This is a genomic window from Prosthecomicrobium pneumaticum (assembly GCF_014199915.1).
In the GTDB taxonomy this organism is placed as follows: domain Bacteria; phylum Pseudomonadota; class Alphaproteobacteria; order Rhizobiales; family Kaistiaceae; genus Prosthecomicrobium; species Prosthecomicrobium pneumaticum.
Window position 1 is genome coordinate 338,841 of the sequence record NZ_JACHOO010000001.1, and the last position, 56,301, is coordinate 395,141.

Annotated in this window: 51 protein-coding genes and 1 pseudogene (1 of these 52 cut by a window edge); 26 read left to right on the forward strand and 26 right to left on the reverse strand. The window is 69.9% G+C overall.

The genetic code is table 11. The features are described 5' to 3' along the window. The 9 genes from GGQ63_RS01520 to GGQ63_RS01560 all read left to right on the forward strand — a co-directional run. A protein-coding gene (locus tag GGQ63_RS01520; protein WP_183851824.1) for a D-alanyl-D-alanine carboxypeptidase family protein crosses the window boundary here: on the forward strand, positions 1–212 show its final stretch. The gene continues 949 nt to the left of window position 1, outside the view; 212 of the gene's 1,161 nt are visible here — the last part of the coding sequence; its start codon lies off the left edge, out of view; its stop codon occupies positions 210–212. Then, positions 212–844 carry a dTMP kinase gene (gene tmk, locus GGQ63_RS01525; protein ID WP_183851825.1) on the forward strand — a complete coding sequence of 211 codons (633 nt, stop codon included), beginning with the start codon at positions 212–214 and terminating at the stop codon, positions 842–844. The genes GGQ63_RS01520 and tmk overlap by 1 nt, the downstream gene beginning before the upstream one ends. A gap of 3 nt (positions 845–847) precedes the next feature. Further along, positions 848–1,924, forward strand: a complete 1,077-nt coding sequence (locus tag GGQ63_RS01530) for a DNA polymerase III subunit delta' (protein WP_183851826.1) — start codon at positions 848–850, stop codon at positions 1,922–1,924. A gap of 63 nt (positions 1,925–1,987) precedes the next feature. Further along, the gene (metG, locus tag GGQ63_RS01535; protein ID WP_183851827.1) at positions 1,988–3,538 is read left to right on the forward strand and encodes a methionine--tRNA ligase; all 1,551 of its coding nucleotides are present in this window, start codon (positions 1,988–1,990) and stop codon (positions 3,536–3,538) included. A 534-nt stretch (positions 3,539–4,072) separates the two neighbouring features. Further along, a complete protein-coding gene (locus tag GGQ63_RS01540; RefSeq protein WP_183851828.1) occupies positions 4,073–4,879 on the forward strand; it encodes a TatD family hydrolase in 807 nt (268 codons plus the stop codon). Next, positions 4,872–5,702, forward strand: coding sequence for an MBL fold metallo-hydrolase (locus GGQ63_RS01545; protein WP_183851829.1), 831 nt, complete (start codon positions 4,872–4,874; stop codon positions 5,700–5,702). Before GGQ63_RS01540 ends, GGQ63_RS01545 begins: the two co-directional genes overlap by 8 nt. 214 nt (positions 5,703–5,916) lie before the next feature. Next, on the forward strand, positions 5,917–6,846 hold the full coding sequence (locus tag GGQ63_RS01550) for a lysylphosphatidylglycerol synthase transmembrane domain-containing protein (protein ID WP_183851830.1): 930 nt from the start codon (positions 5,917–5,919) through the stop codon (positions 6,844–6,846). A gap of 477 nt (positions 6,847–7,323) precedes the next feature. Beyond that, positions 7,324–8,637: a 30S ribosomal protein S12 methylthiotransferase RimO gene (rimO, locus tag GGQ63_RS01555; RefSeq protein WP_183851831.1), complete on the forward strand. Its 1,314-nt coding sequence runs from the start codon at positions 7,324–7,326 to the stop codon at positions 8,635–8,637. Positions 8,638–8,736: 99 nt separating this feature from the next. Beyond that, complete coding sequence (locus GGQ63_RS01560) at positions 8,737–9,630, forward strand: glycosyltransferase family 2 protein (protein WP_183851832.1); 894 nt, start codon at positions 8,737–8,739, stop codon at positions 9,628–9,630. Positions 9,631–9,649: 19 nt separating this feature from the next. Here GGQ63_RS01560 and GGQ63_RS01565 read toward each other — a convergent pair whose 3' ends face one another. From GGQ63_RS01565 to uraH, 12 genes are all read right to left on the reverse strand, one after another. Continuing rightward, positions 9,650–10,882: a glycosyltransferase gene (locus GGQ63_RS01565; RefSeq protein WP_183851833.1), complete on the reverse strand. Its 1,233-nt coding sequence runs from the start codon at positions 10,880–10,882 to the stop codon at positions 9,650–9,652. Between the two features lie 210 nt (positions 10,883–11,092). Then, positions 11,093–12,316, reverse strand: a complete 1,224-nt coding sequence (locus GGQ63_RS01570; RefSeq protein WP_246429555.1) for a M20 family metallo-hydrolase — start codon at positions 12,314–12,316, stop codon at positions 11,093–11,095. A 47-nt stretch (positions 12,317–12,363) separates the two neighbouring features. After that, positions 12,364–12,885, reverse strand: a complete 522-nt coding sequence (gene uraD, locus GGQ63_RS01575) for a 2-oxo-4-hydroxy-4-carboxy-5-ureidoimidazoline decarboxylase (protein ID WP_183851835.1) — start codon at positions 12,883–12,885, stop codon at positions 12,364–12,366. Positions 12,886–12,917: 32 nt separating this feature from the next. Next, positions 12,918–14,102, reverse strand: a complete 1,185-nt coding sequence (locus GGQ63_RS01580) for a urate hydroxylase PuuD (protein ID WP_183851836.1) — start codon at positions 14,100–14,102, stop codon at positions 12,918–12,920. A gap of 166 nt (positions 14,103–14,268) precedes the next feature. Continuing rightward, positions 14,269–15,339, reverse strand: coding sequence for a BMP family ABC transporter substrate-binding protein (locus tag GGQ63_RS01585; protein WP_183851837.1), 1,071 nt, complete (start codon positions 15,337–15,339; stop codon positions 14,269–14,271). 76 nt (positions 15,340–15,415) lie between these two features. Beyond that, complete coding sequence (locus GGQ63_RS01590) at positions 15,416–16,336, reverse strand: ABC transporter permease (protein WP_183851838.1); 921 nt, start codon at positions 16,334–16,336, stop codon at positions 15,416–15,418. After that, on the reverse strand, positions 16,323–17,423 hold the full coding sequence (locus GGQ63_RS01595; RefSeq protein ID WP_183851839.1) for an ABC transporter permease: 1,101 nt from the start codon (positions 17,421–17,423) through the stop codon (positions 16,323–16,325). The genes GGQ63_RS01590 and GGQ63_RS01595 overlap by 14 nt, the downstream gene beginning before the upstream one ends. Next, complete coding sequence (locus GGQ63_RS01600) at positions 17,413–18,996, reverse strand: ABC transporter ATP-binding protein (protein ID WP_183851840.1); 1,584 nt, start codon at positions 18,994–18,996, stop codon at positions 17,413–17,415. Before GGQ63_RS01600 ends, GGQ63_RS01595 begins: the two co-directional genes overlap by 11 nt. Then, positions 18,996–19,982: a xanthine dehydrogenase accessory protein XdhC gene (gene xdhC, locus GGQ63_RS01605; protein ID WP_183851841.1), complete on the reverse strand. Its 987-nt coding sequence runs from the start codon at positions 19,980–19,982 to the stop codon at positions 18,996–18,998. The genes GGQ63_RS01600 and xdhC overlap by 1 nt, the downstream gene beginning before the upstream one ends. Further along, on the reverse strand, positions 19,982–22,303 hold the full coding sequence (xdhB, locus tag GGQ63_RS01610; RefSeq protein WP_183851842.1) for a xanthine dehydrogenase molybdopterin binding subunit: 2,322 nt from the start codon (positions 22,301–22,303) through the stop codon (positions 19,982–19,984). Before xdhB ends, xdhC begins: the two co-directional genes overlap by 1 nt. Further along, positions 22,290–23,783 carry a xanthine dehydrogenase small subunit gene (gene xdhA, locus GGQ63_RS01615; protein WP_183851843.1) on the reverse strand — a complete coding sequence of 498 codons (1,494 nt, stop codon included), beginning with the start codon at positions 23,781–23,783 and terminating at the stop codon, positions 22,290–22,292. Before xdhA ends, xdhB begins: the two co-directional genes overlap by 14 nt. Continuing rightward, entirely contained in the window at positions 23,784–24,134 is a 351-nt protein-coding gene (uraH, locus tag GGQ63_RS01620; protein ID WP_183851844.1) for a hydroxyisourate hydrolase, read from the reverse strand. It abuts the gene before it with no gap. 236 nt (positions 24,135–24,370) lie between these two features. Here uraH and GGQ63_RS01625 point away from each other — a divergent pair, with 236 nt between their 5' ends. After that, complete coding sequence (locus tag GGQ63_RS01625) at positions 24,371–25,330, forward strand: LysR family transcriptional regulator (RefSeq protein WP_183851845.1); 960 nt, start codon at positions 24,371–24,373, stop codon at positions 25,328–25,330. Here GGQ63_RS01625 and GGQ63_RS01630 read toward each other — a convergent pair. Next, positions 25,327–25,635, reverse strand: a complete 309-nt coding sequence (locus GGQ63_RS01630) for a hypothetical protein (protein WP_183851846.1) — start codon at positions 25,633–25,635, stop codon at positions 25,327–25,329. The genes GGQ63_RS01625 and GGQ63_RS01630 overlap by 4 nt on opposite strands. A 251-nt stretch (positions 25,636–25,886) precedes the next feature. Here GGQ63_RS01630 and GGQ63_RS01635 point away from each other — a divergent pair, with 251 nt between their 5' ends. After that, positions 25,887–26,144 carry a YjhX family toxin gene (locus GGQ63_RS01635; protein ID WP_183851847.1) on the forward strand — a complete coding sequence of 86 codons (258 nt, stop codon included), beginning with the start codon at positions 25,887–25,889 and terminating at the stop codon, positions 26,142–26,144. 442 nt (positions 26,145–26,586) lie between these two features. Here the strand turns inward: GGQ63_RS01635 and GGQ63_RS01640 are convergent, their stop codons facing one another. From GGQ63_RS01640 to gatC, 3 genes are read right to left on the reverse strand one after another with little or no spacing between them, the layout of a single operon-like run. Continuing rightward, positions 26,587–26,895, reverse strand: a complete 309-nt coding sequence (locus tag GGQ63_RS01640; RefSeq protein WP_183851848.1) for a chorismate mutase — start codon at positions 26,893–26,895, stop codon at positions 26,587–26,589. Between the two features lie 6 nt (positions 26,896–26,901). Further along, complete coding sequence (gene gatA / locus GGQ63_RS01645; protein WP_183851849.1) at positions 26,902–28,380, reverse strand: Asp-tRNA(Asn)/Glu-tRNA(Gln) amidotransferase subunit GatA; 1,479 nt, start codon at positions 28,378–28,380, stop codon at positions 26,902–26,904. A gap of 11 nt (positions 28,381–28,391) precedes the next feature. Continuing rightward, the gene (gene gatC / locus GGQ63_RS01650; RefSeq protein WP_183851850.1) at positions 28,392–28,679 is read right to left on the reverse strand and encodes an Asp-tRNA(Asn)/Glu-tRNA(Gln) amidotransferase subunit GatC; all 288 of its coding nucleotides are present in this window, start codon (positions 28,677–28,679) and stop codon (positions 28,392–28,394) included. A 296-nt stretch (positions 28,680–28,975) separates the two neighbouring features. Here gatC and GGQ63_RS01655 point away from each other — a divergent pair, with 296 nt between their 5' ends. Next, complete coding sequence (locus GGQ63_RS01655; protein WP_183852604.1) at positions 28,976–30,310, forward strand: DNA polymerase IV; 1,335 nt, start codon at positions 28,976–28,978, stop codon at positions 30,308–30,310. A 331-nt stretch (positions 30,311–30,641) separates the two neighbouring features. Here the strand turns inward: GGQ63_RS01655 and ybaK are convergent, their stop codons facing one another. The 4 genes from ybaK to cydD are packed head-to-tail and all read right to left on the reverse strand — an operon-like array spanning position 30,642 to position 35,026. Continuing rightward, positions 30,642–31,115, reverse strand: coding sequence for a Cys-tRNA(Pro) deacylase (gene ybaK / locus GGQ63_RS01660; RefSeq protein WP_183851851.1), 474 nt, complete (start codon positions 31,113–31,115; stop codon positions 30,642–30,644). 2 nt (positions 31,116–31,117) lie between these two features. Further along, positions 31,118–31,465 carry an ArsC family reductase gene (locus GGQ63_RS01665; protein ID WP_183851852.1) on the reverse strand — a complete coding sequence of 116 codons (348 nt, stop codon included), beginning with the start codon at positions 31,463–31,465 and terminating at the stop codon, positions 31,118–31,120. Positions 31,466–31,523: 58 nt separating this feature from the next. Continuing rightward, positions 31,524–33,206, reverse strand: a complete 1,683-nt coding sequence (cydC, locus tag GGQ63_RS01670; protein ID WP_183851853.1) for a thiol reductant ABC exporter subunit CydC — start codon at positions 33,204–33,206, stop codon at positions 31,524–31,526. Then, complete coding sequence (gene cydD, locus GGQ63_RS01675) at positions 33,206–35,026, reverse strand: thiol reductant ABC exporter subunit CydD (protein WP_183851854.1); 1,821 nt, start codon at positions 35,024–35,026, stop codon at positions 33,206–33,208. Before cydD ends, cydC begins: the two co-directional genes overlap by 1 nt. A 130-nt stretch (positions 35,027–35,156) precedes the next feature. Here cydD and GGQ63_RS01680 point away from each other — a divergent pair, with 130 nt between their 5' ends. The 6 genes from GGQ63_RS01680 to GGQ63_RS01705 all read left to right on the forward strand — a co-directional run bounded on the left by GGQ63_RS01680 (position 35,157) and on the right by GGQ63_RS01705 (position 40,913). Beyond that, positions 35,157–36,749, forward strand: coding sequence for a cytochrome ubiquinol oxidase subunit I (locus GGQ63_RS01680; RefSeq protein WP_183851855.1), 1,593 nt, complete (start codon positions 35,157–35,159; stop codon positions 36,747–36,749). Between the two features lie 19 nt (positions 36,750–36,768). Beyond that, positions 36,769–37,917 (forward strand): cytochrome d ubiquinol oxidase subunit II, encoded by a 1,149-nt coding sequence (gene cydB, locus GGQ63_RS01685; protein ID WP_183851856.1) that lies wholly within the window; start codon positions 36,769–36,771, stop codon positions 37,915–37,917. Between the two features lie 15 nt (positions 37,918–37,932). Further along, the gene (gene cydX / locus GGQ63_RS01690) at positions 37,933–38,055 is read left to right on the forward strand and encodes a cytochrome bd-I oxidase subunit CydX (RefSeq protein WP_183851857.1); all 123 of its coding nucleotides are present in this window, start codon (positions 37,933–37,935) and stop codon (positions 38,053–38,055) included. Between the two features lie 557 nt (positions 38,056–38,612). Continuing rightward, positions 38,613–39,992 (forward strand): sensor histidine kinase, encoded by a 1,380-nt coding sequence (locus GGQ63_RS01695; protein WP_183851858.1) that lies wholly within the window; start codon positions 38,613–38,615, stop codon positions 39,990–39,992. Beyond that, a complete protein-coding gene (gene fixJ, locus GGQ63_RS01700) occupies positions 39,979–40,602 on the forward strand; it encodes a response regulator FixJ (RefSeq protein ID WP_183851859.1) in 624 nt (207 codons plus the stop codon). The genes GGQ63_RS01695 and fixJ overlap by 14 nt, the downstream gene beginning before the upstream one ends. An 89-nt stretch (positions 40,603–40,691) precedes the next feature. Continuing rightward, a complete protein-coding gene (locus GGQ63_RS01705) occupies positions 40,692–40,913 on the forward strand; it encodes a hypothetical protein (RefSeq protein WP_183851860.1) in 222 nt (73 codons plus the stop codon). Here GGQ63_RS01705 and GGQ63_RS01710 read toward each other — a convergent pair. Next, a complete protein-coding gene (locus GGQ63_RS01710; protein WP_183851861.1) occupies positions 40,898–41,392 on the reverse strand; it encodes a response regulator in 495 nt (164 codons plus the stop codon). The two genes, GGQ63_RS01705 and GGQ63_RS01710, sit on opposite strands and share 16 nt — an antisense overlap. Positions 41,393–41,432: 40 nt before the next feature. Further along, positions 41,433–42,734, reverse strand: coding sequence for an NAD(P)/FAD-dependent oxidoreductase (locus GGQ63_RS01715; RefSeq protein WP_183851862.1), 1,302 nt, complete (start codon positions 42,732–42,734; stop codon positions 41,433–41,435). A 110-nt stretch (positions 42,735–42,844) separates the two neighbouring features. On the opposite strand from GGQ63_RS01715, the pseudogene GGQ63_RS01720 reads away from it, so the two are divergent. After that, positions 42,845–43,129: pseudogene (locus GGQ63_RS01720) on the forward strand (site-2 protease family protein); the annotation flags it as partial. Positions 43,130–43,289: 160 nt separating this feature from the next. On the opposite strand, the gene GGQ63_RS01725 reads toward GGQ63_RS01720, so the two are convergent. Together GGQ63_RS01725 and GGQ63_RS01730 are read right to left on the reverse strand one after the other, a co-directional pair. Beyond that, positions 43,290–45,419 carry an EAL domain-containing protein gene (locus GGQ63_RS01725; RefSeq protein ID WP_183851863.1) on the reverse strand — a complete coding sequence of 710 codons (2,130 nt, stop codon included), beginning with the start codon at positions 45,417–45,419 and terminating at the stop codon, positions 43,290–43,292. A gap of 46 nt (positions 45,420–45,465) precedes the next feature. After that, positions 45,466–45,948, reverse strand: a complete 483-nt coding sequence (locus GGQ63_RS01730; RefSeq protein WP_183851864.1) for an NUDIX hydrolase — start codon at positions 45,946–45,948, stop codon at positions 45,466–45,468. A gap of 194 nt (positions 45,949–46,142) precedes the next feature. Between GGQ63_RS01730 and GGQ63_RS01735 the strand changes: the two genes are divergently transcribed. The 4 genes from GGQ63_RS01735 to GGQ63_RS01750 all read left to right on the forward strand — a co-directional run bounded on the left by GGQ63_RS01735 (position 46,143) and on the right by GGQ63_RS01750 (position 50,456). Next, on the forward strand, positions 46,143–46,862 hold the full coding sequence (locus GGQ63_RS01735) for a CBS domain-containing protein (RefSeq protein ID WP_183851865.1): 720 nt from the start codon (positions 46,143–46,145) through the stop codon (positions 46,860–46,862). 138 nt (positions 46,863–47,000) lie between these two features. After that, the gene (locus GGQ63_RS01740) at positions 47,001–47,594 is read left to right on the forward strand and encodes a Dps family protein (RefSeq protein WP_183851866.1); all 594 of its coding nucleotides are present in this window, start codon (positions 47,001–47,003) and stop codon (positions 47,592–47,594) included. A gap of 1 nt (position 47,595) precedes the next feature. Beyond that, positions 47,596–48,339, forward strand: coding sequence for a lipoyl protein ligase domain-containing protein (locus tag GGQ63_RS01745; protein WP_183851867.1), 744 nt, complete (start codon positions 47,596–47,598; stop codon positions 48,337–48,339). A gap of 53 nt (positions 48,340–48,392) precedes the next feature. Next, positions 48,393–50,456 (forward strand): NAD(+) synthase, encoded by a 2,064-nt coding sequence (locus tag GGQ63_RS01750; RefSeq protein WP_183851868.1) that lies wholly within the window; start codon positions 48,393–48,395, stop codon positions 50,454–50,456. Between the two features lie 70 nt (positions 50,457–50,526). On the opposite strand, the gene GGQ63_RS01755 is transcribed toward GGQ63_RS01750, so the two are convergent. Further along, entirely contained in the window at positions 50,527–50,973 is a 447-nt protein-coding gene (locus GGQ63_RS01755; protein ID WP_183851869.1) for a host attachment protein, read from the reverse strand. A 193-nt stretch (positions 50,974–51,166) separates the two neighbouring features. Between GGQ63_RS01755 and GGQ63_RS01760 the strand changes: the two genes are divergently transcribed. Beyond that, entirely contained in the window at positions 51,167–51,553 is a 387-nt protein-coding gene (locus GGQ63_RS01760) for a DUF488 domain-containing protein (protein ID WP_183851870.1), read from the forward strand. Positions 51,554–51,706: 153 nt separating this feature from the next. Then, a complete protein-coding gene (lexA, locus tag GGQ63_RS01765; protein WP_183851871.1) occupies positions 51,707–52,411 on the forward strand; it encodes a transcriptional repressor LexA in 705 nt (234 codons plus the stop codon). Between the two features lie 69 nt (positions 52,412–52,480). On the opposite strand, the gene GGQ63_RS01770 is transcribed toward lexA, so the two are convergent. Beyond that, positions 52,481–54,535: a ComEC/Rec2 family competence protein gene (locus tag GGQ63_RS01770; protein WP_183851872.1), complete on the reverse strand. Its 2,055-nt coding sequence runs from the start codon at positions 54,533–54,535 to the stop codon at positions 52,481–52,483. A 250-nt stretch (positions 54,536–54,785) separates the two neighbouring features. Here GGQ63_RS01770 and gltX point away from each other — a divergent pair, with 250 nt between their 5' ends. Then, complete coding sequence (gltX, locus tag GGQ63_RS01775; RefSeq protein WP_183851873.1) at positions 54,786–56,210, forward strand: glutamate--tRNA ligase; 1,425 nt, start codon at positions 54,786–54,788, stop codon at positions 56,208–56,210. Positions 56,211–56,301: the final 91 nt, after the last annotated feature.

Sequence of the window (56,301 nt, forward strand, 5' to 3'; positions counted from 1 at the left end):
GCCTGCGCGATCAGGTGCGGGCGCGGATCGTCTATCGCGGTCCGGTCGAGGCGCCGGTCGCGAAGGGGCAGGAGATCGGCGTGGTACGGGTGACGGTCGGCGACGCGCCGAACCAGGAGCAGGCGGTCTATGCCCTCGCCGACCGGCCGCTCGGGACGATGACGCAGCGGGCGCTCGACGGCGTCGGCGAACTGCTCCTGGGCTGGTGGTGATGGCGGGACGCTTCGTGACCTTCGAGGGCGGCGAGGGGGCCGGCAAGACCACCCAGATCCGCCGCCTCGCCGCCCGGCTCGAGGTGGAAGGGATCGCCGTCGTCACGACGCGCGAGCCCGGCGGCACGCCGCGTGCCGAAACGATCCGCGATTTCATCCTCTCGGGGCAGGCGCGTGCGCTCGGCGTCGAGGCCGAGGCGGCGCTCTTCGCCGCCGCCCGCGCCGACCATGTCGCGACGGTGATCCGTCCGGCGCTCGCCGCCGGGCGATGGGTGCTCTGCGACCGCTTCGCCGATTCGACCCGCGCCTATCAGGGCGCCGACGGGGCGGACCCGGATTTTCTCGGCGCGCTCGAAGCGGTCGCCGTCGGCGCGACGCGGCCGGACCTGACCGTCGTCCTCGACCTGCCGGTGGAGGACGGGCTCGCCCGGATCGCGGGCCGCGGCGGCGGGCCGGACCGGTTCGAGGCGGAGACGATCGAACGGCATCGGCGGCGGCGGGCGATCTTCCTCGAGATCGCCGCCCGCGAGCCGCAGCGCTGCGTCGTGCTCGACGGGCGGGGCAGCCCGGAGGCTGTCGCCGACGCGGTGTGGCGGACGGTGCGCGAACGGCTGATCGAGGGGGCGCGCTGAAGAATGGCCGATCCCGCCGACATCCCGCATCTCGACGAGATCGAGGGCTGGCCGTTGCCCGAGGCGCAAACCGAATGGCGCGGCGACGCCGGTGCCGAGACCGCGCTGATCGAAGCCTATGCGAGCGGCCGGATGCACCATGCCTGGCTGATCGGCGGCACGCGCGGCAGCGGCAAGGCGACGCTCGCCTATCGCTTCGCCCGCTTCGCGCTCGCCCATCCGACGCCCGAGGCGGCCGCGGCATCCGACCGCCGGCCGATCGACGCCGGCCACCCGGTGGCGCGCAAGATCGCCGCGCGCTCCCATCCGAACGTCTTGACCCTCGCCCGCCCCTGGGACGACCGGGCGAAGCGCTTCAAGACCGATCTGTCGGTCGACGAGGTGCGCCGCACCGTCGGCTTCTTCGGCTCGACGGCCGGCGAGGCAGGCTGGCGGATCGCCATCGTCGATGCCGCCGACGACATGAACGCCAATTCGGCGAACGCCCTCCTGAAGGTGCTCGAGGAGCCGCCGCCGCGCTCGCTCTTCCTCGTGCTCAGCCACCAGCCGGGCCGGCTCCTGCCGACCATCCGCTCGCGCTGCCGCCGGCTCGAGCTGCCGCCGCTCGCCCCCGATGTGATCGCCGCCGCGCTCGCCGCGCACGAGCCCGAGGTCGACGCGGCCGACCGGGCCCTCGCCGCCCATGCGGCGGAGGGCAGCCTCCGGCGGGCGATCTCCATGCTGCGCGGGGAGGGGGTCGCCGTGCGGCGCGATTTCGGTGCGATCGCCGCGCGGCTGCCCGATCTCGACATTCCGGCGGCGCACCGGCTCGGCGATCTCGTCGCCCAGCGCGGCGCGACGGACGCGCTCGAGGCCTTCGTCGACACCGTGCGCGACTGGCTGGCGCGCCGGGTGCGCGGCGATGGAGAGCCCGACGGCATGCCGGTCAGCGCCGCGGTGGCGGCGACGCCGCTTGCCAGCTTCGCGGAGGTATGGGAGAAGTTCGGCGACGCCGCGGCCCGCACCGAGGCGCTCAATCTCGACAAGAAGCAGTTCGTTCTCTCGACGCTGATGGACCTCGCCCGCGCGACCCGAATGTGACGCTGCCTGACGGCCGATCCGGCCGGGTCGAATAGTCGTGTACAGAGACGCGAGGCCGCAGCGATGACTGCCCCGAAATTCTACATCACCACCGCCATCTCCTACCCCAACGGCGCACCGCATATCGGCCATGCCTATGAAGTGCTGGCGACCGACGCGCTCGCCCGGTTCAAGCGGCTCGACGGGCACGACGTCTTCTTCCTGACCGGCACCGACGAGCACGGCATCAAGATGGTTCAGACCGCGGCGCGCGAGGGCATCTCGGCGCGCGAGCTCGCGGAGCGCAACGTGCCGCGCTTCCAGGCGATGGCGAAGGCGCTCAACTGCTCGAACGACCGCTTCATCCGCACCACGGAACCGGAGCACTACCGCGCCTCGCAGGAGATCTGGCGGCGCATGGAGGCGGTCGGCGACATCTATCGCGACGTCTATGCCGGCTGGTATTCGGTGCGCGACGAGGCCTATTACGCCGAGAGCGAGACCGAGCTGCGCGAGGACGGCCGCCGCTACGGGCCGCAGGGCACGCCGGTCGACTGGGTCGAGGAGGAGAGCTATTTCTTCCGCCTCTCCGCCTATCAGGACCGGCTGCTCGCCCATTACGAGGCGAACCCCGACTTCATCGGTCCCGAGGAGCGCAAGAACGAGATCCTGAGCTTCGTCCGCGGCGGCCTGAAGGACCTCTCGATCTCGCGCACCACCTTCGACTGGGGCGTGCCGGTGCCCGGCAATCCGCGCCATGTGATGTATGTGTGGGTCGACGCGCTCACCAATTACATCACCGGCGTCGGCTTCCCCGATGTCGAGAGCGCGACCTTCAAGCGCTACTGGCCGGCCGACGTGCACATCGTCGGCAAGGACATCATCCGCTTCCACACGGTCTACTGGCCGGCCTTTCTGCTTTCGGCCGGGCTCGACCTGCCGAAGCGCGTCTTCGCGCACGGCTTCCTGTTCAACCGCGGCGAGAAGATGTCGAAGTCGGTCGGCAACGTCATCGACCCGTTCGGTCTCGTCGAGACCTATGGCGTCGACACGGTGCGCTTCTTCTTCCTGCGCGAGGTGCCGTTCGGCCAGGACGGCAATTACAGCCACGATGCGATCGTCAACCGGATGAACGCCGATCTCGCCAATGATCTCGGCAATCTGGCGCAGCGCTCGCTGTCGATGATCGCCAAGAATCTCGGCGGCGTGGTGCCGGAGCCCGGCGCCTTCTCCGAGGCCGACGCGGCCATTCTCGCAGCGGCGGACGCGCTGCTGCCGGTCTGCCGCAAGGCGATCGACGCGCAGCAGATCCACGCCGCGCTCAACGCGGTGTGGGCGGTGGTCGGCGACGCCAACCGTTATTTCGCCGGCCAGGAGCCCTGGGCGCTCCGGAAGACCGATCCCGCCCGGATGGGCACGGTGCTCTATGTGACGGCCGAGGTGGTGCGCCAGATCGCCATCCTCGCCCAGCCGGTGATGCCGGAGTCCGCCGCGAAGCTGCTCGATCTCCTCGCCGTTCCGGCGGAGGCGCGCAGCTTCGAAGCCCTCGGCCCCGCCGGCCGCCTCGCCGCGGGCACGACGCTGCCGGCGCCGGCGGGCGTCTTCCCGCGCTATGTCGAGCCGGCGACGGAATAGAGGCGCCCTCTGCGCCGTCCCTTCGAACAGCCCCGTCATCCAGCCTCCCGCCTCGGCTTCGGCGTCTTCACCCCCCACCCCGACCCTCCCCCACAAGGGGGGAGGGAGGCTGCCGCTCCCGGGCCGCGAACTTGCGTTCCCGGATGGTGGGGCGATTACCTCGAACCGCCCCCTCCACCCGTCATGCCGGCCTCCGTGCCGGCATCCGTAATCGTGACGGTGGCGCTCCGGGCACCGTCCCCGCCGCCCCGTCCAGAATCGTGCCCTCGAGCCCTTACAGCCTCGTCCTCCGTCATTCCCGCGACGGCGGGAATCCACGAAACAAAGGCCGGCCCGGCGCGATGGATCCTCGCCTTCGCGAAGATGATGGGGTGGGGTGAAGCCGGTGTGCCGCCCGGGCGCGCTTTCCCTCCCCCTTGTGGCAATCCCGCCACCCGCGGCGATGCGGGCGGTGGACGGGGCGGGGCCGAGGCGCTACTTGAAACGGTGCGGCGCAACAGGGCGCCGCGTCCTGTTTCTGCGCCCGCCGGTCCGATGCTCGTCGACAGCCACTGCCATCTCGATTTTCCCGATTTCGCCGAGGACCGCGAGGGCCTGATCGCACGGGCGAAGGCGGCCGGCGTCGGGCTCATGATCACCATCTCGACCCGGGTGCGCCGGTTCGACGCGATCCGGGCACTCGCCGAGGCGCACAATATGGTGTTCTGCTCGGTCGGCACCCATCCGCACCAGGCGGCCGAAGAGCCGGATGTGACGACGGACGACCTCGTCGCGCTCGCCGCCCACCCGAAAGTGGTGGCGATCGGGGAGGCGGGGCTCGATTATTTCTACGACACCGCGCCGCGCGACGTGCAGGCCGCTTCCTTCCGGCGCCACATCGCGGCGGCGCGGATCACCGGCCTGCCGCTCGTCATCCACGCGCGCGACGCCGACGCCGACCTGATCGCGATCCTGCGCGAGGAGACGGGGAAGGGGCCCTTCCCGGCCATTCTGCACTGCTTCTCCTCCGGCGCCGAACTCGCCCGCGTGGGGCTCGAACTCGGCCTCTACATCTCGTTTTCCGGCATCCTCACCTTCAAGAACTCGCAGGCGCTGCGCGATATCGCGGCGAGCGTGCCGCTCGACCGGCTGCTCGTCGAGACCGACGCGCCCTATCTCGCGCCGGTGCCCTATCGCGGCAAGCGGAACGAGCCGGCCTATGCCACGGAGACGGCGAAGGTGCTCGCCGGCGTCAAGGGCGTATCCTTCGAGACGCTCGCCGCGGCGACCACGGCGAACGTCTTTCGCTGCTTCGGAAAACTGCCGCGGACGCTGATGGCGGAGATGGGCGTTGATGGCTGAGGCGGCGACGGGGCGGCTCCGGATCACCATTCTGGGCTCCGGCGCCTCGCCGGGCGTACCGCGGATCGGCAATGACTGGGGCGCCTGCGATCCGGCCGAGCCGAAGAACCGCCGCCGCCGCTGCTCGATCCTGATCGACCGCTTCGGACCGGAAAGCGACGCGCCGACGCGCATCCTCGTCGACACCGGACCGGACCTGCGCGAGCAGATGCTGTCGGCCGCCGTCACCCGGCTCGACGGCGTGCTCTACACCCACGCCCATGCCGACCACACGCACGGCATCGACGATCTCAGGAGCTTCTGGATCAACAACCGGATGCTGGTGCCGGTCTATACGGACGACGAGACGCAGGCGCGGCTCGAGGAGGCGTTCGGCTACTGCTTCCGCACCCCGCCGGGAGGTTCCTATCCGCCGATCCTCGCGCGGCACCGGATCGCCATCGGCACGACGCTGACGATCGACGGGCCGGGCGGTCCGCTCTCGATCCTGCCGTTCCGCCAGGTGCACGGTGCGATCGACAGCCTCGGCTTCCGCATCGGCGGCTTCGCCTATTCGAGCGACATCAGCGACCTGCCGGACGAGAGCCGCGGCGCCGTCTCGGGCCTCGATCTGTGGATCGTCGATGCGCTGCGCTACACCCGCCATCCGAGCCATTGGAGCGTCGAGGAGACGCTCGCGGCGATCGAGGCCTTTCGGCCGGGCCGGGCTGTGCTCACCCATATGCACGGTGACCTCGACTATGCGACTCTCGCCGCCCGTCTGCCGAACGGCGTCGAGCCCGGCTATGACGGGATGATCGTCGACCTGCCATATTCTTTCTAGATCAAACGTTTGCTCTTTGATCCGGAAGTGACGCGCCCGTATCGAGGCTCGCTGCACCGGTGTTCGAGCTCGACATCCGATACCATTGAAATCAAAGCGGTTTCGTGATCTCCGCAGGTTGCGGTGGGAGATCGGGATGGCGGATGGTAGAAGCGTGATCGGCAAGCGACTCTCACGAGCCGGGCAGGGCGGTCGAGAGGGGATTGGGTCGGATATGAAACATCGGGAACTCGTCTGGTCGGTGGTCGGCGTCGGAGCCGTGGCCGTCTCCTCCTTCCTCCTCTACCGCGAGGTCCGCAGCCTTTCCTTCGACGACATCAGCGACAGCTTCTATGCCATCACCTGGCACGACTGGTTGCTCGCTGTAGGCGGCACGCTGATGGCCTATGGCGCGCTCGCCTGGTACGACCGCATCGCCGTGATGCATCTCGGCAAGAAGATCTCCTGGCCGTTCATCGCGCTGACCTCGTTCACGACCTATGCGCTGTCGCACAATATCGGCGCCTCGGTGCTTTCGGGCGCCGTCGTGCGCTACCGCGCCTACAGCACCAAGGGGCTCTCCGGGCAGGAGATCGGCGTGCTCGTCGTGTTCTGCTCCTTCACCTTCGCGCTCGGCACCGTGCTCGCCGCCGGGGCGGTGCTGCTGCTCAGGCCGTCGCTGATCGACCGGATCACCGACGTGCCGTCCTGGGTGGGCTTTTCCATCGGCCTCGCGCTCGTCGGGCTCGGCGCGCTCTATATGCTCGGCTCATGGCTGCATTTCCCGCCGTGGCGGATCGGCAGCTTCCAGATCCAGTATCCGCGCCTCGGCGTCGCCGTGCGCCAGCTGTTCGCCGGGCCGCTCGAGCTCGCAGGTGCCGCGGCGATCATCTATTTCACGCTGCCGGAGGTAGGAAATCCCGGCTATGTCGCCATCCTCGGCATCTTCATCGCTTCGTTCTCGATCGCGCTGCTGTCGCATGCGCCGGGCGGGCTCGGCGTGCTCGAGGTGACGTTCCTCGCGGCGCTGCCGGAGATGGATCCGGCCGATGTGCTCGCCGCGCTGATCGTCTTCCGCATGCTCTATCTGCTGATCCCGTTCGCCTTGTCGATCTTCGTCGTGCTGGGCTTCGAGGCCTCGGGTCGCCGCCGGCGCGCCGGCTGACACCGCTTCGGGGGATGGCCGCACGACACCGGGCGATCCCGCACCGAAGCGAAGCGCCGGCCCCGCCTTTCCCGTCCATGCAGAAAAGTTCCATAATCTATCTTATGCGAATCGGCTCCGTCGGCGGCGATGGAGGATCATCGGTCCGCCCTCGCCGGCCAACGGACTGCGATCGGCCGCGCCCCGCGGCCGATCGCGCCGCATCGCGCCGGGTTGCGGCCGCCTTCATCGGGCGCCGGGCCGGCAGCGCCTTCGCGTCCCGCGGCTTCGCCGTCCATCCGCCGCATGGCGCGATGCCGCGAGCCCGGCGGACATGCGGCGGCGGACATCCCCCTGGCGGTCGTCACGGGCATCGGCCGCCGATTGACATTCCGCCCTCGGTCGCCCAGATAGCGCCGATCTTGAAATCACGGGCCCCGGCTCGCCGCCGGGCCTCTCAGCCGCCGGCCGGCCGCCGCGGCCAGACCGGTTGAGCGCATGTCCGGCTCCGCACCCCGCATTTCCTTCGTCAGCCTCGGCTGCCCCAAGGCGCTCGTCGATTCCGAGCGAATCCTGACCCATTTGCGCGCCGAGGGTTACGAAGTGGCGCGCCGGCACGACGGCGCCGACGTCGTCATCGTCAACACCTGCGGTTTCCTCGACAGCGCCAAGGCGGAATCGCTCGAGGCGATCGGCTCGGCCATGGCCGAGAACGGCAAGGTGATCGTCACGGGCTGCATGGGCGCCGAGCCCGAGCAGATCCGCAACGCCTTCCCGAACGTGCTCGCGATCACCGGGCCGCAGCAATATGAGAGCGTGCTCGACGCGGTCCACACCGCCGTGCCGCCGGCGCACGATCCGTTCGTCGATCTGGTGCCGCCGCAGGGCATCAAGCTGACGCCACGGCACTATGCGTATCTCAAGATTTCAGAGGGCTGCAACAACCGCTGCACCTTCTGCATCATCCCCAAGCTGCGCGGCGACCTGGTGAGCCGGCCGGCCGGCGACGTGCTGCGCGAGGCGGAGAAGCTCGTCAAGGCCGGCGTCAAGGAACTGCTCGTCATCTCGCAGGACACGAGCGCCTATGGCGTCGACCTTCGCTATGCGGAGAGCCCGTGGAAGGACCGCAGCGTCCGGGCGAAGTTCTTCGACCTGTCGCGCGAGCTCGGCAGCCTCGGCGCCTGGGTGCGGCTGCACTATGTCTACCCCTATCCGCATGTCGACGAGGTGATCGGCCTGATGGCCGACCGGCTCGTGCTGCCCTATCTCGACATCCCGTTCCAGCACGCCTCCCCTTCCGTGCTGCGCGCCATGCGCCGCCCGGCGGCGCAGGAGAAGCAGCTCGATCGCATCCGCACCTGGCGGGGCATCTGCCCCGATCTCGCGATCCGCTCGACCTTCATCGTCGGCTTTCCCGGCGAGACCGAGGAGGATTTCGAGTTCCTGCTCGACTGGCTCGACGAGGCGCAGCTCGATCGCGTCGGCTGCTTCAAGTTCGAGCCCGTCGCAGGCGCGCCCGCCAACGACATCGCCCTGCCGGTGCCCGAGGAGGTCAAGGAGCGGCGCTGGCACCGTTTCATGCAGCGCCAGCAGGCGGTGAGCGCCAGGCGCCTCGCAAAGCGCGTCGGCCGGCGCGTGCCCGTCATCATCGACGAGGCGAACGGCCGCGTCGCCAAGGGCCGCACGCAATGGGATGCGCCCGAGATCGACGGCACGGTCCACCTCACATCGCGCCTGCCGATGCGCGCGGGCGAGATCGTCACGGCGCGGATCGAGCGGGCCGACGCCTATGACCTCCACGGCACGGTCTAGGCGGCGGCCCTCGCTCTCGCATCGGGAGACCCCGGGGCCTTGCGGCCGGCGCGGCGGGCACGGCCCAACGCCTCCTCGACATCTCGCCCGGGAGCCGCGATGAGCGTTGCAGTGGTGGTGCCCGTCTACAATCGTCCGGCCCTCGTCCGGCGCGCCTTGGCGAGCATCGCACAGCAGACCCATGCGGCCGCCCAGGTGATCGTGGTCGATGACGGCTCGACCGACGATACCGCGGCGTCCGCCCGGGCATGGCTCGCCGAGCACGCGCCTTTCGCCTGGGAGGTCGTGACGACGCCGAATGGCGGCCCGGCCTCGGCGCGCAATGCCGGAGCACGGCTCGTCGATCCGGCGCACGAATTCATTGCTTTTCTCGATTCCGACGACGAATGGCCGGAGGATTTCCTCGCCGGCTGCAGGGCGGCGCTCGCGGCGCATCCCGAGGCCGTCGGCGCCGTCGCCAACCGCCAGACGATCCGCGATGGCGCACCCTATGCCTATGACCACATGGCGTCCTTCGCCGCCGATCCGGTGCTCTTCGTGCTCGAGTTCGGCGGTGGGCTCGTGCAGTGCTGCGTGTTCCGCACGCGCTTCTACCGGCTGACCGGCGGCTTCGATTCCTCATGGCGGACGGGCGAGGACGGCAAGATGCTGATCGGCCTCGCGATGTGGGGACCCTTCGTGCATTCGCAAGGCAGTCCGGTGCTCGTCCACCAGCGCAGCAGCCATGGCGAGGGCGGCGACGCGCAGAGCATCTCGCTCGCGAGCGCGAGGGATTTCTGGATCTGGGCCGATCAGATGGACCGGATGATCGCCGCCCTGCCCCGCGAGTTCCGCCGCCAGCGCTATGCGACGATCTGCTTCATCATGGCGGGCCGCTGGACCTATACGCGACGCCTGCTCCGCGAGGGCGGGCTGAAGACGCTCGGCTACCGCGCCAAATGGCGAAAGACCCTGTGGACATGGCGCAGCCGGCGGCACGCGCGCGCCAGCTGACCGCCCCGGTCGGCGGAGCTCAGCGGAGCAGAGCGCCGATGATCTCCGCAAACCGGCTCTGATAGGCCGCGTTCGAGAAATGGCGGTCGAAAACCTCCGCGTCCGAGCCGCAGCGGGCGCCCTGCCGCTCGACGATGGCGAGCGCGGCGCCGGCGAAAGCCCCCGGCGCGTCGTGCACTCCGATCGGCATGGCCGCGACGAGCGTCGGCGCGATGCCGCGCACCACGCCCGACGTGCCGATGAGCGGCCGGCCGGTGCAGAGCCCTTCGAGCAACTTGATCGACGAGCCCGTTCCGGCGAGCACTGGAACCAGAATGCCGATCGCGTCCGTATAGGCATCGGCGACATGGTCGACCGGGCCGGCAAAGACGTCGTCATGCGCGGCGAGCAGCTCCGGCCGGGTCCGTCGCAAACCCTCCCGGACATCGCCATAGATGCGCAGGCGGTCGCGCAGCTGCGGTGCCCGCGGCAGAACCTCCTCGACGAGCCACGAGGCGGTCGCGATGTTCCAGTAATTGTTGGTCGCCAGATAGACGAGCTTGCCGTCGGCCGGCGCGGGCCGGCCGCGCAGGCGGGCGAGTGCCGCCTCCGTCGAAGGCGCGATGGTCGGCGGCAGATGGGCGTGCAGGAGGTCCGGCAGACGCTCGCGAAAGACGAGTTCGTCCTCCCGGTTGATGTGGAGAAGCAGATCGGCGGCGCCGCACATCCGGTTCTCGGCAGCGACGAGAGCCCCGACATCGAACGATCTATTGATCCACCGGCTGCCCTCGATCACGTCCATATTGCTGCTCTGGACGTCGTGGGTTTCGCAGACGACGAGCGGCCAGCGGCCGGCCCTCCGTCGGACCCCTCGCGCCAGGCGGAGCGCCAGCTTCATATTCCAGCAATGATGGACGTGGATCGCCGCGACCCCTCTCGTCAGCATCATCGCCTCCAGGACGGGCGGCAATGGCCGGGCGGCGACAGTGCCCGCCCAATAGTCGATCGCCGTACCACGGCGCCCGCGCAGCCTGTGCCGCCAGCGTTCCAGCCGGGCGCTGTGTGCCGGCGGCGGGTGCAGCACCTCGGTTCCGAGTGCGCCGGGAAAGGTCATCAGACCGGCGACATAAGCCCGGTCCTCGGCCCGCGCGACATTGGCGGGCTGGTCGGGCGCAAGCAAGACGTAGACATCACGCCCGAGCGCGACATGGGCCGCGACGGAAGCCTCGAAGACATTCGCGCTTCCCCCCTTCGGCCAGGGCGGCATGATCATTACTACGAGAGGTTTTTCTCTATTCATCCGGCGATTGCAGCCCAGCGCGCTTTGTAATATTCAGTAATATTCAAGATGATCGGACCGTTCTGATCGATCATTTGATTAGGTGCTGGGAGGCGCGACTTCAATCATCTTCTGCCGGCACAAGGCCTGGCAGTCCGATGCGGCAATCGAGGGATGGAACGCAAGGATGTCGGAAGCGCGGAGTCAGCGGCTCTCTTGCGCCGCCATGTCCTCGATGGTGGCGACGAGCGCCTCGACCGCGGCGCCCATGTCGTCGATGGTCACGAACTCGCGCGGATTATGGCTGATGCCGGCGCGGCAGCGGACGAAGATCATGCCGAAATCGGTCAGCTGACTCATCGCCTGACCGTCATGCCCGGCGCCCGACATCAGGTTCGGCGCCGCCTTCCCCGTCACCCGGCCGATGGCGGAGCCGATCGTCTTCTGAAGCGTCGGGGCGCAGAGGGCGACCGGCTTCTCCATCACCGTTTCGACGCCGACCACGACATGACGGGTGGTGTCGGCGCGGCGGGCGGCGAGCCGGAACTCCTGGAACGCCGCGCGCCGGGCCTCGTCGTTCGCCGCCCGGATGTCGAGCGAGAAGCGCGCCTCGGCGGCGATGACGTTGGGCGCGCCGGGGCGCACCTCGATCTGGCCGACGGTCGCGACGAGTGCGTTCCTGCGGTCGCGCCGGGCGATCGCTTCGGCCGCCAGCACCAGCTCGGCGGCGGCGGCGAGCGCATCGTGACGGAGCGCCATCGGCACCGTGCCGGCATGGCCCGCCTCGCCCCGGATACGCACGACATGGCGGCTCTGGCCGGCAATCGCCGAGACGGAGGCGAGCGGCAGCTTCTCGCGCTCGAGCACCGGACCCTGCTCGATGTGCACCTCGAGATAGCCGAGCACGCCCGGCCTGACATAGGCGTCGTCCTTGAGCCGGGCGGGATCGCAGCCGAAGGCGATGAGCGCGTCGCGCAGCGTGACGCCGTCGGCGTCCGTCGCGTCGAGCGTCTTCGGGTCGAAGATGCCGGCGGCGACCGAGGAGGATGTGAGCGTGACGGGGAAGCGGACGCCCTCTTCGTCACCGAAGGCGAGCAGGTCGACGCCGAAGGGCAGCGCGACGCCGCGCGCGGCGAGTTCCTCGAGCGCCAGCAGGCCGGCGACGACGCCCAAATTGCCGTCATAGCGGCCCGCATCGACCACGGTGTCGATGTGCGAGCCGATCAGCAGGGCCTTGTTGGCGCTGCGGCCCGGCCGGCCGGCGGGACGGCTGCCGCGCATCGTGCCGGCATTGTCCATGCGCACCGACAGCCCGGCGTCGCGCATCCATGTGCCGACGAGATCGGCAGCGCGCCGGTGCTCCGGCGTCAGGTAGAGCCGGGTGACACGCCCCTCCTCCGCGCTGATCGCCGCGAGCGCGTCGATCATTTCCTGGGCGCGCGCACCGAGCGCCGTCCGATCCCGCCGCCCGCCGCTCATTCGGCGACCCGGTCCTCGATGCGGAAGCGGATGATGCGCCCGACCTGGGCGAGCGCGGTCTCGAACTCGACTGTGGGGTCATTGCCGAGCCGGGCCTCGAAGGCGGCGAGGATCTGGTGCTTGGTGGCGCCGCGGACGGCGAAGATGAAGGGGATGCCGTGGCGGGCGCGGTAAGCGTCGTTGAGCCGGTGGAAGCGGGCGAACTCCTCCGCGCTCAGCCGGTCGAGGCCGGCGCCCGCCTGTTCGCTCGCCGATTCGGGCGCGAGCGCCCCGGCGAGCGCGGCACGGCCCGCGAGATCCGGATGGGCGAGCAGGAGCGCCCGCTTCGCCTCCTCCGTCGCGGCACCGACGGCGCTCACGAAGGCGGCGATCATCGCGGCGCGATCGGTAAAGGGTCGGGCCGCGGCGGCGACACGCGCCACCCAGGGCGAATGCTCCGCGATGTCGCCGAAGGCGGCGACGAAGTCCGCCTCGGAGAGGCCGTTGATCGCGTCGAGTGTGCGCCGGGCGGCGGTCATGGGGTCGGCTCGTTGTCGCGGGCGCGCCGTGTCTACTGGCTTTGAAGCCAGGCGCCAAGCTTCTTGCGCTCCTCGTCGGTCATGCCGGTTTCGTTGCCGAGCGGCATGGTGCGGGAGAACACCGCCTGGGTGAGCACCTGGTCCTTGTGCTGGCGGAGTTCATCCGCCGTCTCGAGCATGATGCCCTTCGGAGCTTCGCTGAAGCTTTCGTGCTTCGGCCGTGCGGCATGGCAGACGGCGCAGCGCTGGGCCGCGAGCGTCACGGCCTCGGCGTCGGTCATCATCAGGCGTGGATCGACCGCCACCGGACGCGGCGCGGTGAGCACGATGAGGCAGCCGAGCGCGACGGCGGCGACCGGCAGCGTCCAGGCGATCTTGGCGAGCGGGTCGCCGGCGTCGTGGCGGTTGAGGAAATGGCGCACCATCGCACCGGTAACGATGATCAGAGCGACCAGCAGCCAGTTGTGCGGATGGCCGGTGAGCATCGGATAATGATTGCTCACCATCATCACCAGAACGGGCAGCGTCAGATAATTGTTGTGCACCGAGCGCTGCTTGCCCATCGCGCCGAGCGCCGGATCCGGCGCCTGCCCCGCCATCAGCGCGGCGGCGATCTTCTTCTGGTTCGGGATGATCACGCCGAACACGTTGAAGGCCATGATCGTGCCGATGAAGGCGCCGGCATGAATGAGCGCGCCGCGGCCCGAAAAGACCTGTGAGAACAGGTAGGACGCGCCGACGACGAGCGCGAAGACGAACGCCGCGAGGAGCGGCGTGTTGCGCCCGATCCAGGAGCGGCAGAGCAGGCGGTCATAGATCAGCCAGCCGCCGATCAGCAGGGTGACCGAGATCACCACCGCCTCGCTCGGTCGCATCGGCATCACCGAGGGATCGATCAGGAAGGAGCGGGCGTTCCAGTAATATTGGACGACGAGCAGCGCGAAGCCGGTGACCCAGGTGAGATAGGCCTCCCACTTATACCAGATCAGGTCCTCGGGAAGCTGCGGCGGCGCGACGAGGTATTTCTCGACGTGATAGAAGCCGCCGCCATGCACTTCCCAGGCGGTGCCATAGACGCCGGGCTTCATCTCGGCGCGCTTGCGCAGGCTGAGATCGAGCGCAATGAAATAGAACGAGGTGCCGATCCAGCCGATGCCGACGATCAGATGGGCCCAGCGGAAGAGCAGGTTCAGCCAGTCGGCGATGAAGGCGGACATGATCGGAAGGTTCGTTCTCGCGTGGGTCGGCGGCAGCCATGCAAGGCGCCGGCCATGTCGGGCTCCGTGTCCCCTCTCCCGCGCGCGGGAGAGGGTCGGGGTGAGGGTCTTCCGTCCTCACCCCGGGAGAAGGCCCTCTCCCGCGAGGGGGAGAGCGGGCCGCCGCTTACTGCGGCAGCTTGTCGTCGACGCCCTTCACGTACCAGTTCATGCCGAGCAGCGTGCCGTCGTCGATGACCTTGCCGGCCGGGATGAACTCGGTGCCGTCCTGCTTGTAGATCGGGCCGGCGAAGGGGTTCAGTTCGCCCGACTTGATCTTCGCCTCGGTCTCCTCGGCCATCTTGACGACATCGTCGGGGAGATTGGTGAACGGCGCCAGGACGACGTGGCCGTCGGCGAAGCCGCCCCAGACCTGGCCGGACGTCCAGGTGCCGTCGAGCACGGCCTGGGCGCGGCGGATATAGTACGGACCCCAATTGTCGATGATCGAGGTGTACTGCGCCTTCGGAGCGAACGCGATCTGGTCGCTCGCCTGGCCGAAGCCGTGCATGCCGCGCTCCTCGGCGATCTGCAGCGGCGCCGGCGAGTCGGTGTGCTGCGTGATCACGTCGACGCCCTGGTCGAACAGGGTCTTCGCCGCGTCGGCTTCCTTGCCGGGGTCGAACCAGGAGTTCACCCACACGACCTTGAGCTTGAAGTCCGGATTGACCGACTGCGCGCCGAGCAGGAAGGCGTTGATGCCGAGCACGACTTCGGGGATCGGGAAGGAGGCGATGTAGCCGGCCTGGCCGGTCTTCGACATCTTCGCGGCGATCTGGCCGATGACGTAGCGGCCTTCATGGAACTTCGAATTGTAGGTCGAGACGTTCGGCGCGGTCTTATAGCCGGTGGCGTGCTCGAACTTCACGTCGGGGAACTTCGCCGCGACCTTGAGGGTCGGGTCCATATAGCCGAACGAGGTGGTGAAGATCAGCTTGTGGCCGGTCCGGGCGAGACGCTCGATGGCGCGCTCGGCGTCCTGCCCCTCGGGCACGTTCTCGACATAGGTCGTCTCGACCTTGTCGCCGAGCGCGGCCTCGAGTTCCTGCCGGCCGACATCGTGGCGCTGGGTCCAGCCGCCGTCGTTCTTCGGACCGATATAGATGAAACCGACCTTCAGCTTGTCCTGGGCCGCCGCTGCGCCGAGCCCCATGCCGAGGGCAAGGACCGCGGCCGCCGCCGTCATCAGTCTGCGCATCGTGTTCTCCTGTCACCTCTCGCGATCGTCTCGAAGGCCCCCAAGCCGCGGATCGCGCGCGGTTGCGGTTCTAACGTCACCGGTCGGGCACGAAAGGTCGGCCGAGCGAAGCCGGCGTATTCACTCGCAGAACGCTGCGATTGCTCGAGATGAGCACCAGGACGAGGATCGTCACGAGATAGGGCAGCGAGGAAAGGAACTGCGAGGGGATGCCGAGCCCCATCGCCTGGGCATGGAACTGCAGGATCGAGACCGCGCCGAAGAGCAGCGCGCCAACGACCACCCGGGCCGGGAGCCAGGACGCGAAGACGACGAGCGCCAGCGCGATCCAGCCGCGGCCGGCCGTCATGTTCTCGATCCAGAGCGGGGTGTAGGCGAGCGACAGATAGGCGCCGGCGAGGCCCGCACAGGCGCCGCCAAACAGGATGGCGAGCAGCCGGACCCGGATCACAGGATAGCCGAGCGCGTGGGCCGAGCCGTGATTGTCGCCGACGGCGCGGACGATCAGACCGCCGCGTGTGCGATAGAGGAACCACCAGACCCCGAAAGTGATCGCCGCCGCGGCATAGACGAGGATGTCCTGCGCGAACAGCACCTTGCCGACGAGCGGAATGTCGGAGAGCACGGGAACCGCGAGCGCCGGCAGCTTGGTGCCCGGCGTGCCGACAAAGGGCTCGCCGATGATGCCCGAAAGGCCGAGGCCGAGCAGGGACAGCGCAAGCCCGCTCGCAACCTGGTTGGCGACGAGGAACAGCGTGACGAAGGCGAACAGCGCCGCCATCACGATGCCGGCCGCGAGACCGCCGAAGATGCCGATATAGGGCGAGCCCGACAGCGTCGCCGCGGCGAAACCGCCGGCGGCGCCCATGATCATCATGCCCTCGACACCGAGATTGAGCACGCCCGAGCGCTCGACAACGAGTTCGCCGATCGCCGCGAGCAGGAGCGGTACCGCCGCCGTGACGACGGTGAGAAGGATGGCCTCAGCCGCGCCCATGGACGGCCCCCCCGAGCGGATCGGCGACCGGACGAACCAGCCGCACGCGATAGTAGATCAGCGTATCGCAGGCGAGCACGAGAAACAGCAAGAGGCCCTGGAACACCCGCATGACCTTGTCCGACATGCCGAGCGCCACCTGCGCGGCCTCGCCGCCCAGATAGGTGAGCGCCAGCACGAAGCCGGCGATCAGGATGCCGACCGGATGCAGCCGGCCGAGAAAGGCAACGATGATCGCCGTGAAGCCGTAGCCGGGCGAGATCGACGGGCGCAGCTGCCCGATCGGCCCGGCCACCTCCATGATCCCGGCGAGGCCGGCGAGACCGCCCGAGACGAGGAAGGTGAAGAGCACCATGCGGTTCTGGCTGAAGCCGGCGAAGGCGCCGGCGCGCGGCGCCTGTCCGAGCACGCGGATCTGGAAACCCGTCAGCGTCCGCCCCATGGTGAACCAGACGACGAGCACGGCGACGAAGACGAAGACCAGGCCGATGTGCATCCGACCGCCGTCGACGAGGAGCGGCATCTGCGCCGAGGCGTCGAACACCCGGCTCTCGGGAAAGCCGTAGCCGTCGGGATTGCGCCATGGCCCGCGGACGATCCAGTCGAGCAGCAATTGCGCGACATAGACGAGCATCAGGCTGGTCAGGATCTCGTTGGCGCCGAAGCGGATCTTGAGCAGCGCCGGGATCGCCGCATAGAGCATGCCGCCGAGGATGCCGAAGAGCAGCATGGCGGGCAGCACGAGCGGCCCCGTCCAGCCGGGGAAGACGATCGGGAACAGGCTGCCGAGAATCGCGCCGGCGGTGAACTGGCCTTCGGCACCGATGTTCCACGTGTTCGACATGTAGCACAGCGACAGGCCGATCGCGATCAGCGTGATCGGGATCGCCTTGACCACCAGCTCCTGCAGCGACCAGCCGGCGGTCAGTGGCTCGACGAAGAAGATGTAGAGCGCCTCGAGCGGATCGGCCCCCATCGCGGCGAAGATGCCGACCGCGATGACGAGCGTGATCGCCACCGCCAGCAGCGGCGAGGCCCAGACCATCAGCCGCGAATGCTCGGCCCGCCTGACGAGTTCAATGCGCATGGCCGCCCTCCCCGACGCCGCCCATCATCAGGCCGATCTCCTCGCGCGTCAGTTCCGCCGTCGGACGCGGCTCGGAGAGCCGGCCCTTCGAGATCACCGCGATCCGGTCCGACAGCTCGAGGATCTCGTCGAGATCCTGACTGATCACGAGGATCGCCGAGCCGGAACGGGCGAGATCGATCAGCGCCTGACGGATCACGGCGGCCGCACCCGCGTCGACGCCCCAGGTCGGCTGGCAGACGACGAGAATGCCGGGCTTGCGGTCGATCTCGCGGCCGACCACGAACTTCTGCAGATTGCCGCCCGAAAGCGCCGTCGCCTCGGGATCGGGCGTGCCCTTGCGGACGTCGAAGAGCTTGGTGACACGGTCCACGATGCCACGCGACGACAGCCGGTCGATGACGCCGGAGCGGCGCAACGTGCCGTCCGTCGCATGGCGGGTGAGCACGACGTTCTCCGACAGCCGCATGCGCGGCACCGCGCCATGGCCGAGCCGTTCCTCCGGCACGAAGGCGGCGCCGAGCCGGCGGCGCGCTGTGATGCCGCGCGTGCCGCAGGGCCTGCCGTCGATCGTCACGGCGTCGCTCCGCTCGGAGCGCCGTTCGCCCGAGATCGCGCCGAACAGCTCATCCTGGCCGTTGCCGGCGACGCCGGCGATGCCGAGGATTTCGCCGGCGCGCAGCTCCAGCCCGACATGATCGAGCGCGACCGCGAAGGGATGCGGCGGCGGCAGGGAGAGATCGGTCACGGCGAGCCGCACCGGCGCGTCCGGCAGGCTGCGATGCTCGCCGGAGAGCGCCCGGATGTCGGCGCCGACCATCAGGCTCGCCAGCCGCGCCGCGGTCTCCTTCTGCGGATCGCACTCGCCGACGACCTTGCCGTGGCGCAGGATCGTCGCGTGGTGGCAGATCTGCTTCACCTCTTCGAGCCGGTGGCTGATGTAGAGCACCGAGACGCCGCCGGCGACGAGCACATCGAGCGTCGAGAAGAGGTCGTTCGCCTCCTGCGGCGTCAGCACCGAGGTCGGCTCGTCCATGATGATCAGCCGCGGCTTCTGCAGCAGGCAGCGCACGATCTCGACCCGCTGCCGCTCGCCCACCGAGAGATCGGCGACGATCGATCGCGGGTTGAGCGGCAGGCCGTATTCGGCCGAGACGGTCTCGATCTCGGCGGCGAGCGCCGCGCGGCTCTCGCGCGGCGGCACGGCGAGCGCGATGTTCTCGGCGACGGTCAGCGCGTCGAACAGCGAGAAATGCTGGAACACCATGCCGATGCCGAGCCTGCGGGCCGCGGCGGGGCTCGCGATCCGCACCGGCTCGCCGTTCCAGCGGATCTCGCCCGCCGTCGGCTGCAGCGCACCATAGAGGATCTTGACGAGGGTCGACTTGCCGGCGCCGTTCTCGCCCAGCAGGGCGTGGATCTCGCCGGGACGGATCGCGAGGTCGATGCCGTCGTTCGCCTTCAGCGCGCCGAAGATCTTGGTGATCCCGACCGCCTCGAGGAGCGGCGCCGCGTCCGGACGGACCCGCGCCTCTCTCTCCCCCGCCCGCACCTGCTCGACCGCCCCGCTCATCACCCCGCCTTTCCGAAGCGCCGTTCGGCCCCCGCCGATCGCCGCGCCGAGAGCGCCTCGTCGCGCCGGATCATATCAGCCGCCGTCGCCGCGGCGATCACCGCCGGATCCTTCGAGCGGATTCCGGGGATGCCGATGGGGCAGATCAGCCGCTCGATCCGTTCCGTCGCGACACCGGCCTGGCGCAACTGGCTCGTGAAGCGCGCCCGCTTGGTGGCGCTACCGATCAGCCCCGTCTCGGCGATCGTCTCGAGCCGCAGGGCCGCGTCGATGATCTCGAGATCGAGCGGGTGGCTGTGCGTCATCACGAGCACGAAGCTGCCGGCCGGCGCATGGGCGAGCAGGCCGGCCGGGTTCTCCGGCTGCACCGGCGTCACGTTCTGCGGCATGGCCGCCGGGAAGGCGCCGGGCCGCGGATCGACCCAGACGACCCGGAAGGGCAGCGGCGCGAGGGCGAGCACGAGCGCCCGGCCGACATGGCCGGCGCCGAAGAGATAGAGCGTGCGTCGATCCTCGCCGAACCCTTCGAGAATCGCCTCGCCCCGCCGTTCGAGATCGCCGGGCCGGATCGTCGCTTCTATCATCCGGCGATGGAGGCGGGCGCCCTCTACGAGGCCGCTGGTCACGAAGGCGCCGCGCGCCTCCGCCTCGGCGAGCAACCCGACCTCGGGGCGGTCGGCCGCCGCGAACCGCTCATAGGCGATGCCGACGCGGCCGCCGCAGCACTGGCCGAGCTCCGGGCCGAGCGCCACCGTGCGCCGCTCGAAACGGGCCGCCGCGCCGCGCGCGAGGAGCGCCTGGAGCTGCGCCAGCACCTGCCATTCGAGCGTGCCGCCGCCGATCGTGCCGAAGAACGTGCCGTCCGGCAGGGCGACGATGCGGGCGCCGGCCTCGCGCGGGGACGAGCCCTCGGTCTCGACGAGCGTCGCCATCGCGGCGGCGCCGTGCCGGTCGAGCGCTTGCGCGAGGCGCGCCCAGAGCGGCATCAGCCCTCCCCGGCGGTCGTCGCCCGCACGGCGCGCATGATCGCTTCGGGCGTCGCCGGCGCGTCGAGCGCGGGCATGATGCCCGGCCGCAGGCTGGCGATCGCGTTGACGATGGCGCAGAACACCGAAATGCCGAGCATCAGCGGCGGCTCGCCGACGGCCTTCGACCGCCAGATCGTCGCCTCGCGGTTGCCCGCGCTCTCATAGAGCTCGACCTTGAAGTTCTCCGGAATGTCGGAGGCGGCGGGGATCTTGTAGGTCGAGGGCGCGTGGGTGCGCAGCCGTCCTTCCTTGTCCCAGACCAGTTCCTCGGTCGTCAGCCAGCCCATGCCCTGGACGAAGCCGCCCTCGATCTGGCCGATGTCGATCGCCGGATTGAGCGACTTGCCGACATCGTGCAGCACGTCGACCCGCTCGACCTTCATCTCCCCGGTCATCGTGTCGACGAGCACCTCTGAACAGGCCGCGCCATAGGCGAAATAGAAGAACGGCCGGCCTTCGGCCTTGTCGCGGTTCCAGCTGATCACCGGGGTCTTGTAATGTCCCGCAGCGGAAAGGTGAACCCGGTTGAGATAGGCCTCGTTGGCGAGCGCGCCGAGGCTCATCGACTGGTTGCCGATGAACACCTGCCCCTCGCGGAACGCCACCTTGTCGCGGCCGACCTTCCATTTCTCGGCGATGAAATCGTAGAGCCGGTCCTTGATCGCGCCGCAGGCGGCGACCGCCGCCATCGCATTGAGATCGGTGCCCGAGGAGGCCGCCGTCGGCGAGGTATTCGGCACCTTGTCGGTCGAGGTCGCGGTGATCCGCACCGCGTCGGCCGAGACGCCGAACTCCTCGGCCACCACCATGGCGACCTTGGTGAACAGGCCCTGCCCCATCTCGGTGCCGCCATGGTTCAGATGGATCGAACCGTCGCGATAGAGATGGACCAGCGCGCCTGCCTGGTTGAGCGGCATGAGCGTGAAAGAGATGCCGAACTTCACCGGCGTCAGCGCGAGGCCACGCTTCAGGATGCGGCTGCCGGCGTTGAAGGCGGCGATCGCCTCACGGCGGGCGCGGTAGTCTGAGCGCGTCTCGAGGTCGCCGATCAGCTCGGCGAGGATGTTGTCGGTGACCTGCTGGCCGAACGGCGTCCGATCGCGGCCCTCGCGGTAGAAATTCGCCTTGCGCACGTCGAGCGGATCCCGGCCGAGCGTATAGGCGATGTGGTCCATCATCCGCTCGGCGAACAGCATGCCCTGCGGGCCGCCGAAGCCGCGGAAGGCGGTGTTGGAGACGGTGTTGGTACGCAGCCGCCGCGCCGTGACGCGGCACTCGGGATAGAAATAGCTGTTGTCGGCATGGAACATCGTGCGGTCGACGACGCCGAGCGACAGATCCTCGGAATGGCCGCAGCGCGCCGAGAAGACGACATCAACGCCCGACAGCACGCCCTCGCCGTCGATGCCGACCGAATAGTCGCAGCGGAAATCGTGCCGCTTGCCGGTCATGATCATGTCGTCGTCGCGGTCGAGCCGGAACTTCGCCGGCCGGCCGGTCTTCCAGGCCGCGATGGCGGCGAGCACCGCCCACTGCGTCGCCTGGCTCTCCTTGCCGCCGAACCCGCCGCCCATCCGCCGGATTTCGACCGTCACCGCGCTCGAAGGGAGGTTGAGGGCGTGCGCGACGACGTGCTGCACCTCGCTCGGGTGCTGCGTCGAGGAATAGACGAGCATCTCGCCGGCCTCGCCGGGGACCGCCATGGCGATCTGGCCCTCGAGATAGAAGTGTTCCTGACCGCCGATGCGGAACGAACCCTCGAGCCGCCGCCCGGCCCGGTCGATCGCCGTCTGCGCATTGCCGCGGACGAAGGAATAGTCGGGCAGGACGTGATCGGAGGCCTGATCGACGTCGATCACCGGCGGCTCGGCGACCGTGGTGAAGCGCGCCCGCTTCGCCGCACGCCGCGCCGCGTCGCGCGTCGTCGCGACGACGATGAAGGCGACCTGGCCATAGAAGCGGACCGGGCCGTCGGTGATCGCCGGATCGTCGCCGATCAGCTTCGGACTGATGTCGTTCGGTCCCGGAAGATCCGCCGCGGTGATCACATCGACGACGCCGGGCGCGCTGCGCACGGCATCGAGATCGAGCGCCGTGATGCGGCCGCGGGCGATCGGCGCATAGCCGGGCGCGAGATGGACGAGGCCGGCCGGCTCGCGGATGTCGTCGATATAGGTCGCGGCACCGGTGACGTGGCGCGGCGCGCTGTCGTGCGGCAGCGGCCGGCGGACGACGAGCGGCTCGGCTTCGGGCGCGACCGCGGCCTCACTCGGCGGCATGGCGATGCTCCTCGCGGCGGCCGACGACGCGGGTGTGGACCGTCGGCGCGCCCGCGGCCTCGAGCAGCGCCTTGCCCAGCAGCGCGTGCGCCGTTTCGGCGCGATAATGCCCGCTCGCGCGATGATCGTCGATCGGTGCGAAATCCTGGCGGAGCGCGGCGAGCGCCACCGACCAGGCGGCCGAATCGCCGACCGCCGTGCCGACCAGCGCCGCCTCGGCGGCCTTTGCCCGGCGCGGCGTCGCCGCCATGCCGCCATAGGCGATGCGCGCCTCGGTGATCGTGCCCGAACCGTCGAGGGTGAAGCGGAAGGCGCCCATCACGGAGGAAATGTCCTGATCGAAACGCTTCGTGACCTTGTAGCAGCGGAAGACTTGGCCGGGCGCGAGCTTCGGCACCAGGAGGCCGGATACGAACTCGCCCGCGCCGCGATTCTGCTTGCCGTAGGCGATGAAGAAATCCTCGAGCGCCATCGCCCGCTCGCGGTCGCCGCGCCGCAGCGCGACCGTCGCACCGAGCGCGATCAGCGCGGGCGGCGTGTCGCCGATCGGCGAGCCGTTCGCGACATTGCCGCCGATCGTGCCGCTCGCCCGGACCTGCGTCGAGCCGATGCGGCGGAACAGTTCCCCGAGATCGGCATCGATCGCCGCGACGTGCGGGAAGGCGCGCGCATAGGTCGCGGTCGCGCCGATCAACAGTTCGCGGCCGGTGTCCTCGATCACGTCCATGCCGCGGACACGGCCGAGATGGATCACCTTCGGCAGGTCGCGCAGCTGCTTGGTCACCCAGAGACCGACATCGGTGGCGCCGGCGACGAGCGTCGCATCCGGGTGGGCGAGATAGAGCGCGGCGAGCGAACGCACCGAGGCGGGGGCCGCGAAGAAGCGCCCCTCATCGCCGATGAACACATCGCGATCGTCGGCGAGGAAATCGAGAATGCCGGCGGTATCGGCGGAGGCGCGGCGGAAACCGTCCTCGCGCGGCTCTGCGGACGCGGCGAGCGCCGCCTCGACGATCGGCCGGTAGCCTGTGCAGCGGCAGAGATTGCCGGCGATCGCGTCATTGATCGTGGTCCGGTCGACCGGCCCGTCCGTCTGCTGCCAGAGCGTGAACAGGCTCATCACGAAGCCGGGCGTGCAGAAGCCGCATTGCGAGGCGTGCTTCTCGACCATCGCCGCCTGGATCGGATGGAGCCCGCCCGCACCGGCGAGGTCCTCGACCGTCACGACCTCGGCGCCGTCGATCTGGCCGAGCAGCTGGATACACGCATTGATCGGTTCATAGGCGACCTGCCCACCGCGCGAGCGGCCGATCGCCACCGTGCAGGCGCCGCAATCGCCCTCACCGCAGCCTTCCTTGGTGCCGGTCGCCCGCTCTTCGAGCCGCAGATAATCGAGCAGTGTGGCGGTCGGCGCGACGTCGCGCAGCTCGACGATTCGTCCCCGCCGCACGAAGCGGATCGTATCGCGCTGCTCGGCCATTCAGCTTCCCCGGTAGGTGGCGTAGCCGAACGGCGAGAGCAGCAGCGGCACGTGGTAGTGCTCTCCCGGCGCGGCGATGCCGAAACGGATCGGGATCACGTCGAGAAAGAGCGGTTCCGGCAGACTTGCACCGCAGCCGCGCAGATAGTCGCCGGCGCGGAAACGCAGTTCGTAGACGCCAGCCGTCAAGGCCTCGCCCTCGAGCAGGGCCCCGTCGACCCGCCCGTCGGCATTGGTCAGGACCGATTTCAGAAGAACCGGCTCGGCCTCGATCCGGTATAGGTCGATCGGTAGGCCGGATGCCGGCCTACCGAGCGCGGTGTCGAGTACGTGCGTAGTGAGTCGCCCCATATCCGCTGTTCTACTCTCAGCTCGACCCCTCGTCGCCCACCTTGAGGCGCGGCCCACAGATTGACGAAGCCAATCTCGTGCCAGCGCCCCGGCGACGCACTCGACACCGGCGCTCGTTTCGGCGGACTGCACACCCCCCCGCCGACGAATCCACTTTAGAATGGTTCCCTTGCGCTCGGATATTGCAATTTCGCGAGCGGGGTGCTGCCGTCTGGTGAGCAGAGGGGATTGCGGCCATGGATCCAGCACCGAACCGAGGCGGCTTGTCGCCCGCCGCGCTCGCCCGCGTCTTCCACACGCCGTCGCTCCTCTATTTCCTCGCGGTCTCGGAGGAGCTGTCGATCCGCGCCGCTGCCCGCCGGCTGCACGTCGCCTCCTCCGCGGTCGCGCGGCAGGTGATGCAGCTCGAGGCGGCGCTCGGCATGCCGCTGTTCGAGCGGCAGGCGCGCCGGCTGTCGCTCACCGCGGCGGGCGAGATCCTGCTGCGGCATGCCCGCCAGCTCGCCGCCCCGCTCGACGCGGCCGTGTCGGAACTCGATCTCCTCGCGGGGCTGCGCTCCGGCACGATCCGCATCGCCACCGTCGAGAGTGTCGGGCTCACCCTGTTGCCGCGCATCGTCGCGAGCTTCGCCGGCCGCTATCCGCGGCTGCACGTCGACATCCGCATGGCGCCGGCGGCCGAGGTGATCGATCTCGTCGCCGACCACGAGGTCGACATGGGCTTCACCTTCATCGCCCGGCCGCCGCGCGGTCTCGACGTCGCGATCCGGCGCGACCTGCCGATCGGCGCGGTGATGCGGCCGGACCATCCGCTCGCCGCGAACCCCTCCCCTACCTTCGCCGAGTGCGCCGCCCATCTCGTCGCCGTGCCGCGCCGCGGCCTGTCGATCCGCGACGTGCTCGAGCCCTTCATCGAACAGGAGCCGCGTGGCAAGAGCTCCTTCGTCGAGGTGAACTCGATCCGCATGCTGGTCGAGCTCGCGGCGTCGGGGCGCTATGTCGCCTTCGTCACCGCGCTCGGCATCGACCGCGACGTCGCCGAGGGCCGAATCGTGTTCCGGCCGCTCTCCGACAAGGGGCTGCCGCTCAACCGATTCGGCCTCGTGCTGCGCGCGGCCGGCAGCCTGCGCTTCGCGCCGGCCGCCTTCTTCGATCATGCGAAGGGATTCTTCGACACGATCGAGGGGCTGAGCTAGCGCCCGAGCAGCGCCGTCAGGATCGCGACCCGTTCGGCATCGAGCGGGCCGTCCTGGGATGGCCGGCCGGCGCGGCCATACCAGTAGCGCGCATTGCCGCGGTCGCCCTCGACGCGGTGGAGGTGGGCGTGCACCCAGGCCGAATCGGCGTCCGCCTCGTCCTGGATACAGGCGTGCGCCGCATCCCAGTCGCCGCGTTCGAGATGCCAGAGCGCGGCGAGCGCCGGTGTGGCGCCTTCGGGTGGCCCGCCCGCGGCGAGCGCGGCGCGGAAAGCGGCGAGACGGGTTTCGATCGGTTCGGCCATGGTCTCCTCCGTTGCCGGGGCGCAACAGGCGCGGCGCGCCATGCCTTCGACGCGGCTGTCGCGGGGCGATCCGGCTTGAACGCCGGCGCCCCTCTTCTTACCTTCCGGGCGTCCGAATAGGAGCATGGATGTTCTCGTCGTCGGAGACCCGGTGATCCCCTGCCGCTGAGGCAGGGGCCGAAGCCCGCGAGCCCTCGGTTCGCGGCCCGCTGAAGCGCGGCTTCGATCACCTTTTCCGGACTTCGACATCCATGAACGTGTCACGGCACGAGCAGCGCGTGCTGCACGCGCTCGCCCAGGGCGGCGCCATCCACCACCAGAAATCCGAGCGCGGCGACATCGTCGCGGTCGACTGCATGACCCGCGACGGCTGGCGGCTGTCCGACTGTACGCTCGCAGTCTTCACCCGTCTGCGCCGCCGCCGGCTCGTCGCCTCGAAGGGCGGCGGCCCCTACCGCATCACGCGCGAAGGCCTCGCCGCGGTGCGGGCGCAGCTCGACAACCGGTGAACGGGAGGGCGGGTCCCGACGGGGCCCGCCCTTCGGCGCGGTCGCGGGAGGCGCGTCTTTGGCCCGGCATCGACAGCTGCAGAGGGCATCGGGGCGGCTGGTGCCCGCGTTCGAAGGCCCGGCGGTACGATTATGGATGCCGGCACGGAGGCCGGCATGACGGGTGGAGGCGTTGCGCCCAGCATTCCGCCAACCGGCTCGGGGCGGCGGCTGGGTCGGTGCCGCGAGGAAGCGGGAGAGCGCCGCATCCTCCCCCAACGACCGTCATGCCGGCCTCCGTGCCGGCATCCATAATCGTGCCGGGGGGAACCCGCGCCACCGTCAGCCGAACATCCCGGATGTACGCGAGCGCGGACAGATCCGTGTCGGACTCCGCGAAAGGCGAGATCGCGGCCGCCGCGAACGATGCGAGACCGATCCACGCCGCCTGGCGCGCTCGCCCTCAGGCCGCGCCGGCGAGGCGGGCGCGGATGATGTCGGCCTCGTAGGCCTCGTTCCACTCGATCATCCGGGCCCAGAGCAGCCGGGCGAGGTCGGGGGCGAAGCCCGCCTCTTCCGCGAGTTCGGCGACATGATCGAGCACGGCCTCGACCCGCGCGGGAACCCGCGCTTCTTCCGGGCTCTGCTTCAGTTCGGCCATCCGTTTGATGTAGCCGAAACGCTCTGCCAGGAGCGGCACGATCTGCCGGTCGATACGGTCGATCTCGGCACGGACGTCGTCCTTCGTGCGGCAGTCGGCAGGCGCGAGCATCTCAGATCACCACCATCGTTCGGGCGAGAAGTGGCCGGCCGCGTCCTCGATCACCTTGCCGACCTTGAAGAGCGTCGATTCGTCGAACGGCCGGCCGATCAACTGCAGGCCGAGCGGCAGCCCCTTCTGGTCGAGGCCCGCGGGCACCGCGATGCCGGGCAGGCCGGCCATGTTCACCGTCACCGTGAAGACGTCGTTGAGATACATCTCGACCGGCGAGGCGGTCGCCATCGCCTCGAGGCCGAAGGCGGCGGACGGCGTCGCCGGCGTCAGGATGGTGTCGACACCGGCGGCGAAGACGGTCTCGAAATCGCGCTTGATCAGCGTGCGGACCTTCTGCGCCTGCAGGTAGTAGGCGTCGTAATAGCCGGCGGACAGCACATAGGTGCCGATCAGGATGCGGCGCTTGACTTCGCGGCCGAAGCCGGCGGCGCGGCTCTTCTCGTAGAGGTCGACGATGCCGTCGCCGCCACCCTGGCGCAGCCCGAAGCGCACCCCGTCATAGCGGGCGAGATTCGAGGAGGCCTCGGCCGGCGCGACGATGTAATAGGCGGGCAGCGCGTATTTGGTGTGCGGCAGGCTGATATCGACGATCTCGGCGCCGGCGTCGCGCAGCCAGGCGATGCCCTGCTGCCACAGCCGCTCGATCTCCTCCGGCATGCCCTCGACGCGATATTCCTTCGGGATGCCGATCCGCAGCCCCTTCACCGACTGGCCGATCGCCGCCTCGTAGTCCGGCACGGGCAGGTCGACAGAAGTCGCGTCCTTGGCGTCGACGGAGGCCATCGACTTCAGGAGAATGGCGGCGTCGCGCACGTCCCGGGCGATCGGCCCGGCCTGATCGAGCGACGAGGCGAAGGCGACGATGCCCCAGCGCGAGCAGCGGCCATAGGTCGGCTTGATGCCGACCGTGCCCGTGAAGGCCGCCGGCTGGCGGATCGAACCGCCGGTGTCGGTCGCCGTCGCGCCCGCGCAGAGCCGGGCCGCGACCGCCGCCGCCGAGCCGCCGGAAGAGCCGCCCGGCGTCATCGGCGCGTTCGATCCAGCCATCCGCCAGGGATTGACCACGGGACCATAGGCGGAGGTCTCGTTCGACGAGCCCATGGCGAACTCGTCCATGTTGAGCTTGCCGAGCATCACCGCGCCGTCGGCCCAGAGATTGGACGTGACGGTCGATTCATAGGGCGGCTCGAAGCCCTTCAGGACGTTCGAACAGGCCTGGGTATGGATGCCTTCGGTGGCGAACAGGTCCTTGATGCCGAGCGGCACGCCCTCGAGCGGCCGGGCGGTGCCCGCGGCGATGCGGCGGTCGGACTCGGCCGCCATGGCGAGCGCCTTGTCGGGCGTCTCGACGATGAACGCGTTGAGCGGCCGGGCCGCCTCGATCGCGTCGACATAGGCCTGCGTCAGCTCGGTCGCGGAGAAATCGCCGCGCGCCAGGCCCTCGCGAATGCCGGCGATGGTGAGATCGATCAGTGCGCTCATCCCGTCCCCGCTCACTCGACGACCTTCGGCACCAGGAAGAAGCCATCCTCGGTCGCCGGCGCGTTGGCGACGATCTTGTCGGCATAGAAACCGTCGGTGACCTCGTCCGCGCGCATCTTCATCTTCATCGCCACCACCGAGGTCATCGGCTCGACCGCCGAGACATCGACTTCGGAGAGCTGTTCGACGAAGCCGAGAATCGTGTTCAGCTCCGCCTTGAAGCCCTCCACCTCCGCGTCGGTGACGGCGATCCGCGCGAGATGCGCGACGCGCTTGACGGTGGCGGTGTCGACGGACATGGGACGCAGATCTCCGGACGGACGGCCGAGGTGGGATGGCGAAGCCGGCCCGCTATAGCACCCGCCCGAGCCGCGTCGCAACACGGCGGCGGATGGACGAGCGACCCCGCCGGGATTAGCGTCACCCTGGCCGACGGGCGCGCGACGCAGCGATGGCGAAATGCGCGAAGCGGCGCTCACCCGGCCTCTGCCGCGAGGCGGAAGGACGCCGGCCGGAGAGGCTGCCGGCTTTTGGAAGAGACGGGCGGCGGGGTGTCCGCCGACCAATCCGGAGTGAAGGTCCGATCGTGACCGCCATGCTCGCCTTCTGCCGCGACTGCCTCACACCGGCCGCCATCGGCGCCGTGCGTTGCCGGGCCTGCGGCAGCCCGCGGCTCGCGGCGCATGCCGAGCTCGATCGCCTGTCGATCGCGCATATCGATTGCGACGCCTTCTATGCCGCGGTCGAGAAGCGCGACGACCCCTCCCTCGCCGACATGCCGGTGATCATCGGCGGCGGCAAGCGCGGCGTCGTCTCGACCGCCTGCTATGTCGCGCGCATTCACGGCGTCCGTTCGGCGATGCCGATGTTCCAGGCCCTGAAGCTCTGCCCCGACGCCGTGGTGATCCGGCCGAACATGGAGAAATACGTCGCCGTCGGCCGGCAGGTGCGGGCGGCGATGCTCGAACTGACGCCGCTCGTCGAGCCCTTGTCGATCGACGAGGCGTTTCTCGATCTCTCCGGCACGGAGCGGCTGCACGGCGCTTCGCCGGCCCTCGCCCTCGCCCGCTTCCAGCAGCGCATCGAGCGCGACATCGGCATCACGCTGTCGGTCGGGCTCTCCTTCAACAAGTTCCTCGCGAAGATCGCCTCCGATCTCGACAAGCCCCGCGGCTTCGCGGTGATCGGCCGGGGCGAGGCCCTCGCCTTTCTGGCGCCGCGGCCGGTCTCGACGATCTGGGGCGTCGGCAAGGCCTTCGAGGCGAAGCTCGCCGCCGACGGCATCCGCACGGTCGGCCAGTTGCAGGGGATGAGGGAAGGGGAGCTCGCCCGGCGCTACGGTTCGATGGGGTTCCGGCTCGCCCGGCTGTCGCGGGCGGAGGACCGCCGGCCGGTCGACCCGCGCCACGAGCCGAAGAGCGTCGGCGCCGAGACGACCTTCGATGCCGATCTCGCCGATCATACGGCCTTGAGGCCGATCCTGCGCCGGCTGTCCGAGAAGGTGTCCGGCCGGCTGAAGCGGGCGCAACTCGCCGGCGTCACCGTGACGCTCAAGCTGAAGACCGCCGATTTCAAGCTGCGCAGCCGGGCGCGGCAATTGCCCGATCCGACCCAGCTCGCCGACCGCATCTTCCGCGCCGCCGAATCCCTGCTCGCCCACGAGACGAACGGCACATTCTACCGGCTGATCGGGGTGTCGATCTCCGACTTCGCGGATCCGGCGATCGCCGATCCCGACGATCTCGTCGATCCCGGCGCGGGCAAGCGCGCCAAGGCGGAAAAGGCGATCGACGCGGTGCGCGAAAAGTTCGGCCGCGGCGCGGTCGAACACGGCCTCACCTTCGGCACACGGTCCTCCGCGCAGACCGGCGGCCGGCGCGACGAATTCCACGACGTGCGCGACCCCGGGACGCGCGACGGAAGGGGGTAAGCGTAAGGCCCTCACCCTGCCCTCTCCCGCGAGCGGGAGAGGGAATCCCGGCCGACAGATCGGATCAACCCCGCCGCGGGCACGACGATCCCCTCTCCCGCTGCGCGGGAGAGGTCGGGTGATGGTCTTCCCCTGGATCGGCGAAGAGGAAGGAATGCACCCTCACCCTTCGCATCCAGGCCGGCTCCGCTCGCCAAGAGGCGAAGCCCTCTCCCGCGAGCGGGAGAGGGAACGCCCGTCGGCCGCTCGATCACCTTTGCCGCGAGCGCGACGATCCCCTCTCCCGCTGCGCGGGAGAGGTCGGGTGAGGGTCTTCTCTTCTCTTCCCTGCCTACGCGACGAGCGGTGCCGCCTTGGCGCCGAGCGCGGTCTGCGCGTCTTTCGGGGCGAGGCGCACCTGCAGGCCGCGTTGGCCGGCATTGATGAAGACGTGCGGCTCGTCGAGGGCGGCAATCTCGATCGCCGTCGGCACAGGCCGCTTCTGGCCGAACGGGCTGATGCCGCCGACATGATAGCCGGTCAGCCGTTCGGCGGCGTCGGGCTTCATCATCGCCGCCGATTTGCCGCCGAAGGCCGCGGCGAGCTTCTTCATGCTCACTTCGTGATCGGAGGGCACCACGACGCAGACCGGCTTGCCGTCGACCTCCGCCATCAGCGTCTTCAGAACGCGGCGTGGCAGCTCGCCGAGCGCCTCGGCCGCCTGCATGCCGATCCGGTCGGCGCCGGGATCGTAGTCATAGGCGTGGACGGTGAAGGCGATGCCGGCCTTCGAGAGGGCGAGGGTGGCGCGCGTGCTCTTCGACATGATCAGCCGAGCGCCGCCGCGTAGGTCTCGGGCTTGAAGCCGACGATGCGGCGATCGCCGCGGTCGAGCACCGGCCGCTTGATGAGGGAGAGGTTGGCGAGCATCAGCGCGATGGCGCGGTCGCGGTCGAGCCCCTCGCGCTCGTCGTCGGGAAGCTTCCGGAAGGTCGTGCCGGCGCGGTTGAGGAGAACCTCCCACCCGACTTCGTCCGCCCAGGCCTCGAGGGTCGTCCGGTCGAGCCCGGCCTTCTTGTAGTCGTAAAAGCGATACGCGACGCCGTGACCGTCGAGCCAGGCCCGCGCCTTCTTCATCGTATCGCAGTTGGGGATGCCGTAGAGGGTAATCGTCATCGTCGCCGCCGGATCGTGAGAGGGGCAAGAAACGACAAGACGGCTGGCCTGTCGAGCCTCAGCGCCGCAGACGGATCGGTGCCGGGGCGCCGCCGCCCGCGACGAGCCGGCCACCGGCGATGTGGAGCGTGCGATCGACGGTGCCGGCGGGCAGGCCGGCATGGGTGACGAGGAGCACCGTCCGGCCTGCCGTCGCCGCCGCGAGATCCCGGAAGAAGGCGGCCTCCGTCTGCGGATCGAGCCCGCTCGTCGGCTCGTCGAGCGCCAGCACCGGCGCACGCCGGAGCAGCGTGCGCGCGAGTGCGAGGCGGCGGGCCTGCCCGGTCGAGAGGGTCTGGCCGGCCTCGCCGATCCAGGCGTCGAGCCCGCCCGGCATCGCCCGCACGACGTCGGCGAGCCGGACCGATTCGAGCGCCGCCCAGAACACCGCATCGTCCGCCGAGGGGGCGCCGATGGCGAGATTGTCCCGCACCGTGCCGAGAAAGACCGGCGCATCCTGCGCCATCAGGGCGACATGGCGGTGGAGATCGGCCTGTGCCACCTCGCGGATGTCGACGCCGCCGATCCGGATCGCGCCCGATCCGACATCGTCGAGCCGCAGGAGCAGCGACAGGACGGTCGACTTGCCGCCGCCACTCGGACCGACGAGCGCCACCCGCTCACCGGGTTCCAGCGTGAAGGAGAGATCGGAGAGTACCGTCCGGCCGGGTTCATAGGCGTAGGACACGGAATCGAAGGCGATGGTGCCGCCCTCCGGCAAAGGGACCGGCTCGGCCGGATCGGCGACCGGCAGAGCGGTACCGACGAGGGCGCGGATCCGGCGCGCCGCCGCGGCGGCCTGGCCGAGACGCGGGATGCCGCGCAGCACCGGGCCGATCATCTCGAACAGCCCGAGGAGGGCGAGCGCCGCACCGACGAGCAAAGGCCCGGTGAGTGTGCCGGCCTCGAGCGCGCCGAGCCCGACCCAGAGGAGGGCGAGCAGCGCGAGACCGGCGCCGATCTGCGCGATCACGGCGCCGGAGGCGGAAAGCGCCGCCTGGCGCAACCGCGCCGCGGCGAGCGCGTCGGCCTCCCGCATCACCGCCCGGCGGGCCCCGTCGATCACGCCGAGGCCGCGCAGGTCCGCATGGCCCTCAACAGCATCGATGACCCCGGTGCGGAGCGCCGCCGATGCGGCGGTGGCGGCCTCGCCCGGCCGCCGCGCGAGGCGCAGGAGAACGAGCGGCAGGACGGCGGCGAGGAGGAGCGCTACGGCGGCGACCGCCGGAACCGCGTCCGGTAGCAGGAAATGGAGGATCGCGACGAGACTGCCGCCGGCGAGGAGCAAAGCGAGGGACGGGCCGATCGCGAGCAGGAAGACCGTATCGAGCGCATCGACATCGGCGGTCAGCCGGGCGACGAGATCGCCGCCGCGGAAGCTGCGTCGCGCGAGCGGCGCGAGGGGCACCAGCCTCCGGAACAGCCAGACGCGAAGATCGGCGAGCAGCCGGATGGTGGCGTCGTGTCCGGTGACCCGCTCGGCATAGCGGGCGGCGATCCGAAGCATCGACAGCCCCCGCACGGCGGCGGAGGGCGCGAACAGATTGAAGCTCATCGCACCCGCCGCGCCGGCGAGCGCCGCTCCGGTCAGGAACCAGCCGGAGATCGCGAACAGGGCAATGCCGGCGAGGAGCGTGACGGTGGCGAGCAGCAGGGCGAGCGCGAAACGGCCGGAGCGGGCGAGGAACAGGCGGGCGAACATCACTCGGGGCTCCCCGGACGCCCACCGCTGCGGCGGGCGTCATGGACGAGGCGCAGGGTCGGCCGCAGCTGCGTCGCAGGCTCGATCCGGCCATCGACCAGCCGCAGCCGCTGGTCGGCGCGCATCGCCAGCCGCGCCGAATGGGTGGCGATGACGATGGTGCGGCCGCGGCCGAAGCGGAGAATCCCGGCGAGCACCCGCAGCTCGGTTTCCGCGTCGAGATGGGCCGTCGGCTCGTCGAGCAGCAGCAAGCCGGGATCGCGCAGGAACACGCGGGCGAGCGCGACGCGCTGCGCCTCGCCGCCGGAAAGACCGTGGCCGCGTTCGCCGACGAAGGTCGAGAGCCCATGCGGCAGAAGATCGGCGAATTCGGAGACGCAGGCGAGCCGCGCCGCCTCGATCACCGCTGCGGCCGAAGCTTCCGGCCGGCCGAGCCGGATGTTGTCGGCGATCGTGCCGTGCACGATGCGCGGCCGCTGGCCGAGCCAGCCGATCCGCTCGGCGAGTGCCACGGGCGAGATGCCGTCGAGACGGGTGTCGTCGATCAGCACGCGGCCGGCATCGAGCGCGCGCAGGCCGCGCACGGCTTCGAGAAGCGTCGACTTGCCTGCCCCGCTCGCGCCGAGAATCACGGTGAGGCCGCCGGTCGAAGCCGCGAAGCCCACGCCGTCGAGCACGCGGCGGCCGTCCGGCGCATCGAGCACGAGCCCCTCGACGACGAGCGTCGCCGGCCCCTTGTCGCGCAGCTGGGCCCGCCGCGGCGTCTCGGCCGGCGCGGCCGGCAGACCCTCGAACATCCCGTCGAGCGCGGCGGTCGCGGCCTTTGCCGCGGCGCGGTCGTGATAATGCGCGGCGAACTGGCGGAGCGGCAGAAACACCTCCGGCGCCATCAGAAGGCAGAACAGACCGGTGGCGAGGGTGAGCGGGTTCGTCCGGAGCGAGACGAGGCCGAGATAGGAGAGCCCGACATAGAGCGCGACGGCGGCCACCGCGAGCGCGGCGAAGAACTCGAGCACCGCGGAGGAGAGGAAGGCGATCTTCAGCACGGCGAGGGTGCGGGCGCGCAGCGCGTCGCTCGCGTCGCGGACGGTGGCGACCTCGGCTTCGGCGCGCCCGAAGAGCTTCAGCGTGGTGAGGCCGCGCAGCCGGTCGGCGAAGAGGCCGGAGAGCCTCGCGAAGGCGTCGAGATGGCGCCGGCTCGCCCGCTCCGCGCCATAGCCGACGAGCGCCATGAAGAGCGGCACGAGCGGCGCCGTGACGAGAAAGAGCAGCGCGACGATCGGCTCGACCGGAACCACAGCGGCGGCGAAGGCGAGCGGCAGGAAGACCGCAGCGATCGCGGCCGGCAGATAGCGCGCGAAATAGCCCTCGAGCGCGTCGACCTGCTCGATCATCGCGCTCGCGAGGCCGCCGGCCGTGCGGCCGCGCACCCAGTCGACCGGGCGGGCGGCGAAGCGGCGGAACAGGGCGTCGCGGAGCGACCGCTTGATCCGCTCCGCGGCGGCCGCACCGGCGAACTCCCCGACACCGGCCAGCACTGCCCTCAGGCCGATCAGGCCCGCAACGGCAACGAGCGGCGCGACGAGCGCGGCACGCGGCCGGCCCTCGGCGATCGCCGCGCCGAGCAGCCCGGCGAGGAGGTGTGCCTGGACGACGAGCAGGATGCCGGCAAGGAGCGGCGCCGCGAGCGCCACGGCGAGCGCGGCGCGCGCATCGCGGGCGAGGCCGCGCATGAAGCGCGATTGTTCGGGCGAGAGCCGCGGTGCGCCGGCCGGGTCGGGCTCGGCGCTGGCGGCGGATCGGAGCGATGGGGCGGACATGGGTTCCATAGCTAGCCGATCATGATCCCATTCCCTTGACCCAGGTCAACGCGAGGGGCGGCCGCGGAGGCCTAGAGGTTGCGGAGCCTGGGGCAACTTCGCCCAAACAGCACCGCAAGGCGGCTATCCTATGATCGATCTCAATGTCGTGGAGCTGTCGCGGCTGCAGTTCGCAGCGACCGCGATGTACCATTTCCTGTTCGTCCCGCTGACGCTCGGCCTCTCCTTCCTGATGGCGATCATGGAGAGCGTCTATGTCATGACCGGCCGTCCGATCTGGCGCCAGATGACGCAGTTCTGGGGGACGCTGTTCGCCATCAACTTCGCCATGGGCGTTGCCACAGGCATCGTCATGGAGTTCCAGTTCGGTACCAACTGGGCCTATTACAGCCATTACGTCGGCGACATTTTCGGAGCGCCGCTGGCGATCGAGGGCCTGATGGCCTTCTTCCTCGAGGCGACCTTCATCGGCCTCTTCTTCTTCGCCTGGGACCGCCTGTCGAAGGTCGGCCATCTCGTCGTCACCTGGCTGACGGCGCTCGGTGCCAACCTGTCGGCGCTGTGGATCCTCGTCGCCAATGGCTGGATGCAGAACCCGGTCGGCGCCACCTTCAATCCTGACACGATGCGGATGGAGCTCACCGATCTCGTCACGGTGATCTTCAATCCCGTGGCGCAGGCGAAGTTCGTCCACACGGTCAGTGCGGGTTATGTCACCGGCTCGATCTTCGTGATGGCGGTGAGTGCGATCTACCTGCTGCGCCGCCGGCACATCCCGCTCGCCAAGCGCTCGATGACGGTGGCGGCGAGCTTCGGCCTCGCCTCGGCGCTGTCGGTCGTCGTCCTCGGCGACGAGAGCGGCTACACCGCGACCGAAAACCAGAAGATGAAGATCGCCGCGATGGAGGCGATGTGGGAGACCGAGCCGGCCCCGGCGGGCTTCAACGTCTTCGCCATCCCCGACCAGGCGAACCAGACCAACCATTATCAGGTCCATGTCCCCTATGCGCTCGGCCTGATCGCCACGCGGTCGCTCACCAAGGAGGTGCCGGGCATCCGCGAACTGGTGGCGAGCGCGGAGACGCGTATCCGCAGCGGCATCGAGGCCTATCAGGCGCTGCAGCAGGTGCGGCAGGATCCGCAGGATCAGGTCGCTCGGGAACGCTTCTCGGCGACCTGGAAGGATCTCGGCTACGGCCTGCTGCTGAAGCGCTACCGCGACGACATCGCCGCGGCGACGCCCGAGGAGATCAGCCGCGCCGCGCTCGACACGGTGCCCTCCGTGACGCCGCTGTTCTGGAGCTTCCGCGCCATGGTGGCGCTCGGCTTCTACTTCATCGTCTTCTTCGCCGTCGCCTTCTGGCTGTCGGCGCGCGGCAAGCTCGACCGCTACCGGGCTTTCCTGTGGATCGCGGCGCTGAGCCTGCCGCTCCCCTGGGTCGCTTCCGAGCTCGGCTGGTTCGTCGCCGAATTCGGCCGGCAGCCCTGGATCATCGAAGGCGTTCTGCCGACCTTCTATGCGGCTTCCGGCCTGACGATGGTCGATCTCGCCGTCAGCCTCGGCATCTTCCTCGTCGTCTACACCTCGCTCGCCATCGTCGAACTGTTCCTGATGACGCGGGCGATCAAGGCGGGACCCGGCGGCCACATCGAGACGCCGGCCCCTGCCCTGCCCGGCGGCACGCCGATGATCGGCGCCGCGGCCGCGCCCGACCGCCACTGAGAACCGGAGACACAGCGTCATGGACCTCATTCCCTTCGACTATGCGACGCTCCGGCTCGTCTGGTGGCTGTTGCTCGGCGTGCTCCTGATCGGCTTCGCGATCATGGACGGCTTCGACCTCGGCGTCGCCGCGCTGCTGCCCTTCACCGCGCGCAGCGACGACGAACGCCGGGTGGTGCTCAACACGATCGGCCCGGTCTGGGAAGGCAACCAGATCTGGCTGGTGCTCGGCGGCGGCGCGATCTTCGCCGCCTGGCCGCCGCTCTATGCGGTGTCCTTCTCCGGCTTCTACATCGCGATGATCCTGATCCTCTTCGCGCTGATCCTGCGTCCGGTCGGCTTCACCTTCCGCTCGCAGATCTCCAATCCGCGCTGGCGGTCGGTGTGGGACTGGGCGCTGTTCGTCAGCGGTGCGGTGCCGGCACTCGTCTTCGGCGTCGCGGTCGGCAATGTGCTGCAGGGCGTGCCCTTCCGGCTCGACGACACGCTCCGGCCCTTCTACGAGGGCAATTTCTTCCAGCTCCTCAACCCCTTCGCCCTGCTCGCCGGGCTCGTCAGCCTGTCGATGCTCGTCATGCACGGCGCCGGGATGCTGGTCTGGAAGACGGAAGGCCCGATCCAGGCACGGGCGCGCACCTATGGCGGCCTCGCCGCACTCGCGGTCATCGCGCTCTTCCTGCTCGCCGGCCTGTGGGTGTGGATCGGCATCGACGGCTACGTGATCACCAGCGCCGTGGTGGGCGACGGTCCGTCCAACCCCCTCGCCAAGACGGTGGAAATGCAGGCCGGCGCCTGGCTCGCCGCCTACACGACGCGGCCCTGGACCATGGCGGCGCCGATCCTCGGCCTCGCCGGCGCGGCGATCGCCTTCCTCGCCTTCCTGGCGCGGCGCGAGGTCCTGCCCTTCCTCGCCTCGGCGGTGTCGATCCTCGGCATCATCTCGACGGTCGGGCTCGCCATGTTCCCGGTGATCCTGCCCTCCTCGATCGACCCGCGCTCGAGCCTCACCGTCTTCGACGCCTCGTCGAGCCACTACACGCTCTGGATGATGGTGCTCGCGACGGTGGTCTTCCTGCCGATCGTGCTCGCCTACACCGCCTTCGTCTACCGGGTCATGCGCGGCAAGGTCACCGCCGCCTCGGTGGCCGACAACCATCACTCCTACTGAGCCGGAGATATCCCCATGTGGTATTTCGCCTGGATCCTCGGCATCGGCCTCGCCTGCAGCTTCGCCATCCTGAACGCCATGTGGATGGAGCTCCGCGAGGGCGATTCCTGGTCGGACGGTGCGGCGCGGGACCGCTGACCGGTCGACCTTCGAGAGCGCTACGGACGGCGGGCCTCGGCCCGCCGTTTCGCATTTGTCGCGCTCGTTGACGCAGCGCAAGGCCGGCGGGCAGGCGGCCGTGCTCTGCTCGCCTCGTCGGGCGCCGCGGGGGTGGGCCGGACGGAATGCCGCGGCGAGGCGCTCGGGTGCTGATGGGGAGCGCCCGAGGCCCCCTCCTCCGGCCGGACGCCGGACGGTCGTGACGCCCACGCTGCGGGAGGCAGCGTCGCGTGCGGCGCGACCGTCCGGTTCCTCCGCCCCCGACGCCCTGCGACCAGGCGGCTGCCGCCGCGCGCCCCCTCCCCGTGCAATCCCGCACCGATCTGCTGTAAACATGCGACGGACCTGTCGCGCGCAGAGCGCTATAGACGGGAAGCGCGCCGGTCCGCCGCAGCGCGCTCCTCGTGGAGACGTTGCGCATGGACGAGACCTGGACGGGACTGGCGGCATGGCGGGACGCCCTCCCGCGCAGCCCCGCGCTCCGATACGGCGTTGCGTTCGCAACCACCGCCCTCGCGATCGTAGCCCGGGAAATAATGCGGATCTGGGTGCCCGAGCCTCCGACCTTTCTCTTTCTCATCCCGCCGGTCGTCATCACGGCGGGTCTCGCCGGTCTCGGGCCCGGGCTTCTCGCCGCCGCGCTCGGCGTCGTGGCGGGCATCGTGCTGATCGGTGACGCGGCGCTTTCGGTCGCCGGCACACTGAGCTTCGTCGCCATATCGGGCCTGCTCGCCTGGTTCGGGGAGCGGCTCTATCGGGCCGGCATCGAGGCCGACGAATCGGCGCGCGATATCGCCGCGCGCGAGGCGCATCTGCGCTCGATTCTCGAGACCGTCCCGGACGCGATGGTCGTGATCGACGATCGCGGTGTGATCCAGTCCTTCTCGGCCGCCGCGGAGCGGCTGTTCGGCCACACCGAGGCGGAGGCCATCGGCCGCAACGTCTCGATGCTCATGCCGTCGCCCTATCGCGAGAATCACGACGCCTTCGTCGCGCGCTATCTCTCGACCGGCGAAAAGCGGATCATCGGCATCGGCCGCGTCGTGGTCGGCGAGCGCAAGGACGGCTCCACCTTCCCGATGGAACTGAATGTCGGCGAGATGAAGAGCGGCGCGCGGCGTTTCTTCACCGGCTTCATCCGCGATCTGACCGAGCGGCAGCAAACAGAGGCGCGGCTTCAGGAATTGCAGTCCGAGCTGGTCCACGTCTCGCGCCTGACCGCGCTCGGCGAGATGGCCTCCTCGCTGGCACACGAATTGAACCAGCCGCTCACGGCGATCTCCAACTATCTGAAGGGCTGCCAGAGGCTGCTCGGTGCCGCCGAGGCACCGCCCAAGGCGACCCTCGTCGACGCGCTCGACCGCGCCGCCGGCCAGGCGCTGCGGGCGGGGCAAATCATCAGCCGGCTGCGCAGCTTCGTCTCCCGCGGCGACAGCACGCGCTCGATCGAGAGCCTCGCCAAGGTGGTCGAGGAGGCCGGCGCCCTCGCTCTGGTCGGCGCCAAGGAACAGGCCGTCAAGGCCCGCTTCCGCTTCGACCCCGACGCCGACCTCGTGCTCGTGGACAAGATCCAGATCCAGCAGGTGCTGCTCAATCTGATGCGCAATGCCGTCGAGGCGATGGAAGGCACGAGCCGGCGGGAACTGACCGTCACCACGGCCGCCCGCGACCGGCAGTTCGTCGAGGTGCGCGTCACCGATACCGGCAGCGGCCTCGACGAGCAGGTCGCGGCGCGGTTGTTCCAGCCCTTCGTCACATCGAAGGCGCGCGGCATGGGCGTCGGCCTGTCGATTTGCCGCACGATCGTCGAGGCGCATGGCGGGCGAATCTGGGTTGAGCCGAATCCCGGGGGCGGTACGGTGTTTGTCTTCACCCTGACCCGTGTCGACGAGGAGGACGGCCTTGAAAGCCGATAGCCGGGTGCACGTCATCGACGACGACGACGCCAGCCGCGAATCGCTCGTCTTCCTGCTCGGCTCGGCAGCGATCGAGGCGATCGGCCATGCCTCCGCCGAGACCTTCCTCGCCGCCCTGTCGGAAGCGGATCCGGCCTGTGTGGTCACCGATGTGCGCATGCCCGGCATGAGCGGCATCGATCTGCTGCGCCATCTCGGCGAGATCGGTCGCCCGCTGCCCGTGATCGTGATGACCGGCCATGGCGACGTCCCGATGGCCGTCGAGGCCCTCAAGGCGGGCGCCCTCGACTTCATCGAGAAGCCATTCGAAGACGAGCACATGATCGGCGTCGTCCGCGGCGCGCTCGAGCAGGCGACGGCACGGCGGCGGCAGGCCGAGGACAAGGCGGCCATGCTCGCCCGTCTCGATACGCTGACGACGCGCGAACGTCAGGTGTTCGACGGCCTGGTCGCAGGCAATCCGAACAAGACGATCGCCTATGATCTCGGTATCAGCCCTCGCACGGTCGAGATCTACCGCGCGAATGTGATGGCGAAGCTCGAAGCCGCGAGCCTTTCGGACGTCATCCGGATCGCCTTCCTCGCCGAGGAGGCGAACCGCTCCATCTGACCATGCGCTTCCGCATGCGCCTTGATCTGGATCAAGGCGCGCGGTTCGCCCTTCGTCTGACCTGTCGGCCCCGACGGAGTGGAACGAGCATGCAGCGGCGCGATGGCGTCACCGATCTGATCGAGAAGTGTATGTTGGCCCACACCGCCGGCGCGGACTTCCCCAAGGTATGGCGCGAAATACTGAGCCGCAGCCGGCTCGTCATCGGCGTGCCCGTTCAGCGGCTCGAGGGCGCGCGCGCCATTCTCGAGATCAAGCTGATCACCGGCGAGCGGCTGCTGTGCGACCCGGCCGGCTACGCCCTCGGCTGAACACCCTCCCCCCTGACGGCGCTGCGCTCGATCGCGCGCAGCAGGGCATCGATGTCGATCGGCTTGTCGAGCAAGGCGAGCGCGCCGGCGCGGCGGGCCCGGCGCGCCATCTCGTCGTCGCTGCGCGCCGAGACGACCACCGAGGGGAGGCCGACATTGCGCGCCCGCATCCGGGCCAACGTTTCGAGGCCGCCATTGCGCGCCCGCATCCGGGCCAACGTTTCGAGGCCGCTTGCGCCGGGCAGCCCGGCATCGATAACGACGAATCGGTCGTCGCCGATCTCCTGCTGGTCGAGGAACGCCTCGCCGCTCGCGAAATCCTCCACGGCATAGCCATAGGTCTCCAGCACCATGCGAAGCGATTCCCGCACGGCCTTGTCGTCCTCGACAATCACGATGGTGGGCTTCACGAATCGGGCGTCCAGACAGAGCATGACGGGTGGAGTTTCGCCAACGGGGCCGGTTCCGCTCTGATTCACGTCAACTCGGCGACGAGAATCGGGGCCCCCGGCGGCGCAATCAGCCCTCCTTCTGTCGTCGCCGCAGCACGGGAGGGCCGGTCTCAGTAATCAGGCGCGCGCCGCGCTGGAAGGTCAGGTAGTTCCACCCCCAGCTCAAGGCGACGGAAAGACGGTTGCGCGTGCCGATCAGAAAATAGACGTGCACGACGCTCCAGAACACCCAGCCGAGAAAACCGCGGAGTTCGAGGCGTCCGAGCTTAACGACCGCCGCCTTCCGGCCGATGGTCGCGAGGTCGCCCTGATGGCGATAGACGAAGGGGCCGGTCTCCGGCTCGCCGGCGGCGCGGGCGGCGATGCGGCGTCCGACATAGCGGCCCATCTGCTTCGCCGCCGGGGCGATGCCGGGAATCGGCTTGCCGTCCTGCTTGCGGGTCGCCGTGTCGCCGATCGCGAAGATCTCGGGATGGCCGGGCACCGAGAGATCGGCCTCGACCGGAACCCGGCCGGCCCGATCGCTCTCGACGCCGAGCCAGCGCGCCGCCGGCGACGCGACGACGCCCGCTGCCCAGATGATGGTGGCCGCTGGCAGGCGCTCCTCGGCGAGCGTGACGCCGCTCTCGTCGCAGGCGGTCACCGGCACACCGGTGCGGACCTCGACGCCCATCTTTTCGAGCGCCCGCTTCGCATAGGCCGAAAGATGCTCGGGAAAGGCGGCCAGAATGCGCGGACCCGCCTCGACGAGCACGATCCGCGCCCGGCGCGGGTCGATGTGGTGGAAATCGAGCGGCAGCGCATGGCGTGCGAGCTCGGCGATCGCACCGGCCATCTCCACGCCCGTTGGGCCGCCGCCGACCAGGACGAAGGTCATCAGCCGCGCGCGTTCGGCCGGATCGGAAACGAGTTCCGCCCGCTCGAAGGCGATCAGCACGCGGCGGCGGATCTCGGTCGCATCCTCGACGCGCTTCAGCCCGGGCGCCGCCTCGGACCATTCGTCATGGCCGAAATAGGAGTGCGTCGCACCCGTCGCGAGCACGAGGACGTCGTAAGGGATATCCGCCGCCGTCGTTCGCACGCAGCGGCCCGCCGTATCGACGGCGTCCACCTCCGCCATCAGTACCGTGACGTTCGGCCGGCTGCCGACGATGCCGCGGATCGGCCAGGCGATGTCGGCGGGCGACAGCGCCGCCGTCGCCACCTGATAGAGCAGAGGCTGGAAGCAATGATGGTTCTGGCGGTCGATCAGGGTTATGTCGACCGGTGCGCGGCCGAGCGCACGCACCACCTCGAGCCCGCCGAAGCCGCCGCCCACCACCACGACGCGGGGCCGCGCTGCACCCTCGTGTCCCATCCGCTCAGGCATGTTTTCGCTCATCGTTCGCCGAACGCGGCGGCCGGCCGGCTGTTCCGCACCGTGACAAAGACCGGTCGCCGGGTCACCTTACTCCCGCACCCCCAGCGAGGTCGCGTCTCATGATCTGGTCCTTTCCGATCGGCACCGTGCGCGGCACGGTGGTGCGCGTCCACCTCACCTTCCTGCTCTTCCTGATCTGGATCGGCGGCTCGGCCTTCGCGCAGTCAGGCGCCCGGGCGGCGCTCGAAGGCGTCGTCCTCGTGCTCCTCCTGTTCCTTTGCGTCGTGCTGCACGAATTCGGCCATGTCTTCGCGGCGCGCCGCTACGGCGTGAAGACGCCGGACATCACGCTGCTGCCGATCGGCGGCGTCGCGCGGCCCGAGCGGATTCCCCGGGTTCCGGGTCGCCGACGCGCGCAGCCCCCGACACCTTGATCGTACGGCCAGGACCCCGCCGGCCAAGGGTATCCCGCGGAGAGGCGGATAGAATGACCGGCTGCCGGACGGCAAACGGACGGCCCGACCCGCTGCCAGACCGCCGTCCAGCCTCGGCATCCGCGGGAGATCAGGCCGCACCGCGCGCGCCGCCGGCATCGTGCGGGTCGAGCCTCTCGACCGCCGCCTCCGCCGGCATAGCCCGGCCGAGATAGAAACCCTGGCCGAAATCGCAGCCGATCGAGGCGAGATGGTCGAGCACCGCCTTGTCCTCGATCCCCTCGGCGACGGTCGGCAGACCGAGGGTCTTCGCAAGGCTGACGATCGCGTCGACGATCTTGCGGCTGTCGCTGCTCGTCTGCATCGACTGCACGAAGGAACGGTCGATCTTCACCTTGTCGAACTTCAGCTCGCGCAGGTGATAGAGGCTCGAATAGCCGGTGCCGAAATCGTCGAGCGCGATCCGCACGCCGTTGCTACGCAAGCTGGAGAGAATCGCCTTCGCCGTCTTGAGGTCCGAGACGAGCGCGGTTTCGGTGACCTCGATCTCCAGCCGCGTCGGCGCGAAGCCCTCTTCCGCCAGAATGCCGAGAATCTGGTTCGGCAGGAGCGGGTCCTTGAGCTGAACCGGCGAGATGTTGAGCGCGAGGCGGATGTCGTCCGACCATTGGCGACTGTCGCGACAGGCCCGCCGCAGCAGGGACCAGGTGAGATCCGAGATGAGGCCGATTTGTTCGGCGAGCGGGATGAAGACGTCGGGTCGGATCCAGCCGCGCGTCGGGTGGTTCCAGCGCGCGAGCACCTCGAAGCCGTAAACATGGCCGTCGCGCATGTCGACGAGCGGCTGGTAGTGCGGCTCGAGCCGCTCCTCCCCGATGGCTTTGCGCAGATCGGCTTCGAGCGCGGCCCGGTCGCGCAGCTCCTCGTCCATGCTCTGCTCGAAGAAACGATAGGTGGAGCGGCCGTCCCGCTTCGCACGATACATCGCGATGTCCGCCGCGCGCAGCAGGCTCTCCGCGTCCCGGCCGTCGGCGGGGCACCAGGCGATGCCGATGCTGGCACCCACCTCGACCGCGCCATCGCCGATCGCGATCGGCTCGCGGATGGCGGCGATCAGCCGGCTGGCGAGCCGCATTACGCCTTCGCGCGGGTCGCCGCCATCGGCGGCGGCGACGACGGCGAACTCGTCGCCGCCGAGCCGTGCGACGGTGTCCTCGCGGCGAACGATCTCCCGCAGCCGCCGCGCCACCTCACAGAGCACGGTGTCGCCCACGGCGTGGCCCTGGATGTCGTTCACCGGCTTGAAGCGGTCGAGATCGAGCAGCATCACCGCATAAGAAATGCCCTCACCGAGCGAGCGCGCGACGGCAGCCTGCAACTCGACCGAGAAGACCCGTCGGTTCGGGAGGCCCGTCAGCGCATCGTGGCGGGCGAGCGACTGCGCCTGTTTCTGCGCGGCGCGGGTCTCCTCGTGCGCCCGCTCGAGCGCGGCGGCATTCGCTCGGAACACTTCGAAAGCGCGGGCCATCGCGCCGATCTCGTCGCGGCGTTCGGTTCCGGGGACGCTCTGCACGCATTCGCCCGCGGCGAGCCGCATGAGCGCGTCCATGATCGCGGCGAGCGGCTTGGCGATCGTCTGACGGATCCGATAGAGGAGCGTCAGCACCAGCAGCGAGCCGATCGCCACTCCGGCGAGGGTCAGCGCGATCGTCTCGTCGATCAGCCGGTCTGCCCGGTCTATCTCGAACTCGGCGGCGTCGGCCTGGATATCCGCCATGACATCGAGCGCCATGATGGATCGGTCGAAGCCGCGATCGAGCGCCTGCTGTTCCCGGTCGCCGGACGCCCCGCCCAACAGCCAGGCGTCATGCGTCGCAAGATAGGTTTGCCAGGCCATGGTGAAGCCGGCGAGGCTCGCCCGGGAGGTATCGCCGTTCCGCAACGCCTCATAGCGCTGGCCGAGTGTCTCGATCTCACGGCGGAGCACGTCGAGACGGGCGATCGTAACCTCCCGCGCCGCCGTGCTCCGGGCGAGGTCCGCTTCGGCGATCCGGAAGGAGGAGACGGCCTCCTCGAGATTGTTCAGCACCCGGGCCGTGGCGAGCCAACGGTCGCGCACGGCTTCCGTCTGCTCGTCGATCACCATCAGACGGTTCAGCGACAGCGCGCCCAGAACGGCGACCACGCCGAGGAAGACCACCGCAAAGACGGTCAACCGCGCAGAGATAGAGAGGCGTTTGCGGTCGAGCAGGTGGCTCACCCTTGGTCGTCCTTCGGCATGGATCATGCTCGCGCCTTCGTTATGCTCAGACTTCGGGCCGCGCTTCAATCGACGCAAGCGCGTCCACGAGCAAATCGAGCAACGGCCGTTGCGCCTCGTTGATCTTGTCGCGCGCCTCGGCGAGCGAGAACCAGTCCGCCCGATCGACCTCGGGAAAAGTCGAGATATTGCCGCTGCGCGGTGGCCATTCCGTCGTGAACCGGTTGCTCGATAGAGTGCGGGGATCGAACGCGCCTTCGAGTGCGAAGGCTTCGACCCATTTGCCGCCCTTCTGCCGGATCCGGCCGAGAGGGGTGAGCGGACCGACCGCCGGCGCGCCGAGCTCTTCGGCGAATTCACGCCGCGCCGCCGTCTCGCTGTCCTCGCCGTCGAGCGGCGCCCCCTTCGGGATGGTCCAGGCGCCGACGTCGCGGCGGCGCCAGAACGGGCCGCCCGGATGGACGAGGAGCACCTCGAGCGCGCCACCGGCACGATGGCGATAGAGCAGGATTCCGGCGCTGAGCCGCATGGCGTCTCCCGTCGGGCACGGCGCCGGCCTCGCGCTTGACCCAGGTCAAGGCAGGAAACGCCGTCGCGCGTTCTCTTGCAAGCCGTGTCACACCGCATGCATTCCCATCATCCGGCGATGCGGCCGGTGTGGATCTTGCCGCCGTCCCGAACGTGATACGGTCCGAAGACGGCCAGCATCCGAAGGAGCCCCCCATGCGTGTCGAAGCCGTGATGACGAGCCCTGTCGTGAGCGTCGAACGCGCCACCCCGATCGCCGACGCCGCCCGGCTGATGCTCGCCAACGAGATCAGCGGCCTGCCGGTCGTCTCCTCGGAGGGCGCGCTCGTCGGCATCGTCAGCGAAGGCGACTTCCTGCGCCGCGGCGAACTCGGCACCGAGCGGAAGCGGCCCCGCTGGCTCGAATTCCTCGCCGGTCCCGGCCGGCTCGCCGAGGATTATGTCCGCAGCCACGGTCGCCATGTGGACGAGGTCATGACCGAGGCGGTTGCGACGGTCACGCCCGACACCCCGCTCGAAGACGCCGTCGAGATCATGGCGAAACGCCGGATCAAGCGCCTCCCGGTGGTCGCCGGCGGGCGTCTCATCGGCATCGTCACCCGTTCGGACCTGTTGCGCGCTCTGACGGCCGCCCTGCCCGCCGACGCGGCGCCCACCGACGACCGGCGCATCCGGGCCGCCATCGAGGCGCAGCTCGACAAGGCGGACTGGCTCGGCAACGGCCTTATCCGCGTCGCGGTCGCCGACGGTACGGTGACGCTCGACGGCGCGATCTTCGACGAGCGGCAACGTCAGGCGGCGCGCGTGCTCGCCGAGAACGTGCCGGGCGTGAAGAGCGTCGTCGACCAGCTGGTCTGGATCGAGCCGATGTCGGGTTTCGTCGTGATGCCTCCCGAAGGCCGCCCGATCGGGTAAGATGAGCCGTATCGTCGCGGAGCGTCGGCCGGCGGAGCCGTTGTTGCCGCCCGGCATTGGTGTTCGGCGCGGGTGCCACCCGCGCCGGACGCGCTAGGCGTCCTGCCCCGCGACGATCGAGAACGAAAGGCACAGACGATGGCCAAATCGCTTCGAACCGTGGAGACGAAGCCGGGTCACGGCAGCCAGCCCTGGCTGCACCAGACCGGCGCTGAAATCCAGAAATTCGGTTCGGTCCGCCAGTTTCCGCTCGGCCTCTCGCACGATGCGCGGCTCTATTCCTGCGAGCGGCTGAACCGGGTGCTCGCCGATACGCAGATCCTGCACGCGCTCTACAAGAAGCACCACTGGCTGATGCGCGGCGCCACCTTCTACCAGCTGCATCTGCTGCTCGATAAGCACGCCGGCGAACAGCTCGCGCTGATCGACGCGATCGCCGAACGGATCCAGACCCTTGGCGGCATCGCGGTCGGCGATCCCCGCCATGTCGCCGAGATCACCCGCATCCCGCGCGCACCCGACGGCGCGGAGGAGGTGCCGGCCATGCTGTCGCGCCTCCTCGAGGCGCACGAACTGATTCTGATCGACGCGCACGAGGCGGCGGCGAAGGCCGACGAGCTCGGCGACGACGGCACCAATGATCTGCTCGTGTCGGGCGTCATCCGCACCGGCGAGTTGCAGGCCTGGTTCCTCGCCGAGCATCTCGTCGACACGCCGCTCGTCCGCGCCTGACGTGACGGCGGTCGACCTCCTCCCGGACCCGGCGACGACGCTCGCCGCGACCGCCGGCGCTCCGTTCCGCTTCGAGGCCTTCGACAGCCTCGGGGCGGGGCTCGAGGCGCAGCAGGATCTCGCCCGCGCGATCGGACTGGACGGCGGACCGGTGCTCCTCGCCTGGACCGCGCCGCGCGGCCTGATCGTCGGCCGCGCCGACACCCGCCTGCCGCATTTCGAAGCCGCCGTCGCTCGGCTCGCCGCCGAGGGCTGGTCCGTCATCGTCCGACGCGCCGGCGGCAGCGCCTGCCCCGCCTCCGCGGGAACGCTGCAGATCGCCCTCGCCCGCGCGGTCGGCCCTCGGGCGACGATCGACGGGACCTATCAGGAACTGGTCGATCTCCTCGGACGCCTCTTCGCCGGCTACGGCCTCGCGGCCGAGGTCGGCGAGAAGCCCGACGCCTTCTGTCCCGGCCGCTACGACATGTCGGTCGGCGGCCGCAAGCTCGTCGGCATCGCGCAGCACTGGCGCCAGATCGCCGGCCGGGCGACGGCGACCACCGCTGCGACCCTCCTCGTCGAGGAGGACGGGGCGGCGCTGTCGCGAATCGTCGATCTCTTCTACGAGACCGCCGGGGGAACGCTGCGCTGCGCTCCGGAGGCGGTCGGGTCGCTGCGCGCGGCCCTTCCCGCGACCTCGCTTTCCGGAGCCGCCCTCCTCGTCGACATCGCCGCACGGCTCGAGGCGCTCACGGCTGGATAGAGACGCCGCCGCTCTGTAAGACGGAAGCGATCATCGACGACGGAAGGCAGATCGTGTCGAGCCCTGCAGCCGGAACCGACTTCTTCTCCCTCTACAGCCACGATTTCGTTCGGATCGCCTCCTGCGTGCCGCGCGCGGCCGTCGCCGAACCGGCCTTCGCCGCCGAGGAGACGCTCCGGCTCGCGCGCCAGGGCGACTCGGAGGGAACCGCGCTGATGCTCTTCCCCGAGCTCGGTCTCTCCTCCTACGCGATCGATGACCTGCTCTTCCAGGATGCACTTCTCGATGCGGTCGAGGCCGCGCTCGGCCGGATCGTCGAGGCCTCGGCGACGCTCTTTCCGGTGCTCGTCGTCGGCGCGCCGCTCCGCCATCAGGGCCGGCTCTACAACACGGCCGTCGTCATCGCCGGCGGCGCGATCCTCGGTGTCGTGCCGAAGACCTATCTGCCGAACTATCGCGAATTCTACGAGCGGCGCCATTTCACCTCGGGGGCCGGCGTCGCCGGCGGATCGATCACGGTCGCCGGCCGCCGGGTGCCGTTCGGCGTCGATCTCCTCTTCCGCGCGACCGGCGCCGTCCCCTTCACGTTCCACATAGAGATCTGCGAGGACATCTGGATCCCCCTGCCGCCCTCGACGCGCGGCGCGCTCGCCGGGGCCGAGATCCTGCTCAACCTGTCGGCGAGCAACATCACCATCGGCAAAGCCGATCTGCGCCGTCTGCTCTGCGCCAGCCATTCCGCCCGCACCGTCTCGGCCTATGCCTATTCGGCGGCGGGACCGGGCGAATCGACCACCGACCTCGCCTGGGACGGTCAGGCGGCGATCTTCGAGTTCGGCGATCCGCTCGCCGAGACCGAACGCTTCCCGACCGGTGCGACGATCGCCACGGCCGACATCGATCTCGGCCGGCTGCGGCAGGAGCGGATGCGGATGAACACCTTCGGGGAGTGCGCGCGGGAGGAACTCGGCCGCGCCGCGCCGTTCCGCGCCGTCGAATTCCCGCTCGCCGCCCCGGCCCGCCCGGTGCCCCTGCGGCGTGCCGTCGAGCGCTTCCCCTTCGTTCCGGCCGATCCGGCGCGGCTCGCCGAGGATTGCTACGAGGCCTACAACATCCAGGTCCAGGGCCTCGCCAAGCGGCTCGAGGCGACGGGGCTGCGCCATGCCGTGATCGGCGTCTCGGGCGGGCTCGATTCGACGCAGGCGCTGATCGTCACGGCGCGGGCGATGGACCGGCTCGGCCGCGACCGCAAGGACATCCTCGCCTACACCCTGCCCGGCTTCGCCACTTCGGATCACACCAAGGCGAATGCCTGGGCGCTGATGCGCGCGCTCGGCGTCACCGCGGCCGAGATCGACATCCGCCCGGCCGCCCGCCAGATGCTCGCCGATCTCGGCCATCCCTTCGCGGACGGCGAGCCGGTCTACGACGTCACCTTCGAGAACGTGCAGGCGGGCCTGCGTACCGATTTCCTGTTCCGCCTCGCCAACCAGAAGGGCGGGCTGGTCGTCGGCACCGGCGATCTCTCCGAGCTCGCGCTCGGCTGGTGCACCTATGGCGTCGGCGATCACATGTCGCACTACAACGTCAACGGATCGGTCTCGAAGACGCTGATCCAGCATCTGATCCGCTTCGTCGCCGCCTCGGGCGACGTGGATCGCGAGACGGCGGCCATCCTCGAAGCGATTCTCTCGACGGAGATTTCGCCCGAACTGGTCCCCGCCGCACCCGGCGCCGCGATCCAGTCGACGCAGGCGATCGTCGGCCCCTATGCGCTGCAGGATTTCACGCTGTTCTATCTGACGCGGTTCGGCTTCCGCCCGTCGAAGATCGCCTTCCTCGCCCATGCCGCCTGGAGCGATGCGACGCGGGAGGGCTGGCCGGCCGATCTGCCCGAGACCGACCGGCGGGCCTATTCGCTCGCCGAGATCCGCCACTGGATGGCGGTGTTCCTGCGCCGCTTCTTCACCAACCAGTTCAAGCGCTCGACCCTGCCGAACGGCCCGAAGATCACCTCCGGCGGCTCGCTCTCGCCGCGTGGCGACTGGCGCGCGCCCTCGGACGGCAATGCCCGCCTGTGGCTCGAGGAGCTGGAGCGGAACGTTCCGGCGGCGTGAAGCGGCGGCCGGGACGCCGCCCCCTTGCACCGGGCCGGAGGTGCCCCGGTGCACGAGAGCCAGCGGCGCCTCAGCCGACGAGATGCTTCTGGATCTCGTAGGTCGACAGGTGGACGAGATCCTTGCCGATCTCGGCCGAAATGATCGCCTTCGTCGTCGGCGCGAGGTGCTTGCGCAGCACGCCGAGCGCGCGGGGCGGCGCGACGAGGATCAGATCACGGACGGAATGCTCAGCCACCGCCTTGTCGACGGCCTCGGCGACGGCCGCAAGGAAGGCTTCCTCCGCCTCCTCGTGGCGATCGACATCGGCGAGCGCGCTGCGCGCCGCGCCGTGCGACTGGAAGCTGCGGCCGGGCCGGTCCGTGCCGAGCGCCCGCGCCGGCAGGTTGGGCTGGAGCATCACGTCGACCGGCCAGAGATTGACGAGTTCCGAATCGCCCTCATTGCGGAAGGCGAGCGCCTTGGCGCCGTCGCAGACGACGACCCAGCTCTTCCACGGTATCCGCACCCGGTCCATCGTCCTCTCCCTCGCTGTGCCGGCTCGCCCGGCTGAATGGCGTCGACCTCCAGCCTAGAACGGCCCGCCAGCCGCCTCGTTGCGTTGGATCAACAGCACCCGTCGCCGCGCCGCTGCCGTCCACCCGCCACTCGCTCTTGCGCGGGACAGCGGTCCGCGAGACCATCCCCCGCGAACGGAGGGTATCGGCATCATGGCGGTCCGGATCGTGCGGCTCGGAAGCCCGCGCCAACCCGGCGAAGGCACCCGGATCGGCACCGTGCGGCGACCGCCGCGCGGCGTCCGCAAGGCGCTCTATGCCTCCGAGAACTGGTTCGACGTCTGGTATCCCGAACTGTCCCCGAGCGCCGATCTCGTCGCGCAGGCGCAAACCGCCGCGAGCGAGGCGGAGTGGCAGGCCTTCGTCGCGGCCTTCCGCAAGGAGATGAGCGCGCCGGCCGCCGGCCGCACGCTCGACCTTCTCGCCGCACTCTCGCAGAGCGCCGCCTTCTCCGTCGGCTGCTATTGCGAGGACGAGGCGCGCTGCCATCGCTCGGTGCTGCGCGCCCTTCTCGCCGAACGCGGTGCAATCCTCGCCTGACGCCGCGGGAGCCAAGTCGAATCCGGGCCGACGCAGCAATTCGGGCCCGGCCGATCGACGAAAACGTCGCGCTGACTTGCGGAACACACAGGGAACAGCTAGCGTGTTCGTGATTTGTCCCGCAGCGATTCTCCCGGGCGACACGAGACGGCGATGCTCACGCGCAAGCAATACGAACTGCTGATGTTCATCCATGAGCGGCTGAAGGAGGCGGGCATTCCCCCCTCCTTCGACGAGATGAAGGATGCTCTCGACCTGCGCTCGAAATCGGGCATCCACCGGCTGATCAAGGCGCTCGAGGAGCGCGGCTTCATCCGCCGCCTGCCCAATCGGGCGCGGGCGCTCGAAGTCGTGCGCCTGCCGGAGGCGATGGCGCCCCCGGTTGGTCGCCCGGCACGCAAGGGCTTCTCGCCGAGCGTCATCGAAGGCAGCCTCGGACGGGTCCGCTCGGCCGAGGCCGAGGGTGAAACCGGCATCCCGGTCTCGATCCCGGTGATGGGCCGGATCGCCGCCGGCGTGCCGATCTCGGCGATCCAGAGCCAGAGCCACACCATCACCGTCCCGCCGGAAATGCTCGGCGCCGGCGAACATTTCGCCCTCGAGGTGCGCGGCGATTCGATGATCGAGGCGGGCATCCTCGACGGCGACACCGTGCTCCTGCGCCGCACCGACGCGGCGGATACCGGCGACATCGTGGTGGCGCTGATCGACGACGAGGAGGCGACGCTGAAGCGGCTGCGCCGCCGCGGCGCCTCGATCGCGCTCGAGGCCGCCAATCCGGCCTATGAGACCCGCATCTTCGGCCCCGACCGCGTCCGCATCCAGGGCCGCCTGATCGGCCTGATGCGCCGCTACTGAAGAAGAGCTTGCCTCCCGGGGCGTCGGCTCCGGCAATTCCGCGCGCCGTCCCCCGCGTCGGCACGGGCCTCAGCGCGGTGCGGTGGCGGGCGGCATGAAGGGGCGGCGGGCGGCGGGATAGGCGGTCTCGATGGTAAAGCCGCCCTCTCCGTCCGCGACCAGCGCCTGTGCGCCGCCGCGGTCGAGCGGCGCGCGGTCGATGACGAGCGCCGTCGTGCTGCACCAGTCGGGCGCGGCGAGCGGGGTGACCACGACCGCGGCCAAGCGACAATCGTCCTCGAAAGCGGGCGCGGCGCGGACGAGTGCCACCAGGCGACCGTCGGGGAGCGGCGCGGTGCAGCCGAGCGGATCGCAGAGCGCTCCGGCGGCGAGGTCCTCCGCCTTGTGGCGGCGCGGATCGCCATCGGCGCGCAGCCAGGTGTCGGCGACGAAGCCGTCCGGCGGCTTCCCGAGAAAGACGAGCCGGCCTTCCGCCGCGCGGATCGCGACCGTGTCGCCGGCCGGGGAGACGAGGATGTCCGGCGGCTGAGGCAGCAGGAAGGCGATGGCCGAGGCCGCGATCGGCACCAGCCCGAGAAGCCGCCAACGCTCCCGCCACAGGCAGAGCCAGAGGAAGCCGCCGACGAAGAGCGGCAGGGCGAGCACGGGTGGCGCCGCGACCGCGCCGGCGTTCGCGCCGGTGAGCTCCGCAACGACGTGAGCGACGAGGATCATGTAGTCGATGCCCACGCCCACCAGACGGAGCGGCAGCGCCTCGAGCCCGAACGGCATGGCGAGGGCCGCGACGAGCGCCGCCGGCATGACGAGGAGATCGACCACCGGCATGGCGGCGAGATTGGCGAGCACCGAGAGGGGCGCCGCACGCTGGAAGTGGTGGAGACCGAACGGCGTCGTCGCGAGGCCCGCGAGCAGGGACGTCAGCGTCATGCCACCCGCCCAGAGCCCGAACCGGCCGGACACACCGGCAAGGCCGCCCGTCGCGACACCCTCCGGCCGCGGCAGCAGGCGTCGGGCGAGCGCCTCATAGCCCGCGACGAGGGCGAGCGTCGCCGCGAACGACATCTGAAAGCTCGCCGACAGGAGGCTGTCCGGGGCAAGCGCCATGACGATCAGGGCCGCGGTCGCGACATTGCGGAGCGAAACGCCGCGCCGGTCGAGCAGCACGGCCACGAAGACGACGGCGATCATGATGAAGGAGCGCTGCGTTGCGACGCCGAGCCCGGAGATCAGCAGATAGAACAGGCCCACGGCGAGCGCCGCCCCCGCCGCCCATTTCTTGATCGGATAGCGGAGCGCGAGCGCCGGCGAGAGCGCGAGCAAGGCCCGCACGGCAAAGAAGGCGGCGCCCGCGACGATCACCATGTGGAGCCCGGAGATCGACAGCACATGGGCGAGACCGGAGAGCCGCATCGCGTCCTCCGTCTCGCGCGTGAGACCCCCCATGTCGCCGATCGTCAGCGCGACCGCGATCGCCCCCTGCTCCCCGGGGAGCACGGCGAGGATCCGGTCCCGCATCGCTTCCCGCACGGCTTCGAGGGGAGCCCTCGATCGGATGTCGAGCGGCGCACGGCCGAGCGTCGCGGGCTTTGCCTTGCCGTAGGCGAAGCCGGTCGCGCCGATTCCGGCGAAGAAGGCGGCGCGCGCATAGTCGTAGCCGCCCGGCATGGCGAGCCCCGAAGGCGGACGCAACCGGGCCTTCAGGGTCACCGCATCGCCGAGATAGGGCGCCGTGCCCCGCAAGGTGAGCGTGACCCGCCGCGGGATCACGCCGAGGCCGCGGGCTTCCATCGACGCGACCCGCAGCGTCAGCCGGAAGCCGCCGCGGCGGGGTTCACGATGCTCGACCCAGCCGGTGACGGTCACCGTCCGCTCGCGGTCGAGCCGCGGGGCCGCCATAGCGCGCGTCTCGATCGTCATCGCGCTGGCGCCCGCCGCCACCATGGCGCCGAACAGCGCCAGCCGAAATGCGGCCGGCCGAGCCCCCAGCCCCGCCGCCGCGATACCGAGGCCGACGGTCAGCGGCAGGAGGACGAAGAGGGAGGGCTCCGCCGGCAGGCCGATATAGAGGAGGATTCCGAGCCCGAAGGCGACCGGGAGGAAGAGATAGCCCCGTCCGGCCTCCATCTCCCGCTCGAACGTCGCGCCGAGCCGGAGCCGCCACGGGCCGAAGGGGAGACCGCCGCGCGGCACGGGCCAGCGACGCGGCCGAGCGTCTCCGGCCGCCCTCCCGGCGGCATCCCGCCCGAGCCCTGGCAGCGCCGTGCTCACGGCCGCCTCCGCCCCGCCTTCCGCCCTTGCCCGCGCCTATGCTACATGACGCGCCGCGAAACGCCGAGCCGCCTTCGGTTCGGCCGCCGCTCTTCCCGGAGCTCGAATGTCCAAGCCCGTCGTCACCCGCTTCGCCCCCTCGCCCACCGGCTTCCTCCACATCGGTGGCGCGCGGACCGCGCTCTTCAACTGGCTCTATGCGAAGCATACGGGCGGCACGATGCTGCTGCGCATCGAGGACACCGACCGCGAGCGTTCGACCGAGGCGGCGATCGAGGCGATCCTCGACGGGCTGCGCTGGCTCGGCCTCGGCTGGGACGGCGACACGGTGTTCCAGTTCGCCCGCGCACCGCGCCACCGCGCCGTCGCCGAAGAGCTGCTCGCCGCCGGCAAGGCCTATCACTGCTATTGCACGCCGGCGGAGCTCGAGGCGATGCGCGAGAAGGCGCGCGCCGAGGGGCGGCCGCCGCGCTATGACGGAACCTGGCGCGACCGGGACCCCTCCGAGGCACCGGCCGGCATCAAGCCCGTCGTACGCATCAAGGCGCCGCTCGAGGGCGAGACCGTGATAGAGGATCTGGTCCAGGGCCGGGTGGTGATCCCCAACAAGGATCTCGACGATCTCGTCCTGCTGCGCTCCGACGGGACGCCGACCTACATGCTCTCGGTCGTCGTCGACGATCACGACATGGAGATCACCCACATCATCCGCGGCGACGACCACCTGACCAACGCCGCGCGGCAGATGGTGATCTATCACGCGATGGGCTGGACGGTGCCGTCGATGTCGCACATCCCGCTGATCCACGGACCGGACGGCGCGAAGCTCTCGAAGCGGCACGGCGCGCTCGGCGTCGACGCCTATCGGGCCATGGGCTACCTGCCCGAAGCGATGCGGAACTATCTCGTGCGGCTCGGCTGGTCGCGCGGCGACCGAGAGATCATGACGACCGAGGAGATGGTCGACTGGTTCGACATCGTCGATGTCGGCCGCTCGGCCTCTCGTTTCGATTTTGCGAAGCTCGAGAACCTCAACGGCCATTACATGCGGGCCGCCGAAGACGGCAAGCTGTTCGGCGACCTGCTCGCCACCCTGCCCTATCTGCCCGGGGGAGCGGCCTTTGCGGCCCGGCTGACGCCGGAGCGGAAGGAGCAGCTGCGCGCCGCCCTGCCCGGTCTCAAGGACCGCGCGAAGACCCTCGTCGAACTGATGGACAGCGCGACCTATCTCGTCGTCGAGCGGCCGCTGGCGCTGGACGACAAGGCGCGCCAGATCCTCGATGCTGACGCCCGTGCCGTGCTCGCCGCGCTCTTGCCGCGCCTCGCGGCCCTCGAGAGCTGGAGCGTCGAGAGCACCGAGGGCGTCGTCAAGGGTTATGCCGAGGAGACCGGGCTCAAGCTCGGCAAGATCGCGCAGCCGCTCCGCGCCGCGCTCACCGGCCGGTCGACCTCGCCCGGGATATTCGACGTCCTCGTCGTCCTCGGCCGCGAAGAGAGCCTCGGCCGGATCGGCGACCAGGCCGCGCGTTGACCATACGGCACACGGCCTCCGGTCGTGACGGGCGGGCATCGGCCCGCTCGTAAGGACTCCTTACGGTGACCGCTTTCGGGCGGCTTGCCGC

Coding starts and splice junctions, on each gene's coding strand:
- GGQ63_RS01600 (WP_183851840.1), bottom strand. CDS start 18,996: ATGAGCGGGGCGGTCGAGCAGGTGCGGGCGGGGGAGAGAGAGGCGCGG.
- GGQ63_RS01625 (WP_183851845.1), top strand. CDS start 24,371: ATGGATCCAGCACCGAACCGAGGCGGCTTGTCGCCCGCCGCGCTCGCC.
- GGQ63_RS01705 (WP_183851860.1), top strand. CDS start 40,692: ATGCAGCGGCGCGATGGCGTCACCGATCTGATCGAGAAGTGTATGTTG.
- uraH (WP_183851844.1), bottom strand. CDS start 24,134: ATGGGGCGACTCACTACGCACGTACTCGACACCGCGCTCGGTAGGCCG.
- GGQ63_RS01665 (WP_183851852.1), bottom strand. CDS start 31,465: ATGACGATTACCCTCTACGGCATCCCCAACTGCGATACGATGAAGAAG.
- GGQ63_RS01585 (WP_183851837.1), bottom strand. CDS start 15,339: ATGCGCAGACTGATGACGGCGGCGGCCGCGGTCCTTGCCCTCGGCATG.
- GGQ63_RS01540 (WP_183851828.1), top strand. CDS start 4,073: ATGCTCGTCGACAGCCACTGCCATCTCGATTTTCCCGATTTCGCCGAG.
- GGQ63_RS01740 (WP_183851866.1), top strand. CDS start 47,001: ATGGCCAAATCGCTTCGAACCGTGGAGACGAAGCCGGGTCACGGCAGC.
- GGQ63_RS01640 (WP_183851848.1), bottom strand. CDS start 26,895: ATGCTCGCGCCTGCCGACTGCCGCACGAAGGACGACGTCCGTGCCGAG.
- GGQ63_RS01760 (WP_183851870.1), top strand. CDS start 51,167: ATGGCGGTCCGGATCGTGCGGCTCGGAAGCCCGCGCCAACCCGGCGAA.
- rimO (WP_183851831.1), top strand. CDS start 7,324: ATGTCCGGCTCCGCACCCCGCATTTCCTTCGTCAGCCTCGGCTGCCCC.
- GGQ63_RS01630 (WP_183851846.1), bottom strand. CDS start 25,635: ATGGCCGAACCGATCGAAACCCGTCTCGCCGCTTTCCGCGCCGCGCTC.
- GGQ63_RS01635 (WP_183851847.1), top strand. CDS start 25,887: ATGAACGTGTCACGGCACGAGCAGCGCGTGCTGCACGCGCTCGCCCAG.
- cydC (WP_183851853.1), bottom strand. CDS start 33,206: ATGTTCGCCCGCCTGTTCCTCGCCCGCTCCGGCCGTTTCGCGCTCGCC.
- gatA (WP_183851849.1), bottom strand. CDS start 28,380: ATGAGCGCACTGATCGATCTCACCATCGCCGGCATTCGCGAGGGCCTG.
- GGQ63_RS01580 (WP_183851836.1), bottom strand. CDS start 14,102: ATGTCCGCCTTCATCGCCGACTGGCTGAACCTGCTCTTCCGCTGGGCC.
- GGQ63_RS01655 (WP_183852604.1), top strand. CDS start 28,976: ATGCTCGCCTTCTGCCGCGACTGCCTCACACCGGCCGCCATCGGCGCC.
- ybaK (WP_183851851.1), bottom strand. CDS start 31,115: ATGTCGAAGAGCACGCGCGCCACCCTCGCCCTCTCGAAGGCCGGCATC.
- cydX (WP_183851857.1), top strand. CDS start 37,933: ATGTGGTATTTCGCCTGGATCCTCGGCATCGGCCTCGCCTGCAGCTTC.
- uraD (WP_183851835.1), bottom strand. CDS start 12,885: ATGACCGCCGCCCGGCGCACACTCGACGCGATCAACGGCCTCTCCGAG.
- GGQ63_RS01730 (WP_183851864.1), bottom strand. CDS start 45,948: ATGCGGCTCAGCGCCGGAATCCTGCTCTATCGCCATCGTGCCGGTGGC.
- GGQ63_RS01735 (WP_183851865.1), top strand. CDS start 46,143: ATGCGTGTCGAAGCCGTGATGACGAGCCCTGTCGTGAGCGTCGAACGC.
- GGQ63_RS01530 (WP_183851826.1), top strand. CDS start 848: ATGGCCGATCCCGCCGACATCCCGCATCTCGACGAGATCGAGGGCTGG.
- GGQ63_RS01595 (WP_183851839.1), bottom strand. CDS start 17,423: ATGCGCATTGAACTCGTCAGGCGGGCCGAGCATTCGCGGCTGATGGTC.
- GGQ63_RS01680 (WP_183851855.1), top strand. CDS start 35,157: ATGATCGATCTCAATGTCGTGGAGCTGTCGCGGCTGCAGTTCGCAGCG.
- GGQ63_RS01560 (WP_183851832.1), top strand. CDS start 8,737: ATGAGCGTTGCAGTGGTGGTGCCCGTCTACAATCGTCCGGCCCTCGTC.
- lexA (WP_183851871.1), top strand. CDS start 51,707: ATGCTCACGCGCAAGCAATACGAACTGCTGATGTTCATCCATGAGCGG.
- xdhB (WP_183851842.1), bottom strand. CDS start 22,303: ATGCCGCCGAGTGAGGCCGCGGTCGCGCCCGAAGCCGAGCCGCTCGTC.
- GGQ63_RS01570 (WP_246429555.1), bottom strand. CDS start 12,316: ATGATCGACGCGCTCGCGGCGATCAGCGCGGAGGAGGGGCGTGTCACC.
- xdhA (WP_183851843.1), bottom strand. CDS start 23,783: ATGGCCGAGCAGCGCGATACGATCCGCTTCGTGCGGCGGGGACGAATC.
- GGQ63_RS01545 (WP_183851829.1), top strand. CDS start 4,872: ATGGCTGAGGCGGCGACGGGGCGGCTCCGGATCACCATTCTGGGCTCC.
- cydD (WP_183851854.1), bottom strand. CDS start 35,026: ATGTCCGCCCCATCGCTCCGATCCGCCGCCAGCGCCGAGCCCGACCCG.
- cydB (WP_183851856.1), top strand. CDS start 36,769: ATGGACCTCATTCCCTTCGACTATGCGACGCTCCGGCTCGTCTGGTGG.
- tmk (WP_183851825.1), top strand. CDS start 212: ATGGCGGGACGCTTCGTGACCTTCGAGGGCGGCGAGGGGGCCGGCAAG.
- metG (WP_183851827.1), top strand. CDS start 1,988: ATGACTGCCCCGAAATTCTACATCACCACCGCCATCTCCTACCCCAAC.
- GGQ63_RS01550 (WP_183851830.1), top strand. CDS start 5,917: ATGAAACATCGGGAACTCGTCTGGTCGGTGGTCGGCGTCGGAGCCGTG.
- GGQ63_RS01755 (WP_183851869.1), bottom strand. CDS start 50,973: ATGGACCGGGTGCGGATACCGTGGAAGAGCTGGGTCGTCGTCTGCGAC.
- GGQ63_RS01590 (WP_183851838.1), bottom strand. CDS start 16,336: ATGGGCGCGGCTGAGGCCATCCTTCTCACCGTCGTCACGGCGGCGGTA.
- GGQ63_RS01565 (WP_183851833.1), bottom strand. CDS start 10,882: ATGATCATGCCGCCCTGGCCGAAGGGGGGAAGCGCGAATGTCTTCGAG.
- gltX (WP_183851873.1), top strand. CDS start 54,786: ATGTCCAAGCCCGTCGTCACCCGCTTCGCCCCCTCGCCCACCGGCTTC.
- gatC (WP_183851850.1), bottom strand. CDS start 28,679: ATGTCCGTCGACACCGCCACCGTCAAGCGCGTCGCGCATCTCGCGCGG.
- GGQ63_RS01715 (WP_183851862.1), bottom strand. CDS start 42,734: ATGCCTGAGCGGATGGGACACGAGGGTGCAGCGCGGCCCCGCGTCGTG.
- GGQ63_RS01695 (WP_183851858.1), top strand. CDS start 38,613: ATGCGGATCTGGGTGCCCGAGCCTCCGACCTTTCTCTTTCTCATCCCG.
- xdhC (WP_183851841.1), bottom strand. CDS start 19,982: ATGCCGCTCTGGGCGCGCCTCGCGCAAGCGCTCGACCGGCACGGCGCC.
- GGQ63_RS01770 (WP_183851872.1), bottom strand. CDS start 54,535: ATGGAGGCCGGACGGGGCTATCTCTTCCTCCCGGTCGCCTTCGGGCTC.